The following is a 54,325-nucleotide window of genomic DNA, read 5'->3' on the forward strand; positions in this document are numbered from 1 at the left end:
GGCCCCGCGCCCCCCCCGCGGGTGTATCGTCGCCCCCCGTGGCCCCGGTCGCGGGGCGCCCCCCCGGCGCGCCTCCCCGGGAGGCGCGCGGGCCCGCCGGTCAGTCCTTGATGACCGCGTCGCGGGGACCGGCGTAGACCGGGTTCTTGTCCAGGCGCTCCTCCGTCACGAGCAGCTGGATCACGCCCTTGGCGTTCTCCTCCGCCTCCCAGACCACCCAGTGGTCGCCGACGGGCGTGCTCTGGGTGCGGTCGATGCCGTACCCTCCCGGGTTGCCGGGCGGGACGCTGATGACCGCGAAGATCACCTTCTTCCCGCGCCGCTTCAGCTCGGGCAGCACCTCGCCGACGGTCTTCTCATCCACCCGCAGGCCCTCCAGCGAGCGGCCCTTGCCGGTGGCGACGCGGAACTCCGGCTCCATCTGCTTCGGCGTGGGCGCGGGCACCGGCTCGCAGGGCGACACCGGGCCCTCCATCAGGTACGTCGTGGTCGTGCCCAGCTTGCCGCTGATGGTCCAGACGAACGTCTGACCCGGGCCGAACAGCTTGCTGTTGATGCGCATCTGCCAGCCCTCGGTCTCGCCGGGGATGTTCTCCGGCACGCTGTAGAGACCGCGGGGGATGTTCTCCACGAACTTCCCGCGCGGTATGCGGCACATCATGCCCGTGGGGACGTGGTCCACCATCGCGGGCACGCCCAGCTCCTTCAGCCGCCGCTCCAGCTCCGGGGCGTCGTCGAAGTCGCGGATCTGGATCGTCACCATCCCGTCGTCCAGGTTGACGGCCCACGACGTGGGCGCGCCGTCCTTCAGTGCGATCGGGACCGTCACCACACCGGCGGCCAGCGCGACCGCGGCGGCCAGCCCGAACGCCAGCCGCCTCGGCCTGATGCCCCGCCGCACCCGCGGAGCCGTACTCGGGGCCGTGCCCGGCTCCGTGCCCGGCTCCTGGGCGGTGATCGCGGCCAGCAGCGCCCGCGCCCCCGCGTCGGACGGCTCACCTGCCCGCTCGCCCGGCGCGACCCGGGCCAACGCCTTGATCGCCGCGATCTCGTCGGCGTTCTTCACGGTGTCCCTCATGGTGTCCTTCACAGCGCTCGCCCCAACGGCCTCTCCGCCGGGACCAGCCGGCTCTCTGCGGTGACGTGCACTCCCGCCGACGTCAAGGCGCGCGACAGGCGCTTGCGGGCGCGGTGCAGCCTGATGCGTACGGCGTTGCGGGACAACCCCAGCGCCGTCGCGATCTCCTCGCGCTCCAGCCCCTCCCAGGCGACCAGGGACAGCAGCTCCCGGTCGTCGTCGGGCAGGTTCCGGAACGCCCGGCCGATCGCGTCCAGCTCGACCTGGGTCTCGGGCGAGTGGCCGTACCGGTCGGCCAGTTCGGCGTCGAGCTCGGCCGTGCGCTCCCTGCGGCGGTTGTCGCCCCGGTGATGGTTGGCCAGCACCTTGCGCGCCACGCCGTACAGCCAGAGGGTGGCCTCAGGGCCCTGCGGCAGCTCGTCCACGCGGCGCCAGGCGACGGCGAAGGTCTCCGCCACCACGTCGGCGGCGTCCTGAGGCGAGTCGCACCGGCGTACGGCGTAGGCGGTGATCTGACCGTAGGCCTGGTTGTAGACGGCCGTGAACCTGGCCGACCGCTCGTCATCCACGGGCGGTTCCCATGGCGATCTCCTCATCGAATCATTTGCTCTGACACCTCTACCTATGTGCGCTCGTGGGCCATCATTTCGGGCAAAATCATGAAGTTTCGAGCGGGAGCTGAGTCAGCCGCCGCGCACCGGGTTCTTCGGCACGCGCTCCTCCGACACCAGGAGCCGCACCGCGCCCTGCCGGTACGGCTCGGCGGCCCACACCACCCAGTGGCCGCCCACCTTCGCCGACTGCTCCCGCGGGTTCATCGAGAAGCCGTCCCCGTCGGGCGCGGGGCGGATGATCTGGAACGTCACCTCCAGGCCCCGCCTGCGCGTCTCGGCCAGGACCTCGGCGACCGTGCGGCCGTCCGGGACGTACCCCTCCAGGGCCTCGCCCTTCCCGGCGGCATCGGCGTTGTTCTGGTACGGCTCGCCGGGTTTGGCCGGGCGGCCCAGGTAGAGCGTCCCCTTGCCGCCGAACCCCTTGGAGACGGTGACGGTGAGCGCGCAGCCCGGCCGCCCGGGGGTGCAGCCCTCCGGCCGGAGGTCGCCGCCGATGCGGTCGCGCTCGGTCGTGCCGGCGAAGCCGAGCCGGAAGACCTTGCCGACCCCTGTCGGGGAGGCGGGCCGCAGGTCGAGGGCGACGTCCAGGCCCATCGCCCGGAACGCCTCGCTGTAGAGGGCGTGGTCGGCGAACGGGTCCTTGATCGTGGCCACGTACTCGTCGCCGCGCAGCTCGATGTCGATGGCGGAGTTGGCGTACGCGGCGGGCCGGGCGTCACGGCCGGCCACCACCGGCCCCAGGACGGCCACGGCGGCGAGCGCGGCGGCGGCCAGCAGCCCGGCGAGAAGGGGGCGGGCGCGCCGGCGGACGCGCGGGGCGGCCGGCAGGCGGTCCTCCTCCGCGGCCAGCGCGGCCAGGAACCGGCCCTCCTGCGCGGCCAGCGCGTCCGCGGTGGGCGCGGGCACCTCGGAGCGGAGGCGTTCGAGCTCGGTCATCTCATTCATGGACGGGCTCCTCGCTGACGATGGCCATGGGGTTGACTCCGCCGAGCTCTCCGCGCAACTTCTGCCTGGCCCGGTTGATCCGCGACCGCACGGTTCCGACGCGTACGTCCAGCGCCTCGGCGACCTCGGGGTACGTCAGCCCGGCCCACGCGACCAGGAGCAGCGCGTCACGGTGCCCCCGGGGCAGCGTCGCCAGCGCCCCGGAGAGGCGGCGGCGGGCCGCGGCGGCGCTGACCCGGTCGTCGCTGCGGTCGGTGAAGGCGGCCGTGACCGGGTCGGTGCCGGTGCGTTCGAGCACGCGCAGCTGGTGCACCTCGGTGCGCACGTGCCGGCCCATCAGGTTGGTGGCGATGCCGTACAGCCAGGGACGGGCGTGCGGGCGGGACAGGTCGTAGCGGCCGCGCTGCCGGAACGCCGTCAGGAACGTCTCCGCCACCACGTCGTCCGCGGCGTCCGCCCCCAGCCTTCTGGTGACGTACCGGGTGATGCCGGAGGCGTGCCGGCGGAACAGCTCGGCGAAGGCTTCCGGTTCGTGCAGGGATCGTTGGACATGGGAGGCGTCATCACCTTCCGTAGGGTTCGGGGCGCTCACTTCGTGGCCTTTCGGCGATGAATCAGGACAACCGTTGTTGCCTGACCGGCCGCGAGCGGTTCCCTGCGACCACCTGCGGAACGCCCCCATCATCCCGGGAGGCGGTCAGCCGCCGTCGAGGGCGTGGCCGAATAGGCTGGTTCCATCGCCGATTCCGCCGAAGTGCAGGAGGGCGTCACATGCGTTCGCGCTTACGTCGCGTCCGGTCGGTGTTGCTGTCCCCGATCCCTCTCCTGCTGCTGTCGGGCGTCGTTTACGCGTTCTACTGGTCGGGCGAGTATCCGCAGTCGCCGTCCTACGACGGCCTGATGCCGTTCCAGGTCGCCGCCGAGAAACCGGCCGACGGCCCTCCGGCCACGCTGACCGCCCGGACCCTCCTCGTCGAGCAGCGCACCCGCACCGGCCAGACCCAGCCCTTCTTCGACGACGATCCGGCCTCCGGCTTCCTCACCGTCTCCTTCAAGAGCTCCCGGCCCATCGGGCAGACCTTCCGGTTCGCGCTGGACGCGCGGTTGACGCCGACCCGTTTCAGCATCGGTGAACCGTCACGTGAAGGCAGGAGCGAGTCGGCGTTCAAGCCCATCTCGGCCGCCGTGCCGAAGACCGCCGCCGGGCGGAGGTCCGCCGCCTGGACGGAGCCCAGCAGACCCACCGGCGTCGACGGCTTCTCCGTGGTCGTCGTGCCGGTCCACCAGCGGGCCGGCGAGTACATGCTGACCGTCGCCTTCGCCGGGCCTGGATCTCGTCGACCCGGCGAAAGGCGCCACCCCCGTCGCAGGCGAGATCCGGTACCGCGAACACAACGACAGCATCACGCTCTCCGAGCCCGCCCCGGACGTCGAGGCGGCGTCTCCGCGGTCCATGCGGTGGGTGCGCGACAACGGCGGCATCTCGGTCCAGTTCCTGGCCGTCGACAACACGGTCGCCTTCTGGATGGACCGGATCGCGGACGTGGCCATCCTCATCCTCGGCGCGGCCGTCGGCATCCTCCTCACCCCTGGCGGGAGCCGCGATCCAGGCGCGGTACCGGATCGATGAGCCTCAGGAGATCGACAGGCGGTCGTACGCCTCGAAGGCGTGGCGGACCGCCGTGCCGCCGGTGGCCAGCTCCCGCAGGATCGACGCCAGCCGCACCGGCCCGTCGTCGGGCTGCGCGCGCTCCAGCGACGCCCGGCACAGGTCGCGCAGCTCCTGCTTGGTGCGCTGCCCGCGCAGGAAGCCGTCGAAGAACTGGTCGGCGCAGGCGTAGAGGGCCCGGACGGCCAGCGCCGACTCGACCTCCAGCTCCTTGAGCAGGCGGCCGAGCGCCTGCTCGACCATGCTGGTGAGCGTCTCCGACACCCACCGCACGGTCTCCTCGGCGCGCTGCTCGGTCGAGACCGCCTTCAGCGCGGCCTCCACGGTCAGCCCGTCAGCCGCGGGCCGCTCGACGTCGTTCGGCTCGGGCGCCGACCACGAGCTGGAATCGTCAGGTTTGTTACGCCGGGCCCAGGCGGGCACGTCATCGTCGTCGTCCGCGCGCCTGTCGTCCCGGCGCCGGGACGGCTGCTCGGACGACCTGCTCCCCTCGCGCCGCGGCTCGTGCCCGCCGGGGATCTTCCCCCGGACGTCGATGTCCACGACGATCGGCTGCACGATCCGCAGGAACAGGCTCCGGGCGCCGTAGCTGGAGCTCAGCTGGGCCAGGTCGGACACCGTCGTGGCGAGGGTAACGTGCCCGTCCTCGCCGAGCGCCGCGGCGAGGGCCGGCAGCGACCGCTCCTCCGGCAACGTCTCCTGCGGCAGATGGGCCCACAACGCCTGCGTCACCCGCTGCTGGAGCTCCACGATGGCCTGGCCCATGGAGGCGTCCACGACCTTCTTGAAGGTGTCGGAGACGTGATGGCGGCTCCGGATGAACTCCTGCTCCACCGTGTCGAGCCGCAGCCGCTTGGCGTCGGCCCGGACCTCGTCGTACCACTCCTCGGCGGCGCCGCGGCCGAAGCCGGCGGCGATCCACGTCCTGACCTCGTCCGCGGCGGCGGCCACGGCCGCGTCGAGCTCCTCCGTCCGCCGTCCCTCCTGCACCCGCCGCAGGTACTCGTCCACGATGTCGCCCAGGGCGTTGGAGAGCCCGCGGAGGATCCGCGTGACGAGTTCGCTCACGATCGCGTCTTCCGTGGGCAGGACGACGTTCTCCCCGCGCAGGGCCTCGGCCAGGACGGCGACCGCCTCGACGGCGCGGCGTCCGGCGGCTTCGGTGCCGGCCCGCGCCGCGGCGAACGCGGCCTGGTCCATCGCCGCCAGCCGCTCGGCCAGATGGGACAGGACGGGGGCCAGCACGCGCCCGCGCACCTGGTCGTCCCGGACGACGTCGGCGTGCAGCACCTGGATGCCGTGCATGCCCACGGCGCCCCGGGCCTGCCGGGAGGCGGTGTCGAACTGGTCCTGGCTCAGGTCGGTGTGCGCGGTGTCGTGGTTGAGCAGGATCATCATGAAGTCGCCGATGTCCGCTCCGGCGTTCGCCGAGCGCGCGAGCCGCTGGATCTCGGCGTCGCTCTCGCTGAAGTGCACCGAGGTGTGGCCGGGCCGTTTGATCTGCAGCAGCAGGTCAACCTCGTTGCGCAGGTCGTACATGAACTGCTGGGCGACGTCGATGCCCCGCTCCTGCGTGCCGGGCAGGTCGATCAACGTCAGGTCGCGAACCGGGTTGTTCGGGAACGGGCAGTAGATCCGCACGTCCCGCACCGCCAGGTAGGGGCGCGGCGCGTCCAGCGGGGCGGACGCCGGGGGATAGGAGACGTGGTCGGCCACCTGCTCCAGCGGGATCTCACGCACCTGGTCGCGGACCAGCTGCGACCGGTAGGAGTGCAGCGACGCCTGGGCCTCGCGGAGCCGGCGCAGATGCTCGGGCGCGGACGTGAGGTCGTGCTCGGCCGAGCGCGGGTCCTGGGCGTAGCTCTCCCACGCCGGATAGGGGTAGGCGGCGAACTCCTCGATCGTGGACGGCGCCCGCAGCCCCAGCGCCTGGTGGCGCGGTTCGAGGTAGACGTCCCTGAACTCGGCGAAGTCGCGCTGCACGACCTCGGCGCGGGCGGCGTCGGAGTTGGAGATCCGGCTGCGCGTCGCGGTGGTGGGCAGCGAGTCCTGCGAGGTCGGCAACACGTTCACGGGCAGCCGGTCCAGGCCGGAGATCGACCGCAGCAGGGTGCTCTTGCCCATCTGGGTCTGGCCGATGACGCCGATGTTGAGCGTCGTCCGGGACGTTCGCCCCCGTACCGCCTGCAGGTGGACGGCCGCCTCGGTCAGCTCCGCGAGCACGCCCCTGGCGTCACCGTCGTCGAGGAAGCTTCTCAGGGCGGCACGCAGCCCGTGGCCCGATTCGTCGGCGGAGTCGTCGCGCCGGATCCTCTCGACCAGGGCGACCAGGTCCGCGAACGCCTGCCGCAGCGCCTCCCACGCCGCGTACGCCTCCTCCGCCTGTGCCCGCCGCTCGCGCCGCTGGGCCAGTACGGCGTTGATCCTGACCTGAATATCGGACGCGTCCACCACGCCTCGCCATCTCTAGTCGGTCTCTTTCGCGAATTCCCAGACCTGCACGGTCACCCGCGCCGAGTCCTGCGCCTGCTCCATCACCTGGATCGCGGCGAGGCGGTCCGGCGTGCCGGGCACGCTCACGCAGGTCACGCTGGCGACGCCGACCGGGACGTGCGGGAGATCGGCGGGCGGCGGCTGGTACCCGGCGTCCTTCTCGCATCCCGCCGCGGTGTCGGCCCGGCCGAGCATGACGGGCGGCTGCGGGGCGAACTCGAGGGTGACGCCCTTGCCGGGGCCGTACCGAAGCCATGGGCCGCGGCCGGTCTCGAAGCCGGGCACCACTTTCCGGCCGCTCGGTCTCAGGCCGAGCGACTTGACGACGACCAGCGTCCCGCTCGGCGGACTCGCCGGCGGCGTCTTTCCCGTCGCGGCCGGGGTGAGGGGCGACGCGGCCGGGGTGAGGGGCGACGGGGCCGGGGTGAGGGGCGAGGGGGCCGTGCTGTGGAGCAAGGGGGCCGAGCTGTGGAGCGACGGGGCCGGGGACGGAGCGGGCGCGGCGCCGTCGAAGGCCCGCACGACGACCGCGCCGGCGATCAGCACCAGGAGCACGCCCGACCCGCCGATCAGGACCGGCAACGCGCGCGAGGACAGGGCCCCGGTCCTGCGTGGCGGCGCGGCGCCGGTGCGCGGCGGCGCGCCGTCTGCGCGTGGCGGCCCGGCGCCCATGCGTGGCGGCCCGGCGTCTGTGTGCGGCGGCCCGGCGTCCGTGCGTGGCGGCGCGGGAGCGTCGAGGGACGGGTGCGGAACCCCACCACCGCCCCGAGCCCTTTCGCGCTCATGCGAGGGACCCCCGCGGTCCAGGCGGGGGACGTCGGGGTCGAGCACCCCCAGGTGGGTGACGCCCTTCCTGGCGGACTGCCCCGCCGGCCCCGCCGTCCGCCACCCCAGCACGACGCGGGCCGGAGCCGGTCCCGCGAGGGCGTGGTTCCAGACGATGTCCCAGTCGTCCAGGTGGATCACCGGCTGAAGCACGACGTGCCGGTCGACCGGCGGCGGCGCCGTCACCGGCCACGGCGGCGGAACGGCCCGGCCGGGATCGGGCCGCCGTACCTGGCTCACCGGGGCGTTCCACACGGGCCGCAAGTACCGTTCGTAGACGTCGCCGGCCCATCGGGGATAGCACTCGTACAGGTCGGGCAGTTCCGGACCTCCGGCGTCGGCCGCGGACAACCAGCCGACGAAGCAGTACATCTCCCGGGTGCCGTCGGAGTGCATCGACGCGCTCAGTTCGGCCGCCTGGCAGGCGACCCCCACCAGCCGCGCGCCCGGCCGCACGCTGATCAGGAAGCGGGGGCTCCCCTGGAGCTGCCTGCCGTCGGCGAGGACGGCGTACACCGCGCTCTCCAGCCACTCGCGGTCGATCCCCGGCGGGCGGACCCGCCACCACACGTCGGCCTTGGCGGTACGACCGTAGACCACGGGTGTCCAGAGACGGTCAGCCACGGCGGTTGACCGCCCAGCGCGCCGGGGCCCCGCCTTCGAACACGCGCAGGTTGCGCAGCCGCGGGGTCAGCGCGGAGATCTCCCGGGTGGCACGTTCGAAACGCCGCTGGTTGTGGCCGATCGCTTCCTCGACCGCCCGTAACTCCTGCTCCAGCCGCAGGCGCTGGTCACGCACCGCGCGCCGCCTGGTCGGCGGCAGCGCCGCCAGCTGCGCGCCGATGCCGCCGCGCCGGGAGGCGAGTTCGCGCAGGTGCAGGTCGTCCTGGTGGGCGGCGGCGCGGTAGTAGTGCGTCATGGCGAACAGCAGCGGGAGATGCACGTCGTTCGGGTCGACGCCGTCCGGCCGGGCGTGACCGCCCGGCATGGGCTGCAGGGGCCCGACCGTCACGGGGCAGACCGCGGCGCAGACGCGCGGCTGGAAGGCCACCGGCAGCAGGTCCCTGACCTCCTGGACGACGCTGGTCAGGGTACGTCCCGAGCTGCCGCCCCAGTCGATGAGGTCCGCCTTGGTGAGCAGGATGGCGATCGACGGCCATGTCAGCCCGCGCGCGGTCCTGCGGGTGAGGGTCTCGGTCAGCACGCTGGAAATCCGGTGAATGACCATCTCGCGGGCCAGCGGCTCGCGCCGTTCGGGGCTCACGGGCTTACGGAAGTGCTCGCCGTCGAGCGTCACGAAGATGGCGTTCGAAAGGGATATCTTGTCGAGCAGGAATTGCGTGTCGAGGGAGCCGTCCACGCCGACGAAATCGTGCAGTGCCCCGCCGCGGAAATCGGTCCAGTCGAGGATCGCCGTCGCCTGCATCTCCCGGGAGAAGGTGAACCGGTAATTGGTGGGCTTGTCCAGCGTGCGCGGCACGAGCGTGCCCTGCCCCAGTTCCTGCCACGTCTCCACCAGCCGGACGTCGGCATTGGGGTCGAGCTCGTGCAGGTTGCAATTGTCGACGCCGCGCGTCATGCTCGCGTAGAGACCGTGCAGGTAAGTGGACTTTCCCGAACCCGAGGCGCCGATCATGGCGATCGTCAGCGTGGGTAAATTCTGCATGCGACCCCTCCCGTCGGCATGACGCATTGAATTTGACACGCGATCGTGCCGGACGGAACGGAGGACGACCAACAGTATCCGAGTTGTTACAGTCGCCGGAAATCGTACTGAGCCGGTCGGAAATTGTGCGGACAGACGTCAGGTATAGCGGCCGGTGATTAATTTGGTTTCCGGCGGTCCGGGAGGCCGGCCGCCCGCGGGGCCGAGGCGCCACTGCCCGCCGCCCCCACGGCCCAGGCATTCCAGGGCGGCACTCCGGTTCCCGAGCAGGGCACCATCAACGGCCTGCCGGCCGCAGGCACGCAAGGTGGCGAGTTCACCATGTCTCGGGCAACTACGCGTCCACGGCGACGGACGCCTCGGTGACGGCGGCTGCAAGTCCTTCGCCGGCAGCCATTCGGAATGCATGTCCGCCAAGCAGTACGGCAGCCATTCGGCGCAGTTCTGCAACGCAGGGGGCGGCTGCACCGGGAAGAAATGCAACGCGAAGGGCGGCGACTGCGTCCACTACCTGAGCTACTCCGCCGCGAACCTCCTCGCGGCCGGCCTCGGTGCGATCATCGGGTTCGGGGGGCATTGTGCGGGATAAGTGCCTCGACAATCATCGGCATACCGCTGGGAGTCGTCTGCGGGCTGAACCACGACAAGGGAACGGGATCTGGTTCAAGGTCAAGACGGGCAGGTACCATGATCAGCATTCCGGATCGCTGTTGCCGATGATCGAGGAACTGAATATTGGATCGCAGTAGGCCGACGTCGGGGCGTGGTATACGAATTCTTCGCAGGGTGGTGGTGATGGCGTCCGCGTTCTCCTTCTGGAGCGCCGCCACCCTCATCGTCGCCACCATGCTGTCCGACCCGAAGTCCTGGGCGGTCCCGCTCCTGATCGGCGGATCCGTTCTGGCAGTCGTCGGGAGTGTGCTCACCGCCCTTGAGTGGCGACACTCCTTCGGCGCCGGCGAGAGTGACGTCACACCTCGCGACGGGGACATCGGCTGATGGGAGACGTCTCGGCCGGCGCCGGCCGGGCCGTCTCCCATGGGACTTGGGCCAGGTGCCGCAGGAAGGCGGTACCTGTCGCGACGTGTGAGCGGGCATTCCGGTCACGGCAGAGGCCCCACGACGTGAGCGAGCCCTGCGGGCCTCGCTTACCCGTAGTGCTCCCCGACCGGCGCGGGCGGGCACGTCACTCACCGTCGGCTCGCTGTGGAGCGCCGGCACGCCTACCGGATGCAGGCTGACGTCCGGAGTGCTCGTCGTGGTGCGGCTGGGTGAAACGGCGTGAGCGGGTCCCGCTGAACACGGGCAGAGCAGAGCTTGACGGGTTGTGGGATTTCGTTTCATAGTGGGCCGGTCAAGTCTCTTATCCCTGTCCGGAGGTTCTCGCCGGTAATTATGTTAGCGATAACATCGCTGCGACAATCCCGGTGACGCGGCAGGTCGGAGGGCATTTGTGGCGTGCGCGTGAGTGCGCGTTCCCGTGCCTGGAATTTCCAGGAGAAGCGGAGGTCGAGTGATGAGGTCCCGGTCCACATCAAGCATTCTCGAAAAGGCGGGAGCCGCCGTCGTGCTCGTCGCCGGGCTGCTCGCCGGCGCTCCCTCGGCGGCGCGGGCCGCCACCCAGCAGTCGTGCGACATCTACGCCGCCGGCGGCACCCCCTGCGTGGCGGCCCACAGCACGACCCGCGCCCTGTACGGCGCCTACAACGGCCCGCTCTACCAGGTCCGCCGCTCCTCCGACAACGCCACCCGCGACATCGGCCTGCTCGCCGCGGGCGGTTACGCCGACGCCGCCGCCCAGGACACGTTCTGCGCCGGCACGACGTGCCTCATCACGGTCCTCTACGACCAGTCCGGACGGGGCAACCACCTCACCCAGGCGCCCCCCGGCGGCTTCCCCGGCCCGGCGCCCGGCGGGTACGACAACCTCGCGATCGCGACCGCCGCCCCGACCTTGGTCGACGGCCACAAGGCGTACGGCGTGCGGGTCACCCCCGGCACCGGCTACCGCGACAACGTCACCAACGGCGTCGCGAAGGGCGACCAGCCCGAAGGCATGTACGCCGTCTTCGACGGCACCCACCACAACGGCGGCTGCTGCTTCGACTACGGCAACGCCGAGACCAACAGCCGCGACAACGGCAACGGCACCATGGAGGCCATCTACTTCGGCGACATCAAGGTCTGGGGCTACGGCACCGGCAACGGCCCCTGGGTCATGGCCGACCTGGAGAACGGCCTGTTCTCCGGCGTGAACCCGGGCTACAACCCGGGCGACCCCAGCGTCGGCCACCGCTACCTGACCGCCGTCGTCAAGGGCGAGCCGAACCACTGGGCGATCCGCGCCGGGAACGCCCGGTCCGGGGGCCTGTCCACCTACTACGACGGCCCCCGTCCCAACGCCCCCGGCTACAACCCCATGAAGAAGGAGGGCGCGATCATCCTCGGGATCGGCGGCGACAACAGCAACGGCTCCGCGGGCACCTTCTACGAGGGCGTGATGACCGCCGGCTACCCCTCGACCGCCACCGAGAACGCCGTGCAGGCGAACATCGTCGCCGCCGGCTACACCACCACGGGCGGCGGCGCGGACGGGACGCTCACCCCCGGCGCGTCCGTCTCGCTGCGCGCGACCACGGCCTGCTGCACCACCCGCTACCTGCGCCACCAGAACGACCAGGTCGTCACGTCGGTGATCGGTTCCGGCAGCTCGTCGCTGGACAGGAGCGACGCCACGTGGATCGTCCGCGGCGGCCTGGCCGGGGCCTCGTGCGTGTCGTTCGAGTCGCGGAACTACCCCGGCGACTACCTGCGGCACCGCAACTACCAGCTCTACCGGCAGCACGACGACGGCAGCGCGCTGTTCGCCGCCGACGCCACCTTCTGCCCGCAGGCGGGCAAGAGCGGCCAGGGCACGTCGTTCGCCGCCGCGAACTTCCCCGACCGGTTCCTGCGCCACTACGACAACACCGTCTACCTCGCGAGCAACGGCGGCTCGCACGCCTTCGACAACGCCGCCTCCTGGGCGGCGGACGTGAGCTGGGTCGTCGGGCCGCCCTGGGCATAGACGGGGGCCCGAGCCGTCCCCGGCCCGCGGCCGGGGACGGCTCAGTGCATGTCGGCCGGGCGCGCCCGCCCGTCGAAGGGGTAGCGGGCGCGGAAGTCGATCTCGGCCTCGGCCATCGACATGAACGTGACCCCCTTGTGCCCGCGCATGTACGCGATGAGCCGCTCCAGCATCAGCAGCACCTGGGGACGCCCGCTGACGTCGGGATGCAGCGTGACGGGGAAGACGGCGTAGTCCAGCTCGCGGTAGACCCAGTCGAACTGGTCGCGCCACTGCTGTTCGAGGTCGCGCGGGTTGACGAAGCCGTGGCTGTTCGGCGAGCTCTTGATGAACATCATCGGCGGCAGGTCGTCCAGGTACCAGTTCGCCGAGAACTCCACCAGGTCCACCTCCTGGCCGGGCACGAGCGGCTTCATCCAGGTCGAGGCGGCCTGCTCGTAGTCGATGCGCGTCCACCGCTCGCCCTTGCGGGCGTAGAAGGGCTGGAAGTCGCGGTAGGACTGCGAATGGTCGTAGCCGAAGCCGTAACGCAGCAGCAGTTCGACGGTCCGCGCGGACATCTCCCACCACGGCGCCACATAGCCCCGGGGCCGGACGCCGAGCACCTTGTCCAGCACCTCCAGGCTGCGCGCCAGGACGTCCTCCTCCTGCTGGGCGGACATCGCGACCGGGTTCTCGTGCATGTAGCCGTGCGCGCCGACGTCGTGCCCGGCCTCGACGATCCGCCGCATCTGGTCGGGGAACGACTCCGCCGAATGTCCGGGGACGAACCAGCTCGTCCTGATCCCTTCGCGGGCGAACAGGCGCAGCAGCCTCGGGGTCCCGACCTCGGCGGCGAACACGCCCCGCTGGATGTCGTTGGGCGAGTCCTGGCCGCCGTACGAGCCGATCCAGCCCGCCACGGCGTCCACGTCCACGCCGAAGCAGACGTTGATGGCTTTCTTCATGGACCAGGACGTACCCCCGCCATGACGGACGGGCACCGGGCTCGACGGATCTTGGGGAGATCCTTCCCGGGTGCCCTGGCCTGGGCAGGTTCGCCTACAGTTACGGCGTGAACATCTGCGTCTTCTGCTCCGCCGCCGACCTCGACGAGCGTTACACCGGCCCCGCCCGCGAGTTCGCCGAGCTCATCGGCAAGGGCGGGCACACCCTGGTGTGGGGCGGCTCCGACAGCGGCCTGATGAAGGTCATGGCCGACGGCGTGCAGGAGGCCGGCGGCCGCCTGGTGGGCGTCTCGGTCGAGTTCCTGGCGGACAAGGCCCGGCCGGGCGCCGACGAGATGATGATCACCCGCGACCTGGCCGAGCGCAAGGCGCAACTCCTGTCCCGCGCCGACGGCTTCGTGATCATGGTGGGCGGCAGCGGCACGCTCGACGAGGCCACCGAGATCCTGGAGCTGCGCAAGCACGGCCTGCACACCAAGCCGGTCGTGCTGCTGAACACCGCGGGCTTCTACGACGGGCTGAAGCAGCAGTTCCAGCGCATGGAGGCGGAGGGCTTCCTGCCGTTGCCCCTCACCGAGCTGGTGTTCTTCGCCGAGGAGGGCGTCGGGGCGATCGCCTACCTGGAGGAGCAGTCGGGCCTGGTCCCGCCGGGCGCCGGCGGCTGACCGGCCCCCGCGGCGCGCGTTCGGGGTGGATCGTGCGCGGGTAGGGGTGGGGGAGGCTGTGGCCGTCGGGGGAGGTCACGATGGGGGCTGACGGCGAGCCCGCAGGCAGCGGGCTGGCGTTCGAGGTGCTGGAACCGGCGCCGGTCGGTGTGGCGGTCGCGCGCGGCCCCGACCACCGCCTGGTCTACACCAACGCCGCCTACCGCTCCCTGTTCGCCGACAGCCGCACCGGGATGCCGGTCGAGGAGGCGTTCGCGGAGTTCGTCCAGGTGCACTTCCGCGCGCAGTTCGACCGGGTCTACGCCACCGGCGAGCCGTTCGTCACCACGGCGGAGCCGGAGTACGTCGTCGGGCCGCAGTGCGACGAGCGGCGGTTCTTCACCTCCAGCCTGTCGCGCGTGGTCTTCGGGCCCGGCGACTACGGCGTGCTCGAAGTGGTGATGGAGGTGACCGACCAGGTCACCGCGGCCCGCCGGATCGAGGCCCTCGCCGAGGAACGCCGCCGCATCCTGCGCCGCTACGAGAGCCTGATGCAGGTCAGCGCACAGATCGTCTGGGTGACCACCCGCGACGGCTACGTGCACGAGCCCAGCCCGAGCTGGGAGCGGGTCACCGGACAGCCGTGGGAGGGGCACCGCGGCCAGGGCTGGCTGAAGATGGTCCATCCCGACGACCGCCAGGACACGATCAGGTCGTGGGTTCGGGCGGTCAGCAGGGCCAACGACACCTGGGAGCACGTCTACCGGCTGCACACCGCCGACGGCTCCTACCGGCACTTCGAGATGCGCGCCGTGCCCATCTGCGAGAACGGCCAGGTCGTGGAGTGGGTGGGGTCGTGCACCGACATCGAGGAGCAGTGGCAGGAACAGCGGCGGCAGCGCCTCCTCGACAAGGCCGCGGCGGCCACGGCCCAGCTCACCAGCCTGGAGGAGATGCTCGGCGCGCTGTCCGACGTCATCGTGCCCGAACTGGCCGACGGCTGCGGCGTCTACCTCATCACCGACCTCACCGGCGATCGGCGCGGCGGGGCGCCGTTCGTCGTCGAGCGGCTGGTCACCGCGGCCCGTCGCGGCCTGGTGCCGCTGTCGCCGTACAGCGAGGAGCAGGTCGGCGAAGGCAACGCCTTCGTGACGGTCGTCCGCCGGCGGCGGCCCGTGCTGCAGACGTTCCCCGCCGGGTGCCCGCCGCCCGACCTGGCGCCGGCGAGCACCCGCGCGTGGCTGACGGCCAGCGGCGCCAACAGCATGCTGGTCCTGCCGGTCGTGGTCGACGGCGCGGTCCCCGCCGTGGTCGGGGTGGTGACGTGCGGCGACCGTCCGGCGATCAACCGGGCCGACATCACGCTGCTGGGCAACATGTTCGGCCACGCCCACGACGCCCTGAGCCGGGCCATCCGCTTCCAGCGCACCCAGCAGGTCGCGCTGGCCCTGCAGTACAGCCTGCTCGCCGAGCCGCCGCGGCTGACCGGCCTGCGGATCGTGGCCCGCTACCGGGCCAGCCCCAGCGCCGCCGAGGTGGGCGGCGACTGGTACGACTCCTTCGTCCTGCCCGACGGCGTCCCGGCCCTGGTCATCGGCGACGTGGCCGGACACGACCTGTCGGCGGCCGTCCTGATGAGCCAGTTGCGCAACATGCTGCGGGCGCTGGCGATGGACCGCTGTGAGCCGCCCGGCGAGATCCTGACCCGGCTCAACATCGCGATGGAGTCGTTGTCCTCCGAGGTCACGGCCACGTGCGTGTTCGCCCGCGTGGAGGAGGGCGACGGCGGTCATCGGCTGCGGTTCGCGGTGGCCGGCCATCCGCCGCCCCTGCTGGTCACCGCCCAGGGCCACGGACGTTTCCTGGAAGGGGCCGTCAGCCCGCTGCTCGGCTTCTCCGACGACGAGACCCGCGCCTCCCGGACCGAGCCGCTGCCGCCGGGCAGCACGCTACTGCTCTACACCGACGGGCTCATCGAACGGTCGGGCGAGCACCTCGACCTCGGTCTCGGCCGGCTGCGCCGGGTGGCGGAGTCGCTCGCCGCCGAGCCGCTGGAGAGCTTCTGCGACCAGGTGCTCAGCGGCCTGCCCAGCACCGGCCTCGACGACATCGCCGTCATCGCCCTGCGGCTCCCGCCCGCGGCGGAGGATTGATCAGGCGGGCAGCGCGCCCGTGACCACGCACAGGTGGCGCAGAGCGTCATGGGCGCGGATCGCCCGTGCGGAGTCGCCGGCCAGCAGGGCGGTCGCGGTCTCGCGTCCCATGGCCTGGAGGGCCGGGTCGCGCGCGGCCATGGCGTACCCGGCGCTGCCGGCCATGCCCGCGATGACGCGGGAGAAGTCGAAGGTGTCGGTGAACAGCAGTCCGGAGCTGACCGCATCGACGGCCGAGCAGGCGCGTGCCGGCGGCAGCGGGCCCCGGGGCGCCGCGCGGAGCTCGCGGGCCACGACCGCGCGATCGACGGGCACCGGCGTGCTGCCCGTGGCGGACAGCGTGTTGACGGCCAGGTAGCCGAAGAGCAGCGCAGCGAGCGCGGTGGGGACGAGCGACAACACGGCGCCGACCGGCCGCCCGGTGACGCCGTGCCACGGACGCGCTCCCCAAGGCCGGGGGCCTGCGGCGGACAGCGCCTGCGCGGCGCCGCGCAGGGCGCTGCCCAGCCACGCGGCGGCGGCGCCCGTGACGACCAGCCCGGTGAACCCGACCGTGAAGATCGGCCCGCTCTGCGACAGGTCGAACACGCGCGGAAAGGAAGCCATGCAGGACGAGAACAGCCCGGCACCGCACACCGTGGCGGCCAGATGGGCCACGAACAGCGTTCCGAGGCCGAACACGGCGAGCAACATCAGAACCCCGGTGCCCGCCACGACCGGCGCGGCGCCGCCCCGCCCTCCGGCCGCCAGGCCGAAGCAGAACGCCCCGGCCAGGGCCACGATGGTCGCCACGATCAGCAACGGGGTGAAGTGACCGGCCGCGTCCGCCATGGGGACGGCCCCCTTGAGCGGCACGCCGCCGAGGGCCGAGCGGAGCCACCCGTAGAAGGGGATCATCACCCCGGCGTAGGCGAGGCAGATCGCCAGCGCGGTGACGTTGACCGCCGGCAGCGGCATGCGGGGGGCCGCCAGACGGCTCGGCGGCGCGTCCCGCCAGACGGCCGCGAGGGGCCGGGGCGGCAGGCCGCGCCGCGCCGCCCAGCCGACCGACGCGGCGGCGCAGGCCAGCACGACGCAGAGCTGCAACGTCGGGTTGAGGGCGGCGCTGTACAGGCCGTACCACAGGATGTCCCAGCCCGCCGCGGCGTTGATCATCCACGCGATCATGTCGAACCAGAAGCTCAGCCACGCCCCGAAGATCACCGCCGACAGCGCCGAACCGGCCAGCGCGGCCGTACGGACCCGCCGGGCCAGCGGCAGCCACACCGACGCGCACAGGACCGCCCACCTGAGCATGAGCTGGAACAGGACGGCGAGCAGCACCGCCAGCACGACCGCGATCACGGGGGACCTGGCCAGGATGTCGGCCCACGAGCCGGCCGCGGTCGCCAGCGGCGGCGCGACGAGCTGACCGGTCACCAAGCCCGCCGTCAGCGCCAGCGCGGCGGGCAGCGTGGACGGCGGACGCGTGTGCGTGGCCTGCGCCAGCAGCCCGGCCCGCCACACGGTGCCCGCGACCGCCCCGGTGGCCAGCGCCCCGAACAGCACCCCCACGGCCAGGCGCGCCGGGCTGAACTGGGAGGCCACGTCCGCAGCGAAGATCATCTCCACGAGGTGGACGCACGGCGAGTACCCCAGTCCGAGCAGCACGCCGGCGGCCGCGGACTCCACCACGCCGATCCTGAACAGCCGGGGCGCGCCGCGGATGACGCCCGCCCGCTCCTCGTCGCCGGGGTGGAAGGACAACGGCCCCCGGTCCCGCCGGCGCCGCCCGTCGTCCGCCCGCGCGGGGGTCAGCGTGTCCAGGAGCAGCCGCTCGCCGTCCGGCGTGGCGCAGCCGCGCAGGTCGGCGTAGTACTCCCTGGTCCTGAGCACCGCGGTGCGGGCGAACCACAGCAGGGCCAGCACGGCCGCCAGCCGCCACGGCAGGACGGCGAGCAGCCCCGGCTCGACCGCCGCGAGCAGCAGCAGGGGCAGCGCGACGACCAGCAGGTACGCCCACCAGATCGCGAAGGCGAACGTGGTCAGGCCGACGTCCTTGTTGCGCAGATGGGCCAGCTCGTGGGCGAGGACGGTGTCGAGTTGCCCGGGGTCGGCGTCGGCCGCGCGCAGCAGCCCGAGGTCGAGGATGATCCGGTACCGGGGACGGCGGCCGAAGGCCCGGCCGCTCGCGCTCGCGCGCAGTGTCGCGACGTACACCTCGGTCCCGGGGGCCAGGGCCCGGACGGTGTCCTCGACGCGCCGCACCACGGCGGCCATGCCCTCGTCCACCGCGAACTGGGCCAGCGGTCGCGGGCGGGAGAGCATGACCAGGCGGGGGTGGAGGAGGTGGATCACGACGGCCACGGCGAGCAGCCCGGCCACCATGCCGATCACCATCCACCCGGTACGCGCCGATTCCCGCTGGACGCACTCGACGTAGGCGGAGACCAGGACGCCGTCGGGGATCCGTCCCGCGCCGGATCCCGCGGCCAGGGCGCAGCCACGAGGGCCGAGGTCCGTGCCGCCGGCGACGTACCGGTCGAGCAGGACCAGGTACAGGTGCACGGCGCTGGTGACCGCGACGACCATCATGAGCAGGAAGCGGGCCGTGGTCGCCGCCGGCAGCGCGAACGGGTCCAGCCTCGGCGGAGGCGGCACCGCGGGCGCGCCGGCCGGCGCCTGCCGGGAGGGGCCGACGGGCGGGCGCACGGTCAGGGCCGCGGGTCGATGAGGGCCGCGGCGAGCAGCGTGTTCACGCGCTGGGCGAGCTCCGCGGACATCCCCGCCGCCAGCACGATCTCGGCCGCCTGCGCGCCGATGGCCGCCGCCTCGACCGCGCTGACCCTGGGCAACGGCGTGCGCTCGGCCTGCGGGGCGACGGCCGAGGTCAGCGCCCTGCGCCGGCGGCGCTCCCGCCACCGGGCCCGCAGCCGGTCGACCCGCTCGGTCGTCATGCCCGTCAGCACCTCGCAGGCAACGCCGTTGAGCAGGGTCAGCACCACGCCGAGGACGAGTTGCATGCCCTCGCCCGCGTCGAAGCCGGTGGGCTGGTCGCGTTCACGTCCGCGCAGCGTGGCGCGGACCGCGCGTCTGCGGGCGGTCGGGTTGCCGAAGAAGTCCGCGCAGGCCAGCGGCAGGAACCGCACGTCCTCGGGGGCCACGTCGAGCAGGATCGTCCGGGCGGTCTCCTCGATGGTCGGCGCCGTACGGCGGGAGCCGGCGCCGGCAGTGCCGGGTTGTGCGGAGCCGGGTTCTGGGGAGCCGGGTTGTGGGGAGCCGGGTTCGGGCATGTCTCCTCGCCTGACTTGAACTGAGTCCCCGAATCACCCCTATGAGAGCATGTCCGCCGCTTCGTGGATACATGACTGCGGAATGCGATCGACCTCTTTCACGGCCGCCGCGCCGCCGGGGAAGTGTTGCGCTGGAAGTGAAGGGCGTGGGTCCGGCCGGGCCGGGTGGGCGAGGATGGCAGGCATGCGGACACTTGTTCTTGGCGGCACGAGATTTCTGTCCAGGGAGATCGCGCGACAGGCCCGCGATCGCGGGCACGAGGTGGTGTGCGCGGCGCGCGGCGTGGCCGGCGAACCGCCCTCGGGTGTGGAGTTCGTCCGGGTCGACCGGTCCGCGGACGGCGGGCTCGCGCCGCTGAAGGGGGCGTTCGACCTGGTCGTCGACGTCGCCAGGCTGCCCAGCCAGGTGCGGCGTGCGGTCACGGAGCTGGCGGGCCGGGCCGGTCACTACACGTTCGTCTCGTCGTGCAGCGTCTACTCCGACGCGACCCGGGTCAACCAGGTCCTGCACGACCCGTTGCCCGCCGGCGCCGACGAGAGCGACCCGGAGAACTACGGGCCGGCCAAGGTGGCGTGCGAGCAGATCCTCGGCGACGACGCGCTGCACGTACGGGCCGGGCTGATCGTCGGCCCGGAGGACCAGTCCGACCGGTTCACCTACTGGGTCGAGCGGCTGGCGCGCGGCGGCCCCGTGCTGGCTCCGGGCTCGCCCGGCGATCTGGTGCAGCTGGTCGACGTACGCGATCTCGCGGCCTGGACGCTCGACGCGGCGCAGGCCGGGCTCACCGGCCCGTACGACGGGATCTCCATGCCCTTCACCAGGGGCGAGCTGCTGGCGATGATCGCCGAGGGGCTGGCGGTGGCGCCGGAGCTCGTCTGGGCCGGTCAGGAGTTCCTCGCCGGGCACGAGGTCGAGCCGTGGGCCGGGCCGCGTTCGCTGCCGCTGTGGTTGCCGTTGCCGGAATACGCCGGGTTCATGGCCCGGGACACCTCCGCCACGCTGGCCGCCGGTCTGCGCATCCGCCCGGTCGCCGACACGGCCCGCGACACGCTCGCCTGGCTGCGCGACTCCGGCCACCGGGTGACCCGCGCCGGCCTCACCGCCGACGAGGAGGCCGACCTCCTCCACCTGCTTCCCTGACCCCCGGCCGCCTGGTCGCTCGCGTGGGCGCGCCCTGACCGGGATCATGGACGGCGTGCTGCGCGTGACGATGAACGACTCCGCGGCCGGTCTGCTCGGCATGATGGGCGGCCCGGCCATGCTCGCACCGCCCGGTGGCCTCGCCGCCGGCCTGCGGGAACGGGTGGCTCAGGGGCTCGTCCGGCAGGGTGAGGTGATCGGCTGGGCCGCCTCGACGGACGGCGCCGGACGTGCCCCCGCGCCCTTCCACGACCTCACCGGCTGGGAGTGCGACCGGAGTTCCGTGCATCTGGAGGACTTCGTCCCGGTCGAGGTCGTTCCCGTCGGCCACGCGCCCTTGATCGGCGAGGCGGGCCAGCGCGTCCTGCTGCTGCACGGCGTGGCGCTCGCCCTGGAGGTCGGCCGGCTCGCCCGCGCCCTCCATCCGCCCGGCCCGGTGCGCTGCCTCGTGACCGCGAACGAGACCAACGCGACCTTCCGGTTCCACCAGATCAGGCCGGGCGAGAGCTGGAACGCCCCTGACCTGGACGGGTACGCCGGCGACAAGGTGATCGTGGTGGAGCGGGGGCCGTTCGCCGCACTCTAGGGGCGTCCGGGCGTGCCGGGGCGCCGCGTACGATTCGTGATCGTGTCGATGAGGTTGAGCCTCGCGAAGATCGAGGCCGCGCTGCTGGAGTCCGTACGGGCCGACCCCGCCGTCATCGGGGCCGTCTTCGAGGGCCGGTTGCGCGATCTCCCCCTGGAGACGGACCTGTTCGCGGACGACCACCGCTCGCTCACCGCCATCGCCGAGGGACGGGCCGAGGCCGAGCACGGCACCGCGCGGTGGAGGCAGTGCTTCCCCTGGCTGGCGGCGGCCACCGGCGAGGACGGCGCCAACGACATGGCGGGGTGCGAGGTCGGCTACGGTCCGCCGTTCGCGCTGGATCCCGCCCAGGTGGCGGCGGTCGCGCGGGGCCTGGCCGAGGAGGGGTGGAGGTTCGGCGCCGGTCACGCGGGCGGGGCGTACGAAGGGCTGGAGGCGCTGGCGCCGTTCTACGCGGCGGCGGCCCGCGAGGGCAAGGCGGTCGTGGGCGCGGTGCGCTGACGGTCCTCGCCCGCGGGCGCGATGCTGCGGCCCTGGCTGCCGGTCTCGGGCCTTCGAGTGAACGTGCCGCCGGTGGTGTGGTGGGGGTGTGAAGGTTGAGGGCGGGTACCGTGCAGACTGCCCCATGGGTGGGGGGACGCGCCTAACGTCCCGGAATATGCAGACAGTGGACGTCCTGGTGGTGGGGGCGGGGCTGGCCGGGTTGAGCACGGCCCGCCTGCTCGCCCGGCGGGGGCTGAACGTCATGGTCGTCGACCGCCGCAGGTCGTTGTCGGCCGGCGTCCGGACCACGGGGATCTTCGTACGCCGCACGCTCGATGACTTCGACCTGCCCGACCACCTGCTCGGTCCCGGTGTCCGGGACGTCCTGCTGTATCCGCCGTCGCGGCGCTCGCCGATCCGGCTCACCAGCGACAGGGACGAGTTCCGGGTGGCCGACATGGCCGCCGTCTACGAACACGCCCGCCGCGCGGCGGAGTCGGCCGGGGCTCGGGTCCTGCTGGGCGTCCGATACACGGGCAGCTCGGCGGGCCTCGTACGACTGGAGAGCACGAGCGGCGCGGCGTGCCCCGAGGGCGCGGAGGGCGTGGAGGGCGCGGACGCGGCGGTGGGCGTTGTGGGGGTGGAGGTGGTGGGGGTCAGGTTCGTCGTGGGGGCGGACGGGGCGCGGTCGCGGGTGGCGCGTGATCTCGGCCTCGACGTCAACCGGCGCTTCCTGGTCGGCGCCGAGATCGTTCATGCGGTCGCGCCGGGCTCGGGTGTCCCGGCGTTCCACTGCGTGCTGGACCCTCGGGTGGCTCCGGGGTACCTCGGGTGGGTGGTGGACGACGGGCGGCACGCCCACGTGGGTGTGGCGGGGGAGCCGGGAGCGATGCGGGCCGGGGTCCGCCGTCTGCTGGACGCCTTCGCCGCCGACGCGCCCGGTCGCACGGCGCCCGCCGGGCCGGTCGAGCGCAGGGGAGGTCCGATCCCGGTCGGGGGCGTGCTGCGGCGGCTGGCCTGCCCGGACGGGCTGCTGGTCGGGGACGCGGCGGGCGCGGTGTCGCCCCTGACGGCCGGTGGGCTGGACCCCTGCCTGCGGATGTCCGAGCTGGCCGCGGCGGTGATCGACGAGTACCTGCGTACCGGTGACCGAGGGGTGCTGAGGCGGTACGACGGGGCCGCGCTGCGGGCCCGGTTCCGGGGCCGGTTGTTGCTGCGGCGGCTGTCGGCGGGGATCCGGTCGCCGGTCGTGGCGGAGGCCGCGGTGACCGTCCTGCGCACCCGTGCCGGTCGGGCGCTGGCGGCGCGGATCCTGTTCGGCGACGGCTCCTTCCCGGAGATCGAACCCCGGCTCACGGCGACAACAGGCACGGGCCGGCGACCGTGACGATCCCCGGCGAGCCGGGCTCGTGAGCGGCTGTGGCACGCCCCGGGCGCGACGTCCCCGGGATCCGGGCCGGCACGCGGATCCAAGGGGCGCGTGGACCGGAGGAAGCGTGGGCCGGAGGAAGCGTGGGCGGGGCCGGAAGCGGGGGCGACCCCGTGTGGGGCACGGGGTCGCGGAGTTGGGTGGTTACGGCTTGGTGTAGCCGCCCGTGTAGGCGCCGGACCCGCTGTACGCGTGCACGCGGATGCGGTAGGTGCCCGCCGTGCCGTTGTAGGTCAGCGACTCGTCAGGCCCGCTGCCCGCGCTGCTGGCCACCGTGGTCCAGCCGAGGATGCCCTGCTTCTGCAGGTACAGGTCGAAGTCCACGCCGGAGGGCCCGTCGAGGCACGCCCGGTGCGTCCCGGCGGCGGCCGTGTAGCCGGAGCTGTTCGGGTAGTACACGTTCTGCCCGCTGGTCAGGTTGCCGGAGAACGGCGTCTGGTAGCCGGTGCAGTTCCCGGGGGTGGTCCCGACCGTGATGCTCTTGCTGGTGGAGTTGGTGGCCCCGCCGTTGTCGGTCACGGTGAGGGCCACGGTGTACGTGCCCGCGGCGGCGTAGGTGTGCGACACGGTCGCGCCGCTGCCGGTGGAGCCGTCGCCGAAGGTCCACGCGTAGGAGGCGATGGTCCCGTCCGGGTCGCTGGAGCCGGAGCCGTTGAACGAGCACACCCGCGTGGTGTTGTCGCACGACTGGGTGAAGGCGGCCACCGGCGGCTGGTTGCCACCGGTCGTCGGCGGGTACTGCGTGGCGTCGTGCACGTCGAGCAGCGGCTCCTTGACCCCGTCACTGGCGTCGTCGGTCCAGTTGAGGTTGCCCGTGGCCTTGAGCTTGTCCCGTACGGCCAGCGCCCCCGCCCGGGTGGTGGGCTTGTGCGAGCCGCTGGTCAGCACGGCCGCGGCCCCCGCGACGTGCGGGCTGGCCATGGAGGTGCCGCTGATGGTGTTGTAGCCGCCGTTCATCCACGTGGAGTAGATGCAGGTGCCGGGGGCGGCGACCTCGACCGTGGTGCCGTAGTTGGAGAACCAGGCGAGCGTGTCGTCGGTGTCGGTCGCGCCGTCGGTGCGGCACGGCACGGTGATCGTGCCGACCAGGCCGCCGGGCTGGCCGTCGAAGTCGGTCACGGCCGAGACGGTGACGACGTCGGGGTGGTTGGCGGGGAAGAAGCCGGAGGCGTCGGCCGAGCTGTTGCCGGCGGCCACGACGACGACGATGCCCGCGTTGGTGGCGTTCGTGATCGCGTTGCTGATCGCGGAGCTGCTGCAGCCCTGGCAGCCGAGGCTCAGGTTGATGACCTCGATCGTGCTCGCCCTGGCCACGACCCAGTCGAGACCGGCGGCGATGCCGGCCAGCGTGCCCGAGCCCGCCGAGTTGAGCACCTTGACGGCGTGGATGCGGGCGCCGGGGGCGACGCCGACCGCGCCGACGGAGTTGTCGATGGCGCCGATGGTGCCGGCCACGTGGCTGCCGTGCCCGTTGTCGTCGTCGCCGGTGCCCGAGCAGACGCCGCTGGTGCAGTTGGTGCTGGCCACCACGTTCAGGTCGGGGTGGTCGAGGTCGACGCCGGTGTCCACGACCGCCGCGTCCACGTCGATGCGGACGTCGTCGGTGCCGTCGATGTCGAGGTTGATGTTCTGGTCGGCGTAGATCCGCTTGATGCCGCTCGGTACGGTCTGTGCGAAGGCGTGCACCTCGTGGTCGGGCTCGACGGTGAGCACACCGGGCTCGCCCTTCAGCTTGGCGGCCTCCTCGGCGGTGAAGAGGGCCGAGTAGCCGTTGAAGGCGTACCGGTAGGTTCCCACCAGCACGCCCTTGTGCGCCGTGACCTGCTGCTGCGCCTCGTTCGCCACCTGCGCTCGCGACACGCCAGAGAGCTGGACGATGTAGCGCTGCTGGTCGGCGGCGGCCGGGGAGTTGGCCTCGGCGGCGGTGGCCCAGCCGGACAGTGCCAGGCAGACGCCGGAGGCCAGGGCTAACAGGGTTGAGATTCGACGCATGGAAACGCCTTTCTCCGGGGGTGACATGAGCTGTGCTCATGCGGCTTGTGAGCGGAACATCGCATATGACAGCGAGTCAGGCAATACTGAAATATCTGTCATAGATCACATCGGTCTGGGTCGTGCCGACGAAGAATCGGGGCAGGCATAGTGGCAGTGGACGAACCGGGCGGTTCCCGTCGGCTCTAGGGTCGGGCGGAGTCGACCAGGGGGGACACCGGTGCCGGAGCTGGAGGAGATCGATGCGTGGCTGCGCCACCGGCTGGCGGGACTGCTCGCCGAGAACCAGGTGCCCGGGGCCGCCGTGGCGGTCCACGCGGGCGGGCGGACGGTCGAGGTCGCGGCCGGGACGCTGAGCACGGCGACGGGTGTCGAGGCGACCCCCGGCTCCCTGTTCCAGATCGGCTCGATCACCAAGGTGCTGACCGCGACGCTGGCCATGCAACTGGCCGACGAGGGGCGGCTCGACCTGGACGCGCCCGTGCGCGCCTACCTCCCGGCGTTCCGGATCGGCGACGAACGGGCCGCCCGGCGGATCACCACGCGGCAGCTCATGTGCCACGTCGCGGGCTTCGAGGGGGACGTCTTCACCGACACCGGCAAGGGCGACGACTGCGTCGAACGGTTCCTGGACGTCCTGCACGAGGTGCCGCAGCTGTTCGAGCCCGGCGAGATGTTCTCCTACAACAACGCCGGCTACTGCGTGCTGGGCCGGATCATCGAGGTCGTGCGGGGCGAACCGTTCGACGCGTGCCTGCGCGACCACCTGTTCACGCCGCTCGGCATGACCCACGCCGCCTGCGACCCGTACGAGGCGATCGTGCACCGCACGGCGGTCGGCCACGTCCAGCGCACGCCGGACGGCCCGTACGAGCCGACCCCGGTGTGGGCGCTGGCCCGCTCGAACGCGCCCGCCGGGTCGATGCTGGCGATGCGGCCGCGTGACCTGCTGGCCTTCGCCCGCATGCACCTCGCCGGCGGCATCGCCCCGGACGGCGCCCGCGTGCTGAGCGCGGAGAGCGTCGCGGAGATGCGGCGGCCGCAGGTCGGGCTGCCCGACTTCGCCCAGGGCACGGCCTGGGGCCTGGGATGGGAGCTCTTCGACCGGCCCGGCGGCACGGTCTTCGGCCACGACGGCAGCACCGTCGGCCAGTCGGCCTGCCTGCGGGTGGCGCCGGAGCGCGACGTGGCCGTGGTCGTCGTCGCCAACGGCGGCCGGACGCGGCCCGTGTTCGCCGAGATCGCCGGCCGCGTGCTGGGCGAGCTGGGCGGGGTCGAGCTGCCCGCGCCCCCGGCGCCCGGCCCGGCCCCCGTCCCGCCCGCGAACGCCGCCCGGTACGCCGGCACGTACACGTCGAGCACGTGCGAGACGGAGGTGACCCTGGACGGGGCCGGGCGGCTGTGGCTGAGCCGGACGCCCGTGGGGATCACCGCCGACCTGGACGAGGTGCCGTACCGCACCGAGCTGGCCGCCTGGCGCGACGACGTGCTGATCCCCCTCGAACCCGAGCGCGGCGCGCACGCCCCGATCGCCTTCCTCGGCGACGACGGGACCGGCCGCGCCCTCTACCTGCACGACGGCCGCGCCGACCGCCGAACGTCCGGCTGACCCACCCGCACCGGGGACGACCCGCACCGAGGACGACCCGCACCGGGGACGACCCGCACCGGGGACGGCCCGCCCGCGCCGAGCGCCGGGCGGGCCGTCCCCATGCCCGCCCCCTGTCGCCTCAGCGCGCTGATCAGTTGGTACGCCCGGACGAACCCCGGCCCCAACGTTCGATGTCCGCGACGAACACCGCCGGGGACGCGGGTCCCACTATCGTCGGATGGATTTGGAGAGCGATCGCGTGCTGGCGATCCGGGATCTGTCGGTCGAGATCCGGCGCGGCGACAGGGTCGTCCGCCCGGTCTCGGACGTCAGTCTGGTGCTGAACCGCGGCGAGACCCTGGGGATCGTCGGCGAGACCGGGTCCGGCAAGTCCATGACCGGTCTCGCGATCATGGGCATGCTGCCGGCCGGCGGCCGGGTGACCGGCGGCTCGATCGACTTCGGCGGCGAGGAGCTGGTCGGCCTGCCCGCCGCGCGCTACCGGGCCCTGCGCGGCAACGAGATCGCGATGGTGTTCCAGGACTCGCTGACGGCGCTCAACCCGACCCGGCGCATCGGCGAGCAGGTCGCCGAGCCGGTCCGGCTGCACAATGGCGCCTCCAGACGGGCCGCCCGCGAGCGTGCCGCCGAGGTGCTCGCCCTGGTCGGCCTGCCCCGCCCGGCCGAGCGCATGGACGACTACCCCCACCAGCTCTCCGGCGGCATGCGGCAGCGCGTGATGATCGCGATGGCGCTGGCCTGCGAGCCGCGGGTGGTCATCGCCGACGAGCCCACCACGGCGCTCGACGTCACCATCCAGGCCGAGATCCTGGACCTCCTGGACGGCCTGCGCTCCCGGCTCGGCATGTCGATGATCCTCATCACCCACGACATGGGGGTCATCGCCCGGCACGCCGACCGCGTCGGCGTCATGTACGCCGGCCGCCTGGCCGAGACCGCCCCCACCCCCGTGCTCTTCGCCCGGACCCGGCACCGCTACACGCACGCGCTGCTGGCCTCGATCCCCTCGCTCACCCACGACAGGGACGAGCGGCTGTTCAGCATCCCCGGCGCGCCGCCCGACCTGACCGCGGCCGGCCCCGGCTGCCCGTTCGCGCCGCGCTGCGAGGCCGCCACCGACCGGTGCCGCGAGGAGCGCCCGGCCCCCGCGGCGGAGGACGGCGGGCACGTCCACGCCTGCCACCACCCGGCCGCCGGACCGGCCGACCGGGTCCAGACCCGCTTCCGCACCCGCCCGGTGGAGCCTCCGGCGTCCCCTGAGCGCGCGCCGCGGCTGCGTGTCGTCGACCTCAGGCGCGAGTACCCGGTCGGCGGCAGGGGCCTGTTCGGCGCGCGCCGCACACTCAAGGCGGTCTCCGGCGTGAGCTTCGAGGTGGCGGCGGGGGAGACGTTCGGGCTGGTCGGCGAGTCGGGGTGCGGGAAGTCCACCCTGGGCAGGATGCTCGTCGCCCTCGACCGGCCCACCTCCGGCGAGGTGGTCTTCGACGGCGAGCCGATCAGCCGGATGGGCGCGCGGGCGCTCGGCCCGCGCCGGAGCCGGTTGCAGATGATGTTCCAGGACTCCGGCGCCGCCCTCGACCCCCGCATGCGCATCGGCACGATCCTGCGCGAACCCCTGGCGATCCAGGGCGCGGGCGACCGCGCCCACCGCACGGCCCGCGCCCGCGAGCTGCTGCGGGACGTCGGCCTTCCCGCGGGCGTCATGGAGCGCTACCCCCACGAGCTGTCCGGCGGGCAGCGGCAGCGGGTGAACCTGGCCCGCGCCCTGGCCCTGGACCCGGCGGTGCTGGTCGCCGACGAGCCGGTCAGCGCCCTGGACGTCTCCATCCGCTCCCAGGTGCTCAACCTCATGCGCGCCGTCCAGCTCGAACGCGGTCTCAGCAGCGTGGTGATCTCGCACGACCTCGCCGTCGTGCGGTACCTGGCCGACCGGGTCGGCGTCATGTACCTGGGCAAACTGGTCGAGACCGGTACCACCGACGAGGTGTACGGCGCCCCCGCCCACCCCTACACCGCCGGCCTGCTGGCCGCCGTCCCCGACGCGGACCCGCAGGCCCGGCAGCCGCGCGGCGAGCGGGTACGCGGCGAGCTGCCGAGCCCGATCGACCCGCCCAGCGGCTGCCGCTTCCGCACCCGCTGCGCCCTGGCCGACGACCTGTGCGCGCAGGCCGAACCCCTCCCGCGGCCGGTCACCGGCAGCCACCAGGTCGCCTGCCACCACCCGCTCCAGCCGCTCGAACCCGCGGCCACCCCCCTGAAGGGAGCCTCCCGGTCATGACCTGGTACGTCGTCCGGCGCCTGGCGATCTCGGTCGTCGTCCTGCTCGGCATCTCCGCGGTGGTCTTCCTGCTGCTGCACCTCGTCTCGGACAGCCCGGGGCGGGTGGTCCTGGGGCAACGCGCCTCGCCCGAGGCGGTCGCCGACTTCAACCGGCAGCACGGGTACGACCGCCCGGTCCTCGCCCAGTACGTCGGCTACCTGGGCCGGCTCGCCCGGGGAGACCTGGGCAGGTCGTACAAGCTGAACGAGAACGTGGCCACCCTGCTCGGGCAGAACGCCGGCCGCAGCGCGATGCTCTCGGCCGCCGGCCTGGTGCTGGCGCTGGTGATCGCCGTGCCGCTCGGCGTGCTGCAGGCGGTCAGGCGCAACAGCGTCGCCGACCGGCTCCTCACGGCGGTCTCGTACGTGCTCTACGCGACGCCGTCGTTCCTGCTCGGGCTGATCCTCATCGCCGTCTTCAGCCAGGCGCTGCCGATCTTCCCGGCCGAGGCGTCCCAGTCGCACTCGCCCTGGGTGGTGCTCACCGATCCGCGGGCCATGGCGCTGCCGGTCATCACGCTCGCCGCGGCGAGCGTCGCGATCTTCGCGCAGTACCAGCGCTCCTCGGCCCTGGACCAGCTCGGCCAGGACTACGTCCGGGTGGCGCGGGCCAAGGGGCTGCCCGAGCGGCTGATCCTGCTGCGCCACCTGCTGCGCAACGCCTGCCTGCCGCTGGTCACCCTGGTCGGCACGCTCATCCCCACGCTCCTGGCGGGCAACCTGATCGTCGAGTCGCTGTTCAACTATCCCGGCCTCGGCCTGCTGTTCCTCAACAGCCTGCAACGCGAGGACTATCCGGTGCTGCTCGCCTACACCCTCGTCGGCGGCGTCCTGACCGTGGCCGGCAACTTCGTCGCCGACCTCCTGGTCGCCGCCGCCGACCGCCGAATCGAGCTGACGAAATGACCACACAGAACGTGGAGGCCCGGCCGGAGGCCGAGACCGTCCCGGCGCGGAGCCGGCGCTCGGTGCTGCGCGGGCTCCGGCGCAGCCCGCTCGGCCTGGCCGGCGGCCTGCTCCTGCTGCTGATCGCCGGGTTCTGCTTCCTCGGGCCGCTGCTCTACCGCACCAACCAGATCGACGTGGACCTGGTCAACGCGGCCCTGCCACCCGGCCCGGGCCACCCGCTCGGCACGGACGCCAACGGCTTCGACGTGCTCGGCCGGCTGATGGCCGGCGGCCGCCTGTCGCTGCAGATCGGCCTGCTCGCCGCCCTGTTCGCCACCGCGATCGGCACCCTGTACGGCGCGGTCGCCGGCCTGGCCGGAGGCGCGGTGGACGGGTTCCTCATGCGGCTGGTCGACGTCATGCTCTCGGTGCCGTTCCTGTTCTTCGTCCTGATCCTGTCGGCCCGCTTCCACGCCGACGCGCTGTCGCTGAGCCTGGTCATCGGCGGGTTCTCCTGGCTGGTCTCCGCCCGGCTGGTCCGCGGCGAGGTGCTGACGCTGCGGGTGCGGGAGTTCGTGCTGGCCGCGCGGGTGATGGGCGCCTCGCGCCGGCGGCTCATCCTGACCCACCTGATCCCGAACGCGCTCGGCGTGATCATCGTCAACATCACGTTCCAGGTCGCCGACGCGATCCTGGTCGTGGCGGCGCTGGGCTTCCTCGGGTTCGGGCTGACGTACCCGACCGAGGACTGGGGCAGCCAGCTCGCCGGCGGCGTCGCCTACATCTCGGCCGACTACTGGTGGCTGATCTACCCGGTCGGGGGCTGCATCGTCCTGACGGTGCTGGCGCTCAACCTGCTCGCCGACGCCCTGCGCGACGCCGTCGGACGACAGGCCGACTGACGAACGCCCACCGATGGAATCCGTCCCCTTCGCGCATCTCCACCCCCACATGTAGGGAGCCTGCAATGACGCACGTGTCCGGAAAGCAGCGAGCACGCCTGGCGGTGGCGCTCGCCGCCGCGGTGGCGGTGCTCGCCACAGCGTGCACCGGCGGCGGGGGCGCCGCGAAGGACCCCGCCGCGGGGTACGCTGGCCAGCCTGCGCAGTCGGGCAAGCCCAAGGACGGCGGCACGGTCACCGTCGCGCTGACCCCCGGCCTCAGCCCGAACTACATCTACCCCTACCCGCCGGCCGCCGCCAACGGGACCGTCATCGCCCGCGGCCTGATGTGGCGCTCCCTCTACCGGCCCAGCGGCGAGGGCGACCAGGTGGCCGACGCCGAGCTGAGCCTGGCCGAGCCGCCCGCCTACAGCCCCGACCGCAAGACCGTCACCATCAAGATGAAGGACTACAAGTGGTCCGACGGCAACCCGGTCACCGCCGGTGACGTCGTCTTCTCCCTGACCCTGCTCAAGGCGGCGCTCGCGGAGAGCCCGGCCAACTGGAGCTTCTACACCCCGGGCCAGTTCCCCGACGGGGTCACCGCCAAGGCCGCCGCGCCCGACACGCTGACCCTCGAACTGGAGACCGCGTACAACCCGTCGTACCTGATGTCGATGCTGACGCTGCTGTACGTGATGCCGTCCAAGGCGTGGGACATCGACCGCGCGGGCGGCCCGCACCTCGACTACACCAAGCCGAAGAACGCCGCGGCGATCTACAAGTACCTCACCAAGGAGTCGGAGTCGCAGTCCACGTTCGCCACGAACCCGCTGTGGCAGGTGGTCAACGGCCCGTACCGGCTCAAGAGCTTCGACCCGACGACCGGCTCGTTCTCGCTGGCGCGCAACGAGTCCTACAGCGGGCCCGGCGACTCGCGGCTCGACCAGGTCGACTTCAAGGCGTTCACCTCGGCCGCCGCGGTGCTCAACCAGTTCAAGGCGGGGAACCTGACCGTCGGCACGCTGGACTCCAGCTTCATCACGCAGATCGGCGCCCTGAAGGCCAAGGGGTTCAACGTCTACGGCGCGCCCGCGCCCGCCCGCTTCGACTCGCTGACCATCAACTTCGGCAACACCGTGAACGGCTTCGACAAGATCATCGCGCAGCCGTACGTCCGGCAGGCCCTCCAGCGCCTGATCGACCAGCCGGGCTACATCGCCGGCCGGGGCATCTACAACGGCGCCGGCTCGCCCAACTACAGCACCGCGGGCAGCGGCTCGCCGTACCCGTCGGCGTTCGGCGACGCGCCGTCGTACCCGCACGACCCGGCGGCGGCGGCCAAGCTGCTCACCGACAACGGCTGGCAGGTGGTCCCGAACGGCTCCACCACCTGCGTGCGGCCCGGCACCGGGCCGGGCGAGTGCGGCGCCGGCATCCCGCGCGGCCAGAAGATCAGCTTCACCCTGGCCTCCGCGAACACCCCCGCCTACGTCGGCGCCCGGGACGTCGCCTTCGCCTCGGCGGCCAAGAAGCTCGGCGTCGAGGTCAAGATCGTCACCAAGTCCCTCACCTACATGTACGCCAACTACGGCAACACCTTCGCGCCCGCGAACAAGAACGAGTGGGCGATGCAGGACTACGGGCCGCTCTACCTGGCGGCCGGTTACCCCAGCAGCAACACGGTGTTCAACGCCAAGGGCAGCTTCAACCTGGGCGGCTACCGCGACGACGAGGTGGACCGGCTCATCGACGCCTCGACCTTCGGCGCCGACGCCGGGGCCCTGTCGGCCGAGGTGACCAAGCTCGCCCAGGAACTGCCCGTGCTGTTCTTCCCGACCCCGCACACCCTGGTCGTGTGGAAGGACACGCTGTCCGGCCCGCAGTCGTCGTTCCGGGCCCTGCTCAGCTACCTGTACACGCCCGAGCTCTGGTACTTCCACGCATGACGCGGGACGCCTTCGCCCGGCCGCTGCGCCACCTCGACCCGGCCGCCGCCGCCGTCGCGGACGCCCGCACGCTGCGCGAGCTGGTCGGCGACGCCCGCGTGGTGGCCGTCGGCGAGGGGGCGCACAACGTCACCGAGTTCTACCGGCTCAAGGACCGGCTGTTCCGCGTCCTCGTCCGCGAGCTGGGGTTCTCGGCGTTCGTGATGGAGTCCGGCTTCGCCGAGGGGCTGGCCGTGGACGCCTGGGTCCACGGCGGGCCGGGGGAGGCCGCGGTGGTCGCCCGCGACGGCATCACCTACCGGTTCGGCGAGTGCGAGCCGATGCGGCGGCAGCTGCGCTGGATGCGCCGCCGCAACTCGGCGAGCCCGGCGAAGGTCTCCTTCTACGGCATGGACCTGCCCGGCTCGTCCACCTCGCCCGGCCCGGCGGTGCGCGCGTGCCTGGACCGCATGCCGGCCGGGCCGGGCGACGAGGAGCTGCTGATCCTGAGCGACCTGGGCGGCCGTACCGAGGCGGCGGTCCGGTACGCGGCCATGCCCGCGGCCGGCCGCGCCCGCCTGATCGCGGGGCTGCGCGAGCTGGCCGGGCGCGCGCTCCGATCGCAGGACCCGGTGCTGCGCCGGTGCGCGGCCTCCCTCCAGGCGTTCGCCGACGAGGCCGAGGCGGGGGAGGCCGTCCCGGCGGGAGTGCCCTACCCTCGGGAACGGTTCATGGCCGAGACCGTGGAATGGGTGCTCCAGCGGGAGCAGCGGATCGTCGTCAGCGCCCACAACTCCCACGTCCGGCGCTCGCCCTTCCACGGCCGGCCGACGCTGGGCGGCCTGCTCGCCGCGTCCCTGGGAGACGGCCTGGTCGTCGTCGGCACGACCTACGGCTCCGGCCCGGAGGTCCGCTTCACGCAGCGCTCCCCGCGCCCGTTCGACTGCGACGTGTCGCTGGAGGCGCGCACACTGCCGCCGAACTGCGTGGAGGCGCCGCTCGACCGCCTCGGCCCGCCCGTGGCCGTCGTCGACCTGCGCCGCGCGCCGGCCGAGCTGTTCGACGGGATCGACGGCACGCTCGCCGGCGGCGGCCTCGACCCGGTGGACGACTTCCCGGCCGCCTACGACGCCCTGATCCACGTCCGCCGGGTCAGCCGGGTCCCCGGCGCGTTCGAACGGCTCCAGGCCGAGTTCGCCGCCGCCCGGCCCGCCCATCCCGCCCATCCCGAACCGCCGGAGTCGTCGTGACCCTTCCCTATCCGCCCGCGCGCACCGTCGAGGTCGTCCAGGACGTCGCGGGCGTCCGCGTGCCCGATCCGTACCGGTGGCTGGAGGAGGAGACGCCCGAGGTGCGGCGGTGGCAGCGGCGGCAGGCCGAGCTGGCCGCCGCCGTCGCCTACGACGGACAGGACCCGGCGGCCGTCCGCAACCTGATCCTGGCCTTCGACACCGGATCCCGCCCGGCCCTGCCCAGCTACGCGGCCGGCCGCTGGTTCCGCCCGGTCACCCCGCCCGGCGCGACGGCCTCCGCCGTGGTCGTCGCCGACGAACCCTACGGCCCCGGCAGGACGGTGGCCGACCTGGCCGAGTTCGGCGGCGCGGCGGGGCCGGCGGTGCTGTCCTGGCTGGCGCCCTCCCCGGACGGCCGCGTCCTGGCCCTCGGCGTGTGCACCGACGGCAGCGAGCACAACACCATCCGGCTCGTCGAGGTGGACACCGGCCGCGCGCTCGACGCGCCCGGCCAGGTCCTGCACAGCGCGTGGGCCGGCGGCGTCTCCTGGACGCCCGACAGCGGCGGCTTCTCCTTCCTCGCGCTCACCGGCCCGCCGGAGGAGTTCCGGCAGGCGGTGTTCACCCACCGCCTCGGGACGCCGGGGGAGACCGTCGTGGAGCCGATCCCGGTCCCGGCGGGCTCGCGGGAGTACACGCTCGTCCAGTTCTCCCCGGACGGCCGCTGGGCCGTGGCCGCGCACCGGGTGGGCAGCCCGATCCCGTGCGCCGTCCGCGACCTGTCCGTGCCCGGGTCCGCGTGGCGGCCCTTCGTCACCCGCTGCGCCGGCACGGTCGCCGGCCACGTCGTGGGCGACCGCTACGTGGCGGTGACCGACGTCGGCGCCCCGCGCGGCCGGGTGGTCGCCATCCCGCTCGACGCCGCCGACCCGGACGACCCGTCGGGATGGGCCGAGCTGGTCCCCGAGGGCGACACCGTGCTGCGTTCGCTCACGCCGGTCGGCGAGCACCTGTACCTCAGCGAGTTCGACCGGACGTTCGCCCGGGTCCGGATCCTCGACCGCGCGGGCGCCGTCGCCGGTGAGGTGCCGCTGCCCGGCCGGGGCGCGCTCGCCGCCCCCTTCTTCGCCCTGACCGCCCTGGCCACCGGCATGCCCGCGGCCGACTTCGTCTTCGCCTTCTCCACGCTGACCAGCTCCTGGGGCGTCTACCGGCACCGGCCCGGCCAGAGCGCGCCGCACACCCTGTCGGCCCCGGCGGTCACGCTCGACGCCGAGGTGGCGGAGGGGCAGGCGGTGGCGGCCGACGGGGTCGCGGTGCCGTACCACGTGGTGCGCCCGGCCGGTCTCGACCCGGCGCGGCCCGCGCCGGTGCTCGTCTCGGCGTACGGGGCGGCCAACGTGCCCCTGCTTCCCCGGTACCAGCCGGACCTGGCCGCCTTCGTCGCCGCCGGGGGCGTGCTGGTGCAGGCGTACCTGCGCGGGGGCGGCGAGTTCGGCGGGGACTGGTACCGGGCCGCGCACCGGGAGCGGCGGCACGTCCGCGACTCCGACCTGGTGGCCGTCGCCGAGCACCTGATCGCCGAGGGCGTGACGGCCGCCGACCGGCTCGCGCTGACCGGCGGCTCCGACGGCGGGCTCATGTGCGGGGTCGCCGTCACCAGCCGGCCCGAGCTGTGGCGGGCCGTCCTGCCGCGGGCGCCGCTGCTGGACCTGATCGGCGGCACCCGCGACCCGTACCTCGACTTCGTCATCCGCAAGGCGTGGGCGGACCCGGACGACCCCGAGGAGGTCCGGCGGCTGCTCCGGATGTCGCCGTACGAGCTGGTGCGCCCCGGCGTCTTCCCCGCCGTCTACCTCCAGGCGGGGGCGGCCGACCCGCGCTGCCGTCCCTGGCACGCGCGCAAGTTCGCCGCCCGCCTCCAGGCGGCCCAGCGGGGGGACGAGCCCGTCCTGCTGCACGTCTTCGACGACGCCGGGCACGGCGCGGCCACCTCCCATGACGTGGCGGTCGCCCAGGACGCCGAATGGCTGGCGTTCCTCATCGGCACGCTCGGCCTGCGCGGCGCGGTCAGTCGTCCGGCGCGGACCTGATCGACATCAGGCGCAGCTGCAGCATGGCCGACAGGCGCGCGTCCGGGGAGCCGAGGTCGATCCGGCCCACCTCGGCCGCGCGCCGCAGCCGGTAGCGGAACGTGTTGGGATGCACGAACATCGCGGCGGCGGCCACCGAGACGTCGCCGAAGGCGTCGAGCCAGGCGTCCAGCGTCTCGACCAGGCTCGTCTGGTGCTCCCTGTCGTAGGCGACGATCCGGGCGATCGGCCCGCTGGGGACGTCGCCGCGGGGCACGAGGTCGGCCAGCTCCAGCAGCAGCGCGTCCACGTGCACGTCGTCCAGGCGGGCCACCTGCCGTCCGGCGGCGCCCGAGCGCAGCACGCGCAGCGCCCGGTCGGCGCCCGAACGGGAGCGGGCCAGGGCCGAGTTGTCCCCGGCCGGCCGGCCCACCCCGACCAGCGGGCGCAGGCGGGAGCCGACGCGGGCCAGGAACTCGGTGGCCACCAGGACCGCGCGCTCGTCGGCGTCCTGCCGGTTCTGCGGCAGCGGCAGGATGCCGTAGGCGACGTCGCCGACCAGCGCCGCGGCGGCCCGCGGGTGCACGGCGGACAGGTGCATGGCGAAGGCGTCGGCGAGCCGCTTGCGCTCGGCGGCGAGCTGGGCGGGCAGCGGGCTCTCGCCCGCCGGGCCGACGACGGTGAGCGCCAGAACGACCGCGGGCTCGTCCTTCAGCCCCAGGCGGCGGGCGGCCTCCAGGGAGCCGGGCCCGCTCTCCAGCGCGGTGCCCAGCAGCTCGGCCCGCAGCCGACGTTCCATGTCGGCGTCGGCGCGCTGCCACACCATGTGCATCGCGACCAGCTTGGACGCCTCGTAGAGCGCCTGGCCGCGCTCCTCGCCCAGCGGCTCGGGGACGACGACCCAGATCGTGCCTAGGATCTCGTCGCCGGCGCGCACCGCGATCGCCACCCGGGGCAGCGCGGGCGGCTGCCTGCCCTCGGGGTCGGGCAGGGGCGCCACGAAGACGGGCCGGTCGCTGCGGTAGATCGCCTGGAAGACGCCGCGTTCCTCCAGGATGCGGGTGTACTGCTCAGGGACCTGGCGGCCCAGGATCGTCCGCACGCGGGAGGTGTCGGTGTCCTCCTGGCGGCTGGAGAAGGCCAGCAGCCGCGAGTGGCGGTCCTCGATGGTGACGGGCGCGTCGAGCAGCGCGGCGATGGCGTTGGCCACGGCGAACAGGTCGCCGGACCCGAACCGGCCCGAGGCGTGGGCGCCGGGGCCGAGCCGGCCGCCGTCGGAGGTCAGCTCGCGCAGCATGCCGGCCAGGTGCGTCCAGGACGCGCCGCGGGCGAAGGCCAGCACCGCCACGCCCGCCCGGCCCGCCGCCGCGACCAGTCGATCGTCGGCGACGACGGGCGCGCGGACGACCAGCGCGGCGGCGCCGTGCCGCCCGAGCCGGGTCACGACCTGCGCGATCTCGGCCGGGTCGTGCAGGCCGACGCCGAGGACCAGCGCGTCGGCGGGCAGCTCGGGCTCGTCGAGCGGGTCGTGGATGACGACGCCGCCGATGTCCTGGGCGAGCCCGGCGTCGCCGCAGACGACCTGGAGCAGGGTGGTACCGAGTTCCTCCAGGACGCGGCCCAGGCTGGCACGCGGGAGGCCGGTCACGGGGACAAGCACGCTTCCGAAGCTAGCGCCGCCCCGGTGGCGTGTCGTTCGTCCGGGACGACGAAATGCCACCGGCTGATCTGTCGGAACCGACCAATCGCTCAGGACGGCATCGGCACCCACGTCGTGGCGACGGTGACCTCCTCCAGCACCTCCGGGATCGGGGCGACGCCGATCCCCGGGCCGGTCGGCACGGCGAGGTGGCCGTCCACCAGGCGGAACGGCGGCGTCAGGTCGGTCCGGTAGTAGCGGTCGGAGGCCGAGGTGTCGCCGGGCAGCAGGAACCCGGGCAGCGCGGCGAGCGCCACGTTGGCGGCCCGGCCCACGCCGGTCTCCAGCATGCCGCCGCACCACACCGGGACGTCGTGCGCGGCGCACACGTCGTGGATGCGCCTGGCCTCCAGGTGGCCGCCCACCCGGCCCGGCTTGATGTTCACCACCTGGCAGGCCCCGAGCGCGATCGCGTCGGCGGCGGCGCGGGCCGAGACGATCGACTCGTCCAGGCAGATCGGCGTCGTGAGGCGCTCGGCCAGCCGGGCGTGCCCGAGCAGGTCGTCCTGCGCGAACGGCTGCTCGATCAGCAGCAGGCCGAACGGGTCCAGCTCGGCCAGGTGCCGGGCGTCGCCGCGCCCGTACGCGGTGTTGGCGTCCACCTGGAGCGGGATGTCGCCGAACCGCTCGCGCACGGCCCGGACCGGCTCGACGTCCCAGCCCGGCTCGATCTTCAGCTTGATCCGCAGGTAACCCGCGTCCAGGTACTCGGCGACGGCGTCGAGCAGCGCGGGGATCGACCCGGTGATGCCCACCGACACCCCGCACGGCACGCTGTCGCGCACCGCCCCGAGCGCGTGGGCCAGCGGGACGCCGCGGGCGCGCAGGTCCGCGTCCAGGACGGCCGTCTCCAGGGCGGCCTTGGCCATCCGGTGCCCCTTGAACGCCGCCAGCGCCGGGGCGACCTTGTGCGCGTCCAGTTCCGCCACGCCGGCCAGCGCCGGGACCAGGAAGCGGGTCAGCACGTCGGCCGCGGCGTCGGTGTACTCCGAGGAGTACAGGGGCGCCGTGCCCGCGCCGCACTCGCCCCAGCCCTCGGCCTCGCCGGTGACGACCCGCACCAGCACCGCCCGGCGCACCGTCTCGGTGCCGAACGACGTGCGGAACGGCGTCACGAGCGGCATCTCGACCGTGCGGACCTCCACACCGGTGATCTTCATTCCGTCTCCTGTCTGTCCACGATGTACCAGCCTGTCCGGTCGAAGCCGCGCACCCGGCCGCCGCCTTCGAGCAGCTCGCCCAGCACGTCCCGCAGCGCCCTGCGCCAGTCGGCGGCGCGGGCCGGGTCGCTCTCGCGCATCGCCTCGACGTCGCCGGGCACGCCGACCAGGACGGTGGGCGCCCCGGCGTACCGGACCAGTGGCCCGCCCGCCGCCGACGCCTCCAGCGCCACGGCCGCGCCCGCCGCCCGTGCCGCCGCCGCGTCCGCCTCGACCGGGCGGCCCGCGCAGGCCGCCTCGACGGCGGGCGTCTCCAGCCGCCAGCGGACCAGGACGCGGTCGGTGGCGTCGGCGCGGTTGATGTCGTCGTCCATGGGGCCGTAGAAGTCCGGCAGGTACTCGGCCGGATCTGCGCCCAGCTTGGCCAGGTTGAAGTAGGCGTTGCGGCGTACCAGCGGGTCGTAGGTCCAGCAGATCTCGCCGACGCCGCGCAGCATCGCCCAGGCCCGCTGGTGCAGCTTCATGGCGAACCCGACGTTACGGCCCTGCATGCCCGCCAGCACGCCGGCGATGTGACTGTGCAGGGCGGCGCGCGCCGGCGGGGAGAAGAAGCCGAAGCAGGCGCCCACCATCCGGTCGCCGTCGAAGGCGCCGCTCACGTAGCTGCCCGCCTTCGACAACGCCCGCAGCATGTCGGCCGTCACCGGGGGGTTGTTCTCACCGGTGCGCCAGATGTGCTCGTACAGGCGGCGGACGGCTTCCAGCTCGCCGACGCTGTCCAGGGGGCGGATGTCGATGCCCGCGCCGTCGGCGGCGGCCTGCGCCGCGGCGCACGCGGCCTCGACGGCCCGGGAGTCGCGACGGTCACGGATGAGATCAGTCACGCCGGTCATGGTCGCAGCCGCCTTCGTCCCGTAGCTGGTCGGCGAGCACCGGGCGGCGGCGCCCCTTTCGTCCGCCCGGACAACCGCGTCCCCGCTCGCCCTCCCGCGGGGCGGTCACCGCTGCGCGGCCAGCAGGTCGGCGACCAGGGCCGTCAGCAGCCGGGTGCGGCCAGGCAGCTCCGCGACCAGCACGTGCTCGTCGTCGGCGTGCGCGCCGCCGCCGACCGCGCCCAGGCCGTCCAGGGTGGGTGTGCCGACCCCGGCGGTGAAGTTGCCGTCGGACGCCCCGCCCACGGCGACCGAGGCCAGTGGCCCGATCCCGAGGCCGCCGGCGAGCCGGCACGCCCGCTCGAACAGCTCCTTCGACGCCGACGCCGGGAGCGGCGGCCGGTTCGGCCCGCCGCCGACCGTGACGCCCGCGCCGGGCAGCACCGGCCGCAGCCCGCGCATCGCCGCGTCCACCCGGTCCTGCTCGCCGGCGTCCCCGACCCGTACGTCCACGTCGAAGCGGGCCAGCGCGGGCACCGTGTTGACCGTGGTGCCCGCCTCCAGGCGGGTCGGGGTGACGGTCGTGCCCAGCGCGGGATCGGCCAGCGCCGCCACGGCCGCGATCTGGTGGGTCACCTCGACCGTCGCGTTCACGCCGCGTTCCGGCTCCAGCCCGGCGTGCGCGGCCCGGCCCCGCACCAGCACCTCGTACCGGGAGACGCCCTTGCGCTCGGTCTTGAGCGCCCCGCCGGGACCGGCGGCCTCCAGGACCAGCGCCGCCGCGCAGCCGCGCGCCTCGTCCTCGACCAGCCCCCGCGAGGTGGGGGACCCGGGCTCCTCGTCGCCGGTGACCAGGACGGTCACGCCGTCCAGGTCGTCCAGCGCCGCCAGCGCGTGGAACGCCATCACCAGCCCGGCCTTCATGTCGAAGCAGCCCGGCCCGCGCAGCACCCCGTCGCGCACCTCGAACGGGTGCCGCTCCAGCGAGCCGACCGGCCACACCGTGTCGTGGTGGCCGAGCAGCAGCACCCGGGGCTCGCCGCCGAACCGCCACCGCAGGTGGGTGCACCCGTCGATGACGACGCGCTCGGCCTCGGCCCCCAGCCGGGCGGCGCCCACCTCGGCGACGGCCGTGGCGCTGCGGGCGACCGCGGCCAGGTCGCCGGACGGCGACTCGCAGCGTACGAGCCGCTCGACGTCGGCGATCATCGCGGCCTCGCGGGCCCGGTCGGACGTGGTACGGCGTGGTGTCATGGTGGCTGCCTCCGGTCGGACGGACCGCCCATCATGGTGAACCACGACGCGGACGGGCCTGTCGGACCGGCCAACATCGGCCCGCCCCGTTGGGCCCCGCCGACGACCGCCTGGCTAGGTGAGGTCGGCGAAGCGTTCAACGTCCTCGGTGCGGCCGGAGACGATGATCACGTCGCCGTACGCCAGCTCGGTGTCGGAACCGGCGTAGGTGAACTCCTCCTCCACGCTCTTGACCGCCACCACGGTGACGCCGTGCTTGCGGCGCAGGTTGGAACGGCCGAGCGCGACCCCGATGTACTCCTTGGGCGGCCGGGTCTTGGCCATCGCGAAGTTCTCGTCCACCTGCATGAAGTCCAGCATCCGGCCGGTCACCATGTGGGCCACCCGCTCGCCCATGTCGTGCTCGGGGAAGACGACGTGATGGGCGCCGATGCGCCCCAGGATCCGGCCGTGCTGGCGGCTGACGGCCTTGGCCCAGATGTCGTCGATCTCCAGCTCGATCAGCAGCGACGTGGTCAGGATGCTGGCCTCCAGGTCGCCGCCGATGGCCACGACCGCCCGGTAGAAGTCGGGCACGCCGAGCTGGCGCAGCGTCTCCAGGTCGGTGGAGTCGGCGGTGGCGATGTGGGTGATCTGCCCGGCCAGGCTCTGGGCGACCTTGGGCCGGTTGTCGATGGCCAGGACCTCGGTGCCGCGCCGGGTGAGCTCCAGGGCGAGCGAGGTGCCGAACCGGCCCAGGCCGATGACCACGACGGGATCTGTCTTCTTGTCAGCCAACGATGACACGTTCCTCGGGTAGTTCGTAGCGACGGGTGCGCTCCTTCAGGGCGAGCGCGGAACCCAGCGTGAGCGGGCCGATGCGCCCGATGAACATCAGCACCGCCAGCAGCAGGTGCCCGGCGGGCGTGGTGTCGGCGGTGATGCCGGTGGACAGCCCGTTCGTGCCGAACGCCGAGACCACCTCGAACAGCACCTGGTCCAGGCTGTGGGGCGTGATGGCGAGCAGCAGGTAGGTGGAGACGGCGACCAGCACGACGCCGATCATGGTGATCGAGATGACCTGGCGCTGCGCGGACTCGGCCAGGCGCCGGTGGCCGATGTTCACCCGGGGCTCGCCCCGCAGCTCGGCCCAGATGATGAACGCCAGCAGCCCGAACGTGGTGACCTTGATGCCGCCCGCCGTCCCGGCGCTGCCGCCGCCGATGAACATCAGCAGGTCGGTGGCGAGCAGGCTGCTCGGGTAGAGCTGGCCGATGTCGAGGCTGTTGAACCCGCCCGACCGCGGCATGACCCCGGTGAAGAACGCGGCCAGCAACTTGCCGGAGTCGTCGAGCCCGCCGAGCGTTTCGGGGTTGCGCCACTCGGTCACCAGGAAGACCAGCGTCCCCACCGCGAGCAGGACGAGCGTCACCCCGACGGTGACCCGGGTGAGCACCGACCACCGGCTGGGCCGGCGCCAGGCGCGGGCCAGCTCGAACACCACCGGGAAGCCCAGCCCGCCCACGATCACCGCGATCGCGATCGGCAGGCAGATCCACGCGTCGGTGACGAAGCTCATCAGATTGTCCGACCACAGCGCGAACCCGGCGTTGTTGAACGCCGACACCGCGTGGAACCAGCCCAGGTACATCGCCCGGCCCAGCGGCTCGCCGTAGCCCGTGGCGAAGCGCGCGGTGAGCACGGCGCCGACGATCAGCTCGGAGACGAGGCTGAAGATGACCACGTTGCGCACCACGCGCCGGACGTCGGACATGCTCAGCGTCTTGGTCTCGGCCTGGGCGAACATGCGGGCGCGCAGCCCCAGCCGGCCCGCGACCAGGACGGTGAACAGCGTGGCCATCGTCATGATGCCCAGCCCGCCCACCTGGACCAGCATGGCGATCACCACTTCCCCGGCCACCGACCAGTGGGTGGCGGTGTCCACCACGACCAGGCCGGTCACGCAGACCGCGGACGTCGCGGTGAACAGCGCGGTCAGCCAGCCGGCCGACTCGCCCGTGGCCGTGGCCATGGGCGAGGTCAGCAGGGCCGTGCCGGTCAGGATGAGGGCCGCGAACCCGGTCGCGATGACCTGGGCCGGGTGGTGGAACCGGGACAGGAAGGCGCCCGTCAGCCGCAGGTTTCTCATGGCGCGCCCCCGCCGTGCGCGGCCGGACGGGGGACATGATGTGAGGCGAGCACGATCAGACGGTAGACCACCCGGCCACCGCTCCGGAAAACGCGTCCGGAGACAGGGGCCGGGAGCGTGGCCCGAAGGTAACGCGGCTAAAAATGCGACAAAAACGATTCGGCGTCGGGAAAGCCGTGCAGGTCACGTCAGTAGAGTGACAATCTCGTAGGTGATCACGAACGGGGCGCGATCGGCATGCTGGGGGAGGACACGCCGTATCCGATGCTGCTCGCCGACGCCTCGGGCGCCGTCGAGCGGGCGAACGCCGCCGCCCGGTCGTTGCTGGGCGACACGGCGCGGATCGCGCCGGACTGGCTGGCCCACGCCCACCACGACCTCTGCGCCCGCCTGGCCGCGTCACCCGCCGGGAGCGCACCTGACGCCGAAGGCGCGCCCGGCGCCGGGCGCGTGCCTGACGCCGTGGGCGCGCCCGAGGCCGGGAGCGTGCCCGAGCCTGCTCGGGGGCCGGTCGGGGAGCGGGTGTTCGAGGCCCATCCCGTGCGTGCCGGGCGCGAGCGCGTCACCTGGTTGCTGGTCGACGTCACCGCGCGGGAGCGGGCCATGGAGGTGCTGCGGGCCGAGCGGGACTCGGCCGCGTCCATGGTGGCGGCGGCCACCGAGCTGCTGTCCTCGCTCAACCTCGACCGCTGCCTGGAGGCGGTCGCCCGCCTGGCCGTGACGCACCTCGCCCAGGCCGCCCGGGTCGTCGTGCCGCTGGGCTCGCGCCGGTACGAGGTCGCCTACCACGAGGCCGGCGGCGAGGCCGTGCGCCGGAACCTGGACATCGACCCGCGCTCCATGCCGGGGCTGGCCGAGGCGCTGCGGGCCTTCCCGCCGGTGCCCGCCCGCTGGGTGGACCCCGGGCGCGCGCCCGGCTGGGTGCTGGGCGAGGGGCGGGACGACACGCGTTCCGTGGCGGTGATCTCGCTGCCCGGCTACGGCCTGCCCGCGGGCGCGCTGATCCTGCTGCGCTCCTCAGCCGGCTTCTCCGCGGCCGAGGAGGTGTTCGCCCGGCTGTTCGTGGCCCGAGCCGGCACCGCCATCTCCATCGCCCGCGTGTACGCCGAGCAGGGAGCCATCACCGAGACGCTGATGGCCGACCTGCTGCCGCCGATGACGCCGTACCTCGACGTCGCCGACGTGGCGGCCCGCTACCGGGCGGCGGGCCACGGCGCGCTGGTCGGCGGGGACTTCTACGACGTGCACCCGGTCGCCGGATCGGGCGGGGCGGCGCTGGTGGTGCTCGGCGACGTCTCCGGCAAGGGGCTGGAGGCCGCCGTGCTGACCGGCAAGATCCGCAACACGCTGCGCGCCCTGCTGCCGCTGGCCGACGACCACCAGCGCGTGCTGGAGCGGCTCAACGAGGTGCTGCTCGCCGGGCCCAGCCCGCGTTACGTCACGCTGGTGCTGGCGGGGGTCGAGCGCCGCGGCCACCGGCTGGAGCTGCGGCTGACCAGCGCCGGCCATCCGCCGCCGATGATCGTCCGCAACGACGGCCGGGTGGAGGACGCCCGCACCCGCGGCACCCTGATCGGCCTGCTCGACCAGATCACCAGCGTCACCGAGACGGTGCTCCTGGCCCCCGGCGAGACGTGCCTGCTCTACAGCGACGGCGTCATCGAGGCCAGGGGCGGGCCGCTGGGCGACGAGATGTTCGGCGACGACCGGCTGCGCGAGGAGCTGCGGCAGTGCGTCGGCATGCCGGCCGCCGCCCTGGCCGAACGCGTCCAGATGCTCGCCTCCCAGTGGGCGGGCGAGCGGGAGCGTGACGACATCGCCATCGTCGCCATCGGCGCGCCGCGCGAGGCGCCCGACGGCCCGGACGGCCCGGACGGCCCGGACGGCCCGGACGGAGGTCTTCCGGCGTGAGCTCTTCGGGCGTGCGGGACGAGATCGAGCGCCACGTCGAGGCGCTGCGGGCGGCGGCGACGGCCGGCGACGAGTACGCCGCGATCGACGCCGCGCGGGCCGCCCTCGACGACGGCGTGCCCCTGGAGGCCATGCTCCTGGACGTCGTCGCCGTCGCGCAGGCCCGCGTGGGCCTGGACTGGGCGGCCAACCGGCTCACCGTCGCCCAGGAGCACACGGCGACCGCCGTCCACGAGCGGGTGCTGGCCGTGCTGGCCCACGAGCCGGGCGCGCGCGGCCACCGTTCCGGCCCGGCGAGGGGACGGGTGAGCGTGGCGTGCGTGGACGGCGAGTGGCACACCTTCCCGGCCCGGCTGCTGGCCGAGGTGCTCCGGCTGCGCGGCTGGCAGGTGGACTACCTGGGGGCGCACGTCCCGACCGCGCACCTGGTCGTGCACGTGCACAGGACCGCCCCGGCCGTGGTCGCGCTGTCCGGGTCGATCGCCACCCGGCTGCCCGCCGCGCACGCGGCCATCAGCGCCTGCCAGGCGGCGGGCGCGCCCGTGCTCGTCGGCGGCGCCGCCTTCGGGCCCGACGGCCGCTACGCCCGCCTGCTCGGGGCCGACGCGTGGGCGCCCGACGCGCGGACCGCGGCCGACCTGCTCGACGCCGGGCCGCCGCCGCGCCGGGCCGCGACCGGGCTGAGCCCGGGACGGCCGCCGCACCTGGCCGGCCCCGAGTACACCGCGCTCACCGACCGGGCGCCCGAGCTGGTCAGAGGCGTCATGGCGGAGCTGGACGAGCACGTGCCCGTCACCGCGGGCGAGGAGCCGACCGGCCACACCGCCGAGGACGTCGCCTACGTCGTGGACTACCTCAAGGCCGCCGCCTACGTCGACGACCCCGGCCTGTTCACGTCCTTCGTCGGCTGGATGGCGTACGTGCTGACGGCGCGCGGCGTGCCGGCCCGGGTGCTGGCCGTCACGCTCGACGCGCTGGCCGTCCGCCTGGCCGGCCTGCCGCGCACCCGCGAGCTGCTCGCCCAGGCACGGGCCGGGCTGCCCGACGGGCCCCGCTGACCGCCGCCCAGGTTCAGTCGCGCTCCTGCCAGGTGCACAGGCAGACGTGGTTGCCCTCGGGGTCGGCCAGCACCCAGAACCGCGGCGCCTCGTCGGCGTGCACCAGCCGCCCGCCCGCCGCCAGCGCCGCGTCGATCCGGGGCTGGACCTGCGCGGGCTCCACCCACACGTCGAGGTGCCAGCGCTGGCGGGGCTCCTCGTCGCCGGACGGCTGGAACCACACGCCGGGCAGCGCGCCGGCCGGGTCGTGCAGCTCGCCCCGGTCATCGGCGGGCATCGCCAGCACCGCCGCCCAGAACGGCCGGACCGTGTCCCGAGCGGGGGTGTCGAGGCCGAGTTCGAACACGGAGACGGACGCCGGGTCGAGGCGCACCCCGGCGTCGGCGGCGAGGGACGCGATCGCGCGCGCCAGCCGCACGTCGCGCCCGGTGACGCCGCCCGTGTCGTGGCTGGTCAGCCGGACGTCGACATGGGTGTATCGCAGGTCGAGGTCGGGATGGTGGTCCATCTCCTCGGCCACCGCCCCGATGGCGTCGACGAGCGCCAGCCCGGCCGCGAACGTGCCGGTGTGGAGGCGGGTGTGCAGGCTGCCGAGCAGGTACGCCCACCCCGCCGGCCCCTCCTGTGCGATCTGCGATCCGGTCAGCTTGGCCATGCGGTCATTCTCGCAGGAGTCAGTCGAGGCAGAACCGACGCCCACACGCGCCCGACCTGCTCTTATATGGGCGAAACCGTTCCTGACCAGGCTTTTTGCCTTCCACTGGGTCTCGATGGATCGCGCCCAGGCTCAGGGTGATGCCCCCTCTGTCCGGCCCTGCGCCGAGAGGCGCATTCTCCGTGTCGGTAGGTGTTCGTACCTCCGGCCCATCGGCGATGGTCGCGTCCCCGCTACTCCCTGCGTGCGTGCGGCTGCGTTGCAACGCAGACCCCCGGCGACCCGCGCGCGACACCCCGACCCCTGTCGCGTCGTCGGCAGGGCTTCGGCGACGACCGTCGCCGTTCTCGTGGGGTAAGCGCAATCAGATCCGTCAGGAGGCAGACAGCTTGCGCATGCTCGGCTACCGTCCGCAGTATGGCGAACGACGGCGAGCAGGAAGAGCGTCCGGTGTGCGGCACCTGCATGGGTGCCGGCGGGGAGTGGATCGACCAGAACGGCGACTCGAAGAAGCAGTCCACATGGGTGTCGTGCAAGTCCTGCAGCGGGACCGGCCGTAAGTGACGGACCCGATCACCTGCCCCGAATGCCAGGGCCGCCGCGGCGTGCAGCTCGGCGAGCTGTTCCTTTCCTGTACGTTCTGTGGCGGCCTCGGCCAGGTGGGTGGCGACAACGAGCCCGCCGAGCGCGGCGCGGAACCGCCCCCGGACGGGCCGCCGCCGGCCTGGGAGCACCAGGTATGGTCCGACCCGTGGATCGCCGAGACGCTCGGATGCCGCTTCTGCCTTGGCTCGAAGAAGGTGACCCACGTCGAAGCGGGCACGCTCGTCATCGTGCCATGCAGGTGTGCCGAGGACTGAGCCCTCAACCGCCCTACGGCGGCCTGTAGGTACGCACGCGTCCGCCTCACGGAAGGCACTCGACACGGCAAGCGCCGAACGGCACCGCCAGGCCGCCCTGATCGCAGTGGCGGTTGGTCCAGCGGCGGGCGGTGGTGACGGCGACCTGGAAGCGTTCAGCGGCTCGGCGCAGCGGCCAGCCGTCCTCGACGACACAGCGGGCCAGGCGCAGGCGTCCGGGTTCGGTCGGCGGCGCGTTACGGTGGGGCATGAGGGCCTTTCTGGTCGGCGGGTAGATGTCGCCATCCACACCGAACCGAAGGCCCTCGCCCATTCACAAGATCGTCGACATCGTGTCGTCGTCCCCGTATCCAAACCTCTGTGGTCAGTACAGCTAGTGTGATGCGCCTGAAATTCGTCGGATAAGTTCATATGCTGATATCTATGGCGCACCGAGGGCCAGTCGCGGTGGAGACTCACCTGTCGGACGCCCTCGCTGAATGTCTTCGGCGAATTTCAGGCTCATGACATGGGCAGTTCCAGCGGGTAGCGCCTGATGTCCACGGTGAGGAGATCGGCAAGGAAGGCCGCTTGCCGCGGATCGTCCCAGTCGCCGACCTCGCCCCCGTTGACGGCCGTCCACACTCCCCACTCCAGCAGCATGTACGTGAGAGCGGTCGGCCACAGTTCCCGCTCTCGCACCGTCAACCGCACGTGCCCAAGGTAGGCATCACGGAAGGTGGCCCATTCCATCTCGTCAAACAGCCTCGCTGGACGACCTGGCAGGTCGTTGTGGAACAGCAGCACGGCCAGGGCCAGGTCGAGAAGCCTCGGCGCCCGTTCCCCGTTGTCGGGGTCGACCAGTACGGGTCCGGTCTGGCTGTACACGAGGTTGACGGCTTTGAAGTCCATGGTCACATCGGCCGCCGGCAGGTCGGCGTCGCGGATGGCCGGGAGCATGGTCGCCATGAACGACCGCAGCAGCGGTTCGAGCCTGCCGAGCACCTCCCCTTGCAGGTCCGGCCGGTAGACCTTGAGTACCTTGTCGAGACTCGTGACCTCGTCCTCGACCGACTGCTCATCGTGATCAGGCCACTCGAAGCCGGGCAGACCGGTTGAGTCTTCGGCGCTACCGGCCGTATGCAGGCGCCCCAGCAACTCGCCGGCGGCGCAAATGTCCGCCGACGAGCCGTCATAAGTGCGTCCATCGATCCACGGATAGGCGATCCAGTCATACCCGCCGATCCGACGTGGCCCGGCCAGCGGCGTCACCACTGGTACCCCCAGGCCGGCAAGATGTCGCACCCACCTGCCCATGGCCTCGGGCGAGTGGGTGCGCTTGACGGCGACTGCCACTCCGTCGATCACACCACGGAATACGGGTGAGTAGAGATACATCGACTCCTGCGGCTCGATCCCAAACTGCCGGAACACCTCGGAGTAGTCGTTAGTCACAAGCTTCGACCCTAGCGGGGGCATAAGCATTTATCCGACGAATTTCAGGCGCATCGCACTAGTCGAGGCAGAACTCGTTGCCCTCGGGGTCGGTCATCACGATGTGGCCGGCGCCGAACGGCGGCTCGGGTTCGTGCCGCCGCACCCGCGTCGCGCCCAGCCCGACCAGCCGCTCGCACTCGGCCTCCAGGGCGGCCATGCGCTCCTCGCCGCGCAGCCCGGGAGCCGCCCGGACGTCGAGGTGCACGCGGTTCTTGGCGGTCTTGCCCTCCGGCACCCGCTGGAAGAACACCCGGGGGCCCCGGCCGTCGGGGTCCTCGATGGCCGACCGCGTGTCGCGCTCCTCCTCCGGGACGCCCATCCTGGCCAGGAAGTCGTCCCAGGCGGCCAGCGGGTCGGCGCCCTGCGGCAGCTCGACCCCGGGCGGCCCGGGGTGGACGTAGCCCAGTGCGTCACGCCAGAACGTCGACAGCGCCTTGGGGTCGTGGGCGTCGAAGGTGATCTGGACATGGCGGCTCATACGAATCACTCCGTTCGGTGCAGGAAGAGGTTCCCGGGAACACTGTGACATCACTGGCGGACAGGATCGGTCCGCTGCCGTCCCAGTGCCGCCGCCTCCTCGCGCAGCCACTCGACCAGCGTCGGCACCAGCGGGTGGTCGCGCCGCGGGGCGGTGGCGATCCCGATGTAGCGGGCCGGGCGCGGCGGGTTCAGCGGCACGACGGCCAGGCCGGGCGTCCCGCGCGCCAGGCAGATGGACGGCACCAGGCTGACGCCCAGCCCGGCCGCCGTGAGCGCCTGCGCCAGGTGGTAGTCGGTGGTGGAGCCGCTGACCCGCAGCTCGAACCCGGCCGCGGCGGCGTACCCGCGCAGGAACGCCTCGGTCTTGGAGCAGCCGATCACCCACGGCTGCTCGGCCAGCTCGGCCAGGTCCAGCGACGCCCGGCCGGCCAGCGGATGGGCGGCCGGCAGCGCCACCGACAGCGGGTCCTCGGCCAGCGGCGTCCAGGCCAGCCCCGTACGGTCGCCGGGCAGCACCGGCAGCGGCCCGTCGAAGTGGTAGGCGATCGCCAGGTCCGCCTCGCCGCGCCGGACCAGCGGCAGGCTGTCCTCCGGCTCCCGCTCGACCACGTTCGTCTCGACCTCGGGATGGCCGGCGACGAACCGCGCCAGCACGCCGGGCAGCAGCGCGCGGCCGCCGCTGGTGAAGGTGGCCACGGTCAGCCGCCGGCGCCCGGAGGCCAGCTCGTCGATCCGCTCCCGGGCGTGCCGCAGCTCGGCCGCGATCGTCTCGGCCGTCTCCACCAGCAGCCGGCCCGGCTCGGTGAGGGCCACGCCGCGGGTGCTGCGGGTGACGACCGGGGTGCCGAGCTGTCGTTCCAGCGCGGCGATCTGCTGCGAGACGGCGGACGGCGTGAGCAGCATCGCAGCCGCCGCCCGGTTGAAGCTGCCGTGCGCGGCCACCTCCCGCAGCACCCTGAGCCGGTGGGCGTCGATCAACAGTTCTCCTTAACGCGAGGCCAGCAAGTCACCACTACCACTGCTGACCCCGTCCGGGCCAGTCTTGGCCGCATGCGACACATCTGCGTCATCGGCGGCAACCGCTACTTCGGCCGCCGCCTGATCCGCCTGCTGCTGGCCGGCGGGGACCGCGTGACCGTGGTCAACCGGGGCTCGGCCGCGCCGCCGCCCGGCGCCGAGCACGTGGTCGCCGACCGGGCGGACGCGGCGGCCCTGGCCCGAGCCCTGGGCGGCCGGGCCTTCGACGCCGTCGTGGACCAGGTCTGCTACACGCCCCAGCACGCCGACGTCGCCCGCCGGGTCTTCGCCGGCCGCACCGCCCGCTACGTGATGACCTCCACCATGGAGGTCTACGACCCGGCCACGTCGCCGTCCCTGCAGCCCCCGGCCGCGGCCCCGGTCCGCGAGGAGACGGTCGAGGCCGCGTCCTGGCCGGTGGAGCGCGGCCTGCCGTGGGGGTCGCCGGACGCCCTGTCCCGGCTGCTCGGCGAGGCGACCGCGTACGCGGAGGGCAAACGCCAGGCCGAGGCCGTGTTCGCCCGGGACCCGGCCTTCCCGTTCCTCGCCGTGCGCAGCGCCCACGTGCTCGGCGGCGGGGACGCCGACTTCACCGGACGGCTGCGCCACTACGTGGACCGCGTACGCGCCGGGCTGCCGGTCGCCGTGCACCGCGACCCGGCCCCGACGTCGTTCGTCCACCACGCGGAGATCGCCGCCTTCCTGCACTGGACGGCGACGGGCACCGACGTCACCGGCGCGCTCAACGCCGCCTCCCGCGACACGCTGACCGTCACCGGCCTGTGCGCGGCGATCGCCGCCGCGACCGGCTCGCCGGCGCCCGTCCACCGGGTGGTGACCGGCGGCGAGGCCGCCTCGCCGTTCTCCTTCGACCGCTCCTACGCCATCGACGCCGGCCGGGCCGCCGCGCTCGGCTTCGCGTTCACCGACGTCGCGGCCTGGCTGCCGCGAGCCGTCACCGACCTCCTCCCGGAAGGCTGACCGACCATGATCACCCGCCGCATCGGAACCGCCGAGGTCAGCGCCGTCGGCCTGGGCGCCATGCCGCTGTCCGTCGAGGGCCGTCCGGACCGCGCCCGCGCGATCGCCACCGTGCACGCCGCCCTCGACGCGGGCCTCACCCTGATCGACACGGCCGACTCCTACCACTGGCACGCCGGCGAGCTCGGCCACAACGAGGAGCTCGTCGCCGAGGCCCTGGCCACCTGGTCCGGCGACGCCTGCGGGGTGCTGGTCGCCACGAAGGGCGGGCGCGGCCGGCCCGGCGACGGCTCCTGGACGGTCGACGGCCGTCCCGACCACCTCAAGGCCGCCTGCGAGGGCTCCCTGCGCCGCCTGCGCGTCGAGGCGATCGGCCTCTACCAGCTGCACAAGCCCGACCCGGACGTCCCCTGGGCGGAGTCGGTGGGCGCGCTGCGCGACCTCCTCGACGCGGGCCTCATCCGCGCGGCCGGCGTCTCCAACGTGACCTGCGAGCAGATCCACGAGGCCAGGGCCGTCCTCGGCGACTCCCTGGTCTCGGTGCAGAACCGCTACAGCCCCCAGCACCGCGACAGCCTGCCCGAGCTGCGGCTGTGCGACCGCCTCGGCATCGCCTTCCTGCCGTGGAGCCCCCTGGGCGGCATCGCCCGCAGCGCCCTGGACGGCCCCGGCGCCGCCCCGCCCCGCACCCCCTTCCACGAGGTGGCCGAGGAACGCGGCCGCACCCCGCAGCAGGTCTGCCTGGCCTGGCACCTGGCCCACTCCGAGCACGTCGTCCCCATCCCGGGCGCCACCCGGCCGGAGTCGGTGCGGGCGTCGGCGCGGGCGACGGCCCTGACGCTGACCGAGGACGAGCTGCGCCGGCTGAACGTGACCTGAGGTAGCCGAATGACTACCCTACGCTTGCCAGGTGGAGTCGCGGCGTGCTGACCTGGCCGCGTGAGCTCATGCCAGGACCGCGTGGTCCACGAGGTGCGCACCCTGATGGACCGGGGCGTCGCGGCCGAGCACGTCGGCGCCGCCGTGTCCGCCGCCATCGCCCCGCTGCTGCCGCACGACGCGCTGAGGCTGGTCGGCACCAGCCCGGCGACCGGGCTCGGGCAGGGCTCGTTCAGCTTCTGGCATCGCTACGAACGCGAGCTGGCCGTCTCCCTGCTCGCCCACCGCCGTGCCCACGGCGACCCGTGCCGGCCCGCGTCGCTGGCCCGGCTGCGGGTGCCGGCCGCGGTGGCCGGCGCCGAGGAGGGTGCGCGGCGGGCGTTCGCGGCCTGCGGCGCCTCCTGCGAGCTGCGGCTGCTGCTGCGTGACGCGCGCGGCGGCGTGTGGGGCCTGCTCGGGCTGGTCCGGGCCTGCGACACCCCGCCGTTCACCGAGGACGACCTGCACAGGGCCACGCTGCTCACCCCGGCCCTGATGACCGCGCTGCGCAGGTACGTCACCGCCGCCCCGCTCGCCTCCACCGCGCCCGCCCTGCCCGCCGGGGTGATCGTCGTCGGCCCCGACCGCGGCATCCGCGCCGTGACGCCGCAGGCCCAGGCGTGGCTGGACCGGCTGCGCTGCCCCGACCGGCACGGCGTGCACGCCTGGCTGGCCGACATGTTCGTCACGGCCCTGGCGGCCGACGCCGCCGAGCACGCGCGCGGCGTGGACGCCGGCCGGCCGATCATCTGCGCCCCGGCCGCCCGGTACGGCCGCTGGCTGGCCGTCGAGGGCCAGGCCCTGGACGAGGACGGCACGGGCGAGGTGGCCGTGGTGATCCAGGCGGCGACCGGCGGCCTGCTGCTGCCCTCGTTCTGCGACTGGTACGCCCTCACCCCGCGCGAACGCGGCGTCCTCGACCTGCTGTGCGCCGGAGCGGCGCCGAAGCAGATCGCCCGGCTGCTCGACCTGTCCGGACACACCGTGCACGACCACCTCAAAGCGGTCTTCCGCAAGACCGGCGCGAGCGGCCGGGACGAGCTCATGGCCGCCTTCACCGCCTGAACGCCATCCCCAACACCGGGGGGCTGTCCGGGCCGCCGCCCCGCCCGACCATGAAGGAGTACGCAGCACTACCAGGGGAGGCACCCGTGACCCAGATCTCAACCCCCGCCCGCCGCCAGGTCGAGCGCTTCCTGGACTTCTCCGACCGCGTCGGGGGCCTGGAGGAGGCCGACGTGCTGGCCCTCCTGCGCGACCACGACATCACCACGCTGGAGCAGCTCGTCGCCAAGGCGGTCAGGGCGCCGCGCTCGGCCAGGCCCGTGCCGGCGGACCCCGCCAGGGCGCTGGCCCGGCCCAGGGCCGCCGCGGCGCTCGCCACCGCACCCATCACCCACCCCGCGCCCGCCATGGCGGTGGTCGTGGACGGCGTCGAGCACGACCCGGCGGACCTCACCCGGTTCGACGGCCGCCCGCTGACCTTCCTCTACCACCCCGAGCGCCTGACGGCGGTCACCGACGACACCGCGGTCAACGGCGCGCTGTGGGCCGCGGCGTTGCTGCGCGACCCCCGTCCGGCCACGCGGGGCGAGGTGCAGATGTTCGAGCACGTGGAGTACGCCGGTGACTGGTTCTGGTGCCCGGCCCGCCAGGCCTACAACGACCTGACCGACGTCCACCACGGCCCGCTGCACCTGCACGACTGGAACGACGTCATCAGCTCCATGGGCGGCACGAACTGCACGGTCCGCTACTACGAGCACATCAACTTCGGCGGCAGCTCGCTGATCGTGCCGCCCTTCTCCGACATCCCGAACCTCGTCCCCAGCGGGTGGAACGACCGGATCTCCTCGGTCTGGAACCACGGCTGACCCTTCGTCCACCGGCCCTCCCCGGCGGACGGCGGCGCCGCGTACC

46 protein-coding genes and 1 pseudogene are annotated in these 54,325 nt (G+C 73.4%); 24 read left to right on the forward strand and 23 right to left on the reverse strand.

The genetic code is table 11. From position 1 onward, the window contains the following. Positions 1-100: 100 nt before the first annotated feature. From ABZ444_RS43830 to ABZ444_RS43850, 5 genes are all read right to left on the reverse strand, one after another. Positions 101-1,078, reverse strand: coding sequence for a hypothetical protein (locus ABZ444_RS43830; RefSeq protein ID WP_358010117.1), 978 nt, complete (start codon positions 1,076-1,078; stop codon positions 101-103). An 8-nt stretch (positions 1,079-1,086) separates the two neighbouring features. Further along, positions 1,087-1,647, reverse strand: a complete 561-nt coding sequence (locus ABZ444_RS43835) for an RNA polymerase sigma factor (RefSeq protein ID WP_358010119.1) — start codon at positions 1,645-1,647, stop codon at positions 1,087-1,089. Positions 1,648-1,761: 114 nt separating this feature from the next. Next, positions 1,762-2,637: a hypothetical protein gene (locus ABZ444_RS43840; RefSeq protein ID WP_358010120.1), complete on the reverse strand. Its 876-nt coding sequence runs from the start codon at positions 2,635-2,637 to the stop codon at positions 1,762-1,764. Next, complete coding sequence (locus tag ABZ444_RS43845) at positions 2,630-3,229, reverse strand: RNA polymerase sigma factor (RefSeq protein ID WP_358010121.1); 600 nt, start codon at positions 3,227-3,229, stop codon at positions 2,630-2,632. The genes ABZ444_RS43840 and ABZ444_RS43845 overlap by 8 nt, the downstream gene beginning before the upstream one ends. Before the next feature lie 295 nt (positions 3,230-3,524). Then, positions 3,525-3,941, reverse strand: coding sequence for a hypothetical protein (locus ABZ444_RS43850; RefSeq protein ID WP_358010122.1), 417 nt, complete (start codon positions 3,939-3,941; stop codon positions 3,525-3,527). A 149-nt stretch (positions 3,942-4,090) separates the two neighbouring features. On the opposite strand from ABZ444_RS43850, the gene ABZ444_RS43855 reads away from it, so the two are divergent. Continuing rightward, complete coding sequence (locus ABZ444_RS43855; RefSeq protein ID WP_358010123.1) at positions 4,091-4,267, forward strand: hypothetical protein; 177 nt, start codon at positions 4,091-4,093, stop codon at positions 4,265-4,267. Between the two features lie 3 nt (positions 4,268-4,270). Here the strand turns inward: ABZ444_RS43855 and ABZ444_RS43860 are convergent, their stop codons facing one another. From ABZ444_RS43860 to ABZ444_RS43870, 3 genes are read right to left on the reverse strand one after another with little or no spacing between them, the layout of a single operon-like run. Continuing rightward, positions 4,271-6,760: a hypothetical protein gene (locus tag ABZ444_RS43860; protein ID WP_358010124.1), complete on the reverse strand. Its 2,490-nt coding sequence runs from the start codon at positions 6,758-6,760 to the stop codon at positions 4,271-4,273. 12 nt (positions 6,761-6,772) lie between these two features. After that, entirely contained in the window at positions 6,773-8,248 is a 1,476-nt protein-coding gene (locus tag ABZ444_RS43865; RefSeq protein ID WP_358010125.1) for a hypothetical protein, read from the reverse strand. Then, complete coding sequence (locus ABZ444_RS43870; protein ID WP_358010126.1) at positions 8,241-9,317, reverse strand: hypothetical protein; 1,077 nt, start codon at positions 9,315-9,317, stop codon at positions 8,241-8,243. Before ABZ444_RS43870 ends, ABZ444_RS43865 begins: the two co-directional genes overlap by 8 nt. Positions 9,318-10,085: 768 nt before the next feature. Here ABZ444_RS43870 and ABZ444_RS43875 point away from each other — a divergent pair. Next, positions 10,086-10,289: a hypothetical protein gene (locus tag ABZ444_RS43875; protein WP_358010127.1), complete on the forward strand. Its 204-nt coding sequence runs from the start codon at positions 10,086-10,088 to the stop codon at positions 10,287-10,289. A 568-nt stretch (positions 10,290-10,857) separates the two neighbouring features. After that, positions 10,858-12,357, forward strand: coding sequence for an alpha-L-arabinofuranosidase B (locus ABZ444_RS43880; protein WP_358010128.1), 1,500 nt, complete (start codon positions 10,858-10,860; stop codon positions 12,355-12,357). Positions 12,358-12,398: 41 nt separating this feature from the next. On the opposite strand, the gene ABZ444_RS43885 is transcribed toward ABZ444_RS43880, so the two are convergent. Continuing rightward, positions 12,399-13,304 (reverse strand): polysaccharide deacetylase, encoded by a 906-nt coding sequence (locus ABZ444_RS43885; RefSeq protein WP_358010129.1) that lies wholly within the window; start codon positions 13,302-13,304, stop codon positions 12,399-12,401. Positions 13,305-13,411: 107 nt separating this feature from the next. Here ABZ444_RS43885 and ABZ444_RS43890 point away from each other — a divergent pair, with 107 nt between their 5' ends. Further along, the gene (locus ABZ444_RS43890) at positions 13,412-13,969 is read left to right on the forward strand and encodes a TIGR00730 family Rossman fold protein (RefSeq protein WP_358010130.1); all 558 of its coding nucleotides are present in this window, start codon (positions 13,412-13,414) and stop codon (positions 13,967-13,969) included. Between the two features lie 80 nt (positions 13,970-14,049). Beyond that, a complete protein-coding gene (locus tag ABZ444_RS43895; protein WP_358010132.1) occupies positions 14,050-16,101 on the forward strand; it encodes a SpoIIE family protein phosphatase in 2,052 nt (683 codons plus the stop codon). On the opposite strand, the gene ABZ444_RS43900 is transcribed toward ABZ444_RS43895, so the two are convergent. Together ABZ444_RS43900 and ABZ444_RS43905 are read right to left on the reverse strand one after the other, a co-directional pair. Further along, on the reverse strand, positions 16,102-18,792 hold the full coding sequence (locus ABZ444_RS43900) for a M48 family metalloprotease (RefSeq protein WP_358010133.1): 2,691 nt from the start codon (positions 18,790-18,792) through the stop codon (positions 16,102-16,104). 2 nt (positions 18,793-18,794) lie between these two features. After that, positions 18,795-19,373 (reverse strand): hypothetical protein, encoded by a 579-nt coding sequence (locus ABZ444_RS43905; protein ID WP_358010134.1) that lies wholly within the window; start codon positions 19,371-19,373, stop codon positions 18,795-18,797. A 184-nt stretch (positions 19,374-19,557) separates the two neighbouring features. Between ABZ444_RS43905 and ABZ444_RS43910 the strand changes: the two genes are divergently transcribed. From ABZ444_RS43910 to ABZ444_RS43925, 4 genes are all read left to right on the forward strand, one after another. Then, positions 19,558-20,514, forward strand: coding sequence for an NAD-dependent epimerase/dehydratase family protein (locus ABZ444_RS43910; protein WP_358010135.1), 957 nt, complete (start codon positions 19,558-19,560; stop codon positions 20,512-20,514). A gap of 55 nt (positions 20,515-20,569) precedes the next feature. Beyond that, positions 20,570-21,100, forward strand: a complete 531-nt coding sequence (locus ABZ444_RS43915) for a hypothetical protein (protein WP_358010136.1) — start codon at positions 20,570-20,572, stop codon at positions 21,098-21,100. Between the two features lie 42 nt (positions 21,101-21,142). Then, on the forward strand, positions 21,143-21,601 hold the full coding sequence (locus tag ABZ444_RS43920; protein WP_358010137.1) for a hypothetical protein: 459 nt from the start codon (positions 21,143-21,145) through the stop codon (positions 21,599-21,601). Between the two features lie 157 nt (positions 21,602-21,758). Then, the gene (locus tag ABZ444_RS43925; RefSeq protein WP_358010138.1) at positions 21,759-22,970 is read left to right on the forward strand and encodes an NAD(P)/FAD-dependent oxidoreductase; all 1,212 of its coding nucleotides are present in this window, start codon (positions 21,759-21,761) and stop codon (positions 22,968-22,970) included. A gap of 186 nt (positions 22,971-23,156) precedes the next feature. On the opposite strand, the gene ABZ444_RS43930 is transcribed toward ABZ444_RS43925, so the two are convergent. Next, positions 23,157-25,004, reverse strand: a complete 1,848-nt coding sequence (locus ABZ444_RS43930) for a S8 family serine peptidase (RefSeq protein WP_358010139.1) — start codon at positions 25,002-25,004, stop codon at positions 23,157-23,159. Between the two features lie 220 nt (positions 25,005-25,224). Here ABZ444_RS43930 and ABZ444_RS43935 point away from each other — a divergent pair, with 220 nt between their 5' ends. The 7 genes from ABZ444_RS43935 to ABZ444_RS43965 all read left to right on the forward strand — a co-directional run bounded on the left by ABZ444_RS43935 (position 25,225) and on the right by ABZ444_RS43965 (position 35,957). Next, positions 25,225-26,613, forward strand: coding sequence for a serine hydrolase domain-containing protein (locus tag ABZ444_RS43935; RefSeq protein ID WP_358010140.1), 1,389 nt, complete (start codon positions 25,225-25,227; stop codon positions 26,611-26,613). A 220-nt stretch (positions 26,614-26,833) separates the two neighbouring features. Beyond that, positions 26,834-28,894 (forward strand): ABC transporter ATP-binding protein, encoded by a 2,061-nt coding sequence (locus ABZ444_RS43940; RefSeq protein WP_358010141.1) that lies wholly within the window; start codon positions 26,834-26,836, stop codon positions 28,892-28,894. Then, the gene (locus ABZ444_RS43945) at positions 28,891-29,841 is read left to right on the forward strand and encodes an ABC transporter permease (protein WP_358010142.1); all 951 of its coding nucleotides are present in this window, start codon (positions 28,891-28,893) and stop codon (positions 29,839-29,841) included. The genes ABZ444_RS43940 and ABZ444_RS43945 overlap by 4 nt, the downstream gene beginning before the upstream one ends. Further along, positions 29,838-30,725, forward strand: coding sequence for an ABC transporter permease (locus ABZ444_RS43950; protein ID WP_358010143.1), 888 nt, complete (start codon positions 29,838-29,840; stop codon positions 30,723-30,725). The genes ABZ444_RS43945 and ABZ444_RS43950 overlap by 4 nt, the downstream gene beginning before the upstream one ends. A gap of 65 nt (positions 30,726-30,790) precedes the next feature. Next, positions 30,791-32,653 carry an ABC transporter substrate-binding protein gene (locus ABZ444_RS43955; RefSeq protein WP_358010145.1) on the forward strand — a complete coding sequence of 621 codons (1,863 nt, stop codon included), beginning with the start codon at positions 30,791-30,793 and terminating at the stop codon, positions 32,651-32,653. Then, positions 32,650-33,882, forward strand: a complete 1,233-nt coding sequence (locus tag ABZ444_RS43960; protein ID WP_358010147.1) for an erythromycin esterase family protein — start codon at positions 32,650-32,652, stop codon at positions 33,880-33,882. Before ABZ444_RS43955 ends, ABZ444_RS43960 begins: the two co-directional genes overlap by 4 nt. Beyond that, positions 33,879-35,957 carry a prolyl oligopeptidase family serine peptidase gene (locus tag ABZ444_RS43965; RefSeq protein ID WP_358010148.1) on the forward strand — a complete coding sequence of 693 codons (2,079 nt, stop codon included), beginning with the start codon at positions 33,879-33,881 and terminating at the stop codon, positions 35,955-35,957. Before ABZ444_RS43960 ends, ABZ444_RS43965 begins: the two co-directional genes overlap by 4 nt. On the opposite strand, the gene ABZ444_RS43970 is transcribed toward ABZ444_RS43965, so the two are convergent. From ABZ444_RS43970 to ABZ444_RS43995, 6 genes are all read right to left on the reverse strand, one after another. Beyond that, on the reverse strand, positions 35,935-37,596 hold the full coding sequence (locus tag ABZ444_RS43970; RefSeq protein WP_358010149.1) for a helix-turn-helix domain-containing protein: 1,662 nt from the start codon (positions 37,594-37,596) through the stop codon (positions 35,935-35,937). The genes ABZ444_RS43965 and ABZ444_RS43970 overlap by 23 nt on opposite strands. A gap of 89 nt (positions 37,597-37,685) precedes the next feature. Beyond that, entirely contained in the window at positions 37,686-38,795 is a 1,110-nt protein-coding gene (gene menC / locus ABZ444_RS43975; RefSeq protein ID WP_358010150.1) for an o-succinylbenzoate synthase, read from the reverse strand. Continuing rightward, positions 38,792-39,679 carry a GNAT family N-acetyltransferase gene (locus ABZ444_RS43980; protein WP_358010151.1) on the reverse strand — a complete coding sequence of 296 codons (888 nt, stop codon included), beginning with the start codon at positions 39,677-39,679 and terminating at the stop codon, positions 38,792-38,794. Before ABZ444_RS43980 ends, menC begins: the two co-directional genes overlap by 4 nt. A gap of 114 nt (positions 39,680-39,793) precedes the next feature. Then, the gene (locus tag ABZ444_RS43985; protein ID WP_358010152.1) at positions 39,794-40,921 is read right to left on the reverse strand and encodes a M20 family metallopeptidase; all 1,128 of its coding nucleotides are present in this window, start codon (positions 40,919-40,921) and stop codon (positions 39,794-39,796) included. Between the two features lie 114 nt (positions 40,922-41,035). After that, the gene (locus ABZ444_RS43990; protein ID WP_358010153.1) at positions 41,036-41,698 is read right to left on the reverse strand and encodes a TrkA family potassium uptake protein; all 663 of its coding nucleotides are present in this window, start codon (positions 41,696-41,698) and stop codon (positions 41,036-41,038) included. Further along, positions 41,691-43,049 carry a potassium transporter TrkG gene (locus ABZ444_RS43995; protein WP_358010154.1) on the reverse strand — a complete coding sequence of 453 codons (1,359 nt, stop codon included), beginning with the start codon at positions 43,047-43,049 and terminating at the stop codon, positions 41,691-41,693. Before ABZ444_RS43995 ends, ABZ444_RS43990 begins: the two co-directional genes overlap by 8 nt. Positions 43,050-43,286: 237 nt before the next feature. On the opposite strand from ABZ444_RS43995, the gene ABZ444_RS44000 reads away from it, so the two are divergent. Together ABZ444_RS44000 and ABZ444_RS44005 are read left to right on the forward strand one after the other, a co-directional pair. Further along, positions 43,287-44,960 carry a PP2C family protein-serine/threonine phosphatase gene (locus ABZ444_RS44000; RefSeq protein ID WP_358010155.1) on the forward strand — a complete coding sequence of 558 codons (1,674 nt, stop codon included), beginning with the start codon at positions 43,287-43,289 and terminating at the stop codon, positions 44,958-44,960. Next, entirely contained in the window at positions 44,957-46,018 is a 1,062-nt protein-coding gene (locus ABZ444_RS44005; RefSeq protein ID WP_358010156.1) for a cobalamin-dependent protein, read from the forward strand. Before ABZ444_RS44000 ends, ABZ444_RS44005 begins: the two co-directional genes overlap by 4 nt. Before the next feature lie 13 nt (positions 46,019-46,031). Here ABZ444_RS44005 and ABZ444_RS44010 read toward each other — a convergent pair whose 3' ends face one another. Continuing rightward, entirely contained in the window at positions 46,032-46,673 is a 642-nt protein-coding gene (locus ABZ444_RS44010; RefSeq protein WP_358010157.1) for a 4a-hydroxytetrahydrobiopterin dehydratase, read from the reverse strand. A gap of 417 nt (positions 46,674-47,090) precedes the next feature. Between ABZ444_RS44010 and ABZ444_RS44015 the strand changes: the two genes are divergently transcribed. Both ABZ444_RS44015 and ABZ444_RS44020 read left to right on the forward strand, forming a co-directional pair. Then, positions 47,091-47,237, forward strand: coding sequence for a hypothetical protein (locus ABZ444_RS44015; RefSeq protein ID WP_358010158.1), 147 nt, complete (start codon positions 47,091-47,093; stop codon positions 47,235-47,237). After that, positions 47,234-47,533 carry a hypothetical protein gene (locus ABZ444_RS44020; RefSeq protein WP_358010160.1) on the forward strand — a complete coding sequence of 100 codons (300 nt, stop codon included), beginning with the start codon at positions 47,234-47,236 and terminating at the stop codon, positions 47,531-47,533. The genes ABZ444_RS44015 and ABZ444_RS44020 overlap by 4 nt, the downstream gene beginning before the upstream one ends. A 106-nt stretch (positions 47,534-47,639) precedes the next feature. Here the strand turns inward: ABZ444_RS44020 and ABZ444_RS44025 are convergent. The 4 genes and pseudogenes from ABZ444_RS44025 to ABZ444_RS44040 form a co-directional block, all read right to left on the reverse strand. Then, positions 47,640-47,783, reverse strand: a pseudogene (locus ABZ444_RS44025) (leucine zipper domain-containing protein); the annotation flags it as partial. Positions 47,784-48,034: 251 nt separating this feature from the next. Beyond that, positions 48,035-48,967, reverse strand: coding sequence for a phosphotransferase (locus ABZ444_RS44030; RefSeq protein ID WP_358010161.1), 933 nt, complete (start codon positions 48,965-48,967; stop codon positions 48,035-48,037). Between the two features lie 58 nt (positions 48,968-49,025). Further along, entirely contained in the window at positions 49,026-49,487 is a 462-nt protein-coding gene (locus ABZ444_RS44035) for a VOC family protein (RefSeq protein ID WP_358010162.1), read from the reverse strand. A 50-nt stretch (positions 49,488-49,537) separates the two neighbouring features. Continuing rightward, positions 49,538-50,467 (reverse strand): LysR family transcriptional regulator, encoded by a 930-nt coding sequence (locus tag ABZ444_RS44040; RefSeq protein WP_358010163.1) that lies wholly within the window; start codon positions 50,465-50,467, stop codon positions 49,538-49,540. 72 nt (positions 50,468-50,539) lie between these two features. Between ABZ444_RS44040 and ABZ444_RS44045 the strand changes: the two genes are divergently transcribed. The 4 genes from ABZ444_RS44045 (at position 50,540) to ABZ444_RS44060 (ending at position 54,279) form a co-directional block, all read left to right on the forward strand. Next, positions 50,540-51,487: an NAD-dependent epimerase/dehydratase family protein gene (locus ABZ444_RS44045; protein WP_358010164.1), complete on the forward strand. Its 948-nt coding sequence runs from the start codon at positions 50,540-50,542 to the stop codon at positions 51,485-51,487. 6 nt (positions 51,488-51,493) lie between these two features. Beyond that, positions 51,494-52,366, forward strand: a complete 873-nt coding sequence (locus ABZ444_RS44050; RefSeq protein WP_358010165.1) for an aldo/keto reductase — start codon at positions 51,494-51,496, stop codon at positions 52,364-52,366. A gap of 60 nt (positions 52,367-52,426) precedes the next feature. Next, positions 52,427-53,470, forward strand: coding sequence for a helix-turn-helix transcriptional regulator (locus tag ABZ444_RS44055; RefSeq protein WP_358010167.1), 1,044 nt, complete (start codon positions 52,427-52,429; stop codon positions 53,468-53,470). A gap of 86 nt (positions 53,471-53,556) precedes the next feature. Beyond that, positions 53,557-54,279 (forward strand): hypothetical protein, encoded by a 723-nt coding sequence (locus tag ABZ444_RS44060; protein WP_358010169.1) that lies wholly within the window; start codon positions 53,557-53,559, stop codon positions 54,277-54,279. The last annotated feature ends 46 nt before the right edge of the window (positions 54,280-54,325 follow it).

Origin of the sequence: Nonomuraea sp. NPDC005730 (assembly GCF_040630865.1) — a bacterium.
Classification (GTDB): Bacteria; Actinomycetota; Actinomycetes; order Streptosporangiales; family Streptosporangiaceae; genus Nonomuraea.

What these genes read in the sequence shown, in the direction of transcription:
- ABZ444_RS43840 (WP_358010120.1), bottom strand. Translation starts at nt 2,637, where the DNA reads ATGAATGAGATGACCGAGCTCGAACGCCTCCGCTCCGAGGTGCCCGCG.
- ABZ444_RS43940 (WP_358010141.1), top strand. Translation starts at nt 26,834, where the DNA reads ATGGATTTGGAGAGCGATCGCGTGCTGGCGATCCGGGATCTGTCGGTC.
- menC (WP_358010150.1), bottom strand. Translation starts at nt 38,795, where the DNA reads ATGAAGATCACCGGTGTGGAGGTCCGCACGGTCGAGATGCCGCTCGTG.
- ABZ444_RS43930 (WP_358010139.1), bottom strand. Translation starts at nt 25,004, where the DNA reads ATGCGTCGAATCTCAACCCTGTTAGCCCTGGCCTCCGGCGTCTGCCTG.
- ABZ444_RS43850 (WP_358010122.1), bottom strand. Translation starts at nt 3,941, where the DNA reads ATGTACTCGCCGGCCCGCTGGTGGACCGGCACGACGACCACGGAGAAG.
- ABZ444_RS44010 (WP_358010157.1), bottom strand. Translation starts at nt 46,673, where the DNA reads ATGGCCAAGCTGACCGGATCGCAGATCGCACAGGAGGGGCCGGCGGGG.
- ABZ444_RS43985 (WP_358010152.1), bottom strand. Translation starts at nt 40,921, where the DNA reads ATGACACCACGCCGTACCACGTCCGACCGGGCCCGCGAGGCCGCGATG.
- ABZ444_RS43855 (WP_358010123.1), top strand. Translation starts at nt 4,091, where the DNA reads ATGCGGTGGGTGCGCGACAACGGCGGCATCTCGGTCCAGTTCCTGGCC.
- ABZ444_RS43870 (WP_358010126.1), bottom strand. Translation starts at nt 9,317, where the DNA reads ATGCGTCATGCCGACGGGAGGGGTCGCATGCAGAATTTACCCACGCTG.
- ABZ444_RS43830 (WP_358010117.1), bottom strand. Translation starts at nt 1,078, where the DNA reads ATGAGGGACACCGTGAAGAACGCCGACGAGATCGCGGCGATCAAGGCG.
- ABZ444_RS43960 (WP_358010147.1), top strand. Translation starts at nt 32,650, where the DNA reads ATGACGCGGGACGCCTTCGCCCGGCCGCTGCGCCACCTCGACCCGGCC.
- ABZ444_RS43905 (WP_358010134.1), bottom strand. Translation starts at nt 19,373, where the DNA reads ATGCCCGAACCCGGCTCCCCACAACCCGGCTCCCCAGAACCCGGCTCC.
- ABZ444_RS44050 (WP_358010165.1), top strand. Translation starts at nt 51,494, where the DNA reads ATGATCACCCGCCGCATCGGAACCGCCGAGGTCAGCGCCGTCGGCCTG.
- ABZ444_RS43885 (WP_358010129.1), bottom strand. Translation starts at nt 13,304, where the DNA reads ATGAAGAAAGCCATCAACGTCTGCTTCGGCGTGGACGTGGACGCCGTG.
- ABZ444_RS44000 (WP_358010155.1), top strand. Translation starts at nt 43,287, where the DNA reads ATGCTGGGGGAGGACACGCCGTATCCGATGCTGCTCGCCGACGCCTCG.
- ABZ444_RS43910 (WP_358010135.1), top strand. Translation starts at nt 19,558, where the DNA reads ATGCGGACACTTGTTCTTGGCGGCACGAGATTTCTGTCCAGGGAGATC.
- ABZ444_RS43875 (WP_358010127.1), top strand. Translation starts at nt 10,086, where the DNA reads ATGGCGTCCGCGTTCTCCTTCTGGAGCGCCGCCACCCTCATCGTCGCC.
- ABZ444_RS43955 (WP_358010145.1), top strand. Translation starts at nt 30,791, where the DNA reads ATGACGCACGTGTCCGGAAAGCAGCGAGCACGCCTGGCGGTGGCGCTC.
- ABZ444_RS43895 (WP_358010132.1), top strand. Translation starts at nt 14,050, where the DNA reads ATGGGGGCTGACGGCGAGCCCGCAGGCAGCGGGCTGGCGTTCGAGGTG.
- ABZ444_RS43925 (WP_358010138.1), top strand. Translation starts at nt 21,759, where the DNA reads ATGCAGACAGTGGACGTCCTGGTGGTGGGGGCGGGGCTGGCCGGGTTG.
- ABZ444_RS43950 (WP_358010143.1), top strand. Translation starts at nt 29,838, where the DNA reads ATGACCACACAGAACGTGGAGGCCCGGCCGGAGGCCGAGACCGTCCCG.
- ABZ444_RS43945 (WP_358010142.1), top strand. Translation starts at nt 28,891, where the DNA reads ATGACCTGGTACGTCGTCCGGCGCCTGGCGATCTCGGTCGTCGTCCTG.
- ABZ444_RS44015 (WP_358010158.1), top strand. Translation starts at nt 47,091, where the DNA reads ATGGCGAACGACGGCGAGCAGGAAGAGCGTCCGGTGTGCGGCACCTGC.
- ABZ444_RS43995 (WP_358010154.1), bottom strand. Translation starts at nt 43,049, where the DNA reads ATGAGAAACCTGCGGCTGACGGGCGCCTTCCTGTCCCGGTTCCACCAC.
- ABZ444_RS44045 (WP_358010164.1), top strand. Translation starts at nt 50,540, where the DNA reads ATGCGACACATCTGCGTCATCGGCGGCAACCGCTACTTCGGCCGCCGC.
- ABZ444_RS44035 (WP_358010162.1), bottom strand. Translation starts at nt 49,487, where the DNA reads ATGAGCCGCCATGTCCAGATCACCTTCGACGCCCACGACCCCAAGGCG.